The following is a 57,671-nucleotide window of genomic DNA, read 5'->3' as shown; positions in this document are numbered from 1 at the left end:
GTCGCGCTCGGCCTGCCGCGCTACGACCTCGGCGGAAGCCACCTTGCCGCGCGCGTCCGCAAGGGCGTTCTGCGCCGACGGCAGCTGGACGTTGGCCTGGGTGTACTGAAGCACGGCCTGCTGCGCGCGGGCCGTGGCCCCCTCCAGCGCGGCGCTGGTGCGTGCCAGTTCGGCGTCGACCCGCGCCTTGTCGTCACTTGTCGGATCGGCATGGGCAGGAGCCGCGCTGAGCAGTGCCCCCGCCAGCGCCAGAGCTATGACCGACGCAGCGGCGCCGAGACGGCTCGTGCGAGTCGTGTCCACGGTAACCCTCCAGCAGTGCTGAAGGGCTACCGTACGCCACGAATACGGTTTAAGCGTGCATTCTAGGTAAATCGGACGTGTCGGCCACGTCAGACACGTACGTAGAACCGAAGCGTGACCCAGCCGGCGATCGCGTTGACCGCTGCGCCGACGCCGGCCAGGATCGGCAACATCAGCCACATCCGGGTGTCGGGAATCGGCGGGAACACGTTCTGCAGGGACTTGAGCGCGCCATCGAGGACCACGAGCTTCAGCAGCCACAAGACGCCGAACGCCCCGATCGCGCCGACCAGGCCGGCGAAGACCGCCTCCAGCACGAACGGCGCCTGGATGAACCAGTTGGAGGCGCCGACGAGCTTCATCACCGCGACCTCACGCCGTTTGCTGTAGGCCGCAATCTGGATCATGTTGGCCACCAGCAACAGGGCAGCCAGGCCCTGCACGATGGCGACGGCCAGCGCGACGTTCTGCACCGAGTTGAAGATCCCGAAGATCTTCCCGAGTAGCTTGCGCTGGTCGATGATCTCGCCGATCCCCTCCCGGCCGCTGTACTTGTCGTACATCGACTGGAACTGCTCGGGGTTCTTCAGCTTGACCCGGAACGACTCCGGCAGCGAATCCGGCTTGGTCGCGTTGACCAGGTCCGGCGCGTCCTTGAACTGGGTCTTGAAGCGCTGGTAGGCGGTGTCGCGGCTCTCGTAGATGAGGTTCTGTACCAGCGGGTCGACCTTGAGATCCGACTGCAGCGACGAGCGCTGGGCCTCGGTGACGTCGTTCTTCAGGAAGATCGAGACCTCGACCTTCCCGTAGTAGAAGTCCTGCATGTCGCTGACCTGCGTGTACAGCAGCAGACTGGCGCCCAGCATCGCGAGCGAGACCGCCATTGTGATGATCATGGCGACGGTCATCGTCACGTTGCGCCACAGTCCGGTGATGACCTCGGACAGGACGTACTTCGCGCGCATCCGGCGGGGTTCCTTCCCAGTTTCTTACGCGTTCGGCTGGGCTACGTCTGGCTACACGGGCTGTCGTGCCCGGCAGTTCAGCCGTAGACGCCGCGTGGCTGGTCGCGGACGATCCGCCCGCTCTCGATCTCCACGACGCGGCGCCGCATCTGGTTAACGATGTTGGAGTCGTGCGTCACCATGACGACCGTCGTGCCGGTCCGGTTGATCCGGTCGAGCAGCCGCATGATCTCGACAGAGGTGTCCGGGTCGAGGTTTCCGGTGGGCTCGTCCGCCAGCAGGATCAACGGGCGGTTGACGAACGCGCGGGCGACCGCGACGCGCTGCTGCTCACCACCGGAGAGCTCGTGGGGGTACCGGTGCTCCTTGCCGCCGAGGCCGACCAGCTCCAGAACTTCGGGGACGACCCGGCGCGCCACGCCCTTGGACTTACCGATCACCTCGAGCGCGAACGCCACGTTCTCGTACGCGGTGCGGTTGGGCAGCAGGCGGAAGTCCTGGAACACGCACCCGATCGAGCGGCGGAAGGTCGGGATCTTCCACGACCGCATGGTGGTGACGTCACGTTCGTTGACGTACACCTTGCCCGCGTTGGGGGTGATCTCGTGCAGCAGGAGCTTGATGATCGTCGACTTGCCGGAACCGGAAGGGCCGATGAAGAAGACGAAGTCACCCTTGTCGATCGAGACCGACACGTCGTCCAGCGAGGGCCGGGACGCCTTGGGATACGTCTTCGTCACATGCTCAAGCTGAATCACGGATCGTGAGTCTACGCGGGGTGACCGAAACGCCAAAAGCGTCTGGGTACGCGGGCGACCCTTTGCCCGAAATACATGCCCAAACGGTCAGGATTGCCGACGTGAGAGCGATCAACCAACTCCGATGCGTGACGACCCGCGAGCCAATGACTGAGGCCACCACTTCCCCGAAGTGGTGGCCTCAAACGCGCTCAGGTACCGGCGCGGATCACTCCACGTTGGCCGCCATCTCGCACTGCTTGCGCCAGCGGATGCCGGCCTCGATAAAGCCGTCGATGTCACCGTCGAAGACCGCCGTGGGGTTGCCCGTCTCGTGCTCAGTCCGCAGGTCCTTGACCATCTGGTACGGGTGCAGCACGTACGAGCGCATCTGGTCGCCCCACGAGCCGGCCACGTCGCCGCGCAGCGCGTTCAGCGTGGCCGCCTCCTCCGCCCGCTTGACGGCGAGCAGCTTGGACTTGAGCACCGCCATCGCGGTCGCCTTGTTCTGCAGCTGGGACCGCTCGTTCTGGCAGCTCACCACGATGCCGGTGGGCAGGTGGGTGAGGCGGACCGCCGAGTCGGTCGTGTTGACGCCCTGACCGCCGGGGCCGCTGGACCGGTAGACGTCGACCCGGAGCTCGTCCTCGGGGATCTCAATCTCGTCGGTCTGCTCGACGACCGGAACCGTCTCGACCGCGGCGAAGCTGGTCTGGCGGCGACCCTGGTTGTCGAAGGGGCTGATCCGCACCAGACGGTGGGTGCCACCCTCGACCGACAGGGTGCCGTACGCGTACGGCGCCTTGACCGTGAACGTGGCGGACTTGAGGCCCGCCTCTTCGGCGTACGACGTGTCGTACACCTCGGTCGGGTAGCCGTGCCGCTCCGCCCACCGCAGGTACATCCGCAGCAGCATCTCGGCGAAGTCGGCGGCGTCGACGCCACCCGCTCCGGAGCGGATCGTCACGACCGCCTCGCGGGAGTCGTACTCCCCCGACAGCAGCGTGCGGATCTCCAGTGCCTCGACCTCACGGCGCAGCGCGGCGACCTCCTCGCCGACCTCCGCCAGCGACGACGCGTCGCCCTCGGCCTCGGCCAGCTCAAGCAGCACCTGCGCGTCATCGAGGCGCGAGCGCAGCCGCTCCAGCCTGTTGATCTCGCCCTGGGCGTACGACAGGCGCGAGGTCACCTGCTGCGCGCGCGCCTGGTCGTCCCAGAGGTCGGGCGCGGACGCCTGTTGCTCGAGGTCCGCCTTGTCTCGGCGTAACCGGTCGAGGTCCAGGACGGTTTCGATGTTGCGGAGGGTAGCGTCGAGCTGCTTGAGGGCGTCGGCGAAGTCGGCAGCGGTCACAACGTCAAGCGTAGTCTGCTATTTCCCGGGAACTGCCTTCAGCCAGGACAAAGCCGCGCGATGGTACCCGACCGCGAAGTCGAGGGCCGCGGCGCCGAACTCGTCGCCGGCCTTCCGGGTCTCCTTGGCCCGCTCCCGCGCCTCGGCCAGCGCCGCGGTGTGGTACTCCGCGGCCTGCTCGTAAAGATCACGTAGCTGGTCCTGCGACTGGAACTCCCCGAAGGCGACCCGGAGCGCCACCGGGTTGCGCAGCGCCTCCCGCCCGTCCGGCTCCGCGAGCCAGCGCGCGAACGCGCGCTTGCCGGCGGGAGTGATCGCGTACGGCTGGCTTGAACGCGGACCCGGCTTGCCGAGTCGGACGTACCCCATGTCGGCGAGCGCCGGCAACTCCCGATACACCTGACTACGGGTCATCGACCAGAACGGGCCGAGCCGGCGCGTCGCGGTAGCCATCAACTGGCCACCGGTCATAGGGCCATCGTGCAGCAATCCAAGGAGGGCTGCTGCTGTCGCGTTAAGACCAGATTCCACCATGTCTCCACGTTCCCATCTATTCAGCCGGGCGTCCATAATTTAACAGAATCCACAAAGAACAGTTCTCGACGGACAGTCTCTATAGGACAACGCCTGTCGATATATTACGAGGTCAAGGCAGGGGGTACCACGGTCCGGTCCCGCCCGTCTGTCCCCCGATCGAGTGAGCTAATCGGTATTCCCACCCGACATGCGGGCTGCGGGCGAGCAACCCGGACATCCACTCTCCTGGCCCGATATGAGGGCTGCCATCAAATTCTTTAACCCCGGATCGCGCGGTTATTCCGGCCACGGCGAAAAGCAATTCTTGACAGATCCCAACGGCCGGACCTAGGTTGCCAGCAATTGTAAGTCAACCTGCCTTACAGTTGGAGCGGCCGTGTCCCGCCTTGCTGGCTCGTCCAAGCTCCTGCGCGCGATGAACGAGGGTGCCGCGCTCACATACCTCCTCGAGCGCGGCCGGCTCACGCGCGCTGACCTGCGCGAACTCACCGGCCTGTCCAAGCCGACGATCTCCGAGGCGCTCCGGCGGCTCACCGAGGCCGGGCTGGCCCGCGTCGTGGGCCACCTCAGCGGCCGGCCAGGTCCCAACGCCGAGGTCTACGCCGCCAACCCCGACGCCGCGTACGCGATCGCGGTCTCCGTACGGAGTAACGGCGACCTCGCCGGCGCCGTCAGCGACCTCTCCGGCCAGGTACGGGGGCGCGCGGACGAGGCGGTCGACTTCGGCCGCGTCGACCCGGTCGACGCGGTGGCCGGAATCATCCGCCGGCTGCGCAACGCCGCCGGGCTGCCCGCGGACCGCCTGACACACGTCCAACTCGCCGTGCCGGCCTCGTACGACGCCCGTACCGAGTCGTTTCACCACGTCGGCGTCGCCGGGGACTGGCACCGACCCGGCCTGGTCAGCGAGGTCCGCCACCGCCTCGGTACCGGCGTCGGCATCGACAACGACGTCAACCTCGCCGCCGTGGCCGAACGGCGTCGGGGCGCGGCCCGCGGCGCCGACGGCTTCGCCCTCCTCTGGCTCGGCGACGACGGCCTCGGCCTCGCCATCGACCTCGGCGGCACCCTGCTGCGCGGTGCGCGCGGCGGAGCGGGCGAGATCGGGTACCTGCCGCTGTTCTCTCCCGGCCACGAAGACAGCGGACTCAACCTGCAGGACCTCGTTGGCGGCGCGGGCGTCCTCGCGCTCGCCGCCGAGCACGGCTTCGGCGGGCCCACCCCGGCAGCCGCCGTCACCGCGGCCGCGGCCGCGGTGACGAGGGGCACGGCCGCCGCGGCCGCCGCGGCCGCTTCGCCCGCGGCCGCGCCGTTCTTCAGCGCGCTCGCCAGCCGGATCACGGTCGGCCTCGCGGCGGTCGTCGCGGTGCTCGACCCACCCCTCGTCGTCCTGGCCGGCGAGGTCGCGCAGGCCGGCGGGCCGGCGCTGCGCGACGCGGTGGCGGCGGCGATGGTACGGGCCGAGCCGCTGGAAACCACGATCGCAACCACCGCGATCGACGACGACGCGGTCCTCCTCGGCGCGCTGGACGCCGGGGTCACCGCGGTACACGAAGAACTCATCTCCAGGGTGGCCAGATGAAGATCGCTGTCGTGGGGGGCGGCTCGACGTACACGCCCGAGCTGGTCGACGGCTTCGCGCGGTTACGCGACTCGGGCCTGGCCGTCGACGAACTCGTACTCGTCGACCCGGCGGCAGACCGGCTGGAGATCGTCGGCCGGTTCGCCCGGCGCATCCTCGACCGCTACGGCCACCCCGGTCGGGTCAGCTGGACCGGCGATCCGGACGCCGGACTCGACGGGGCCGACGCCGTCATCATCCAACTGCGCGTCGGCGGGCAGGCCGCCCGGATCAGCGACGAGACATTCCCGCTTTCCTGCGGATGCGTCGGGCAGGAGACCACCGGCGCGGGCGGCCTGGCCAAGGCGCTGCGTACGGTGCCGGTCGTGCTCGACGTGGCCGAGCGCGCCCGCCGCCGGGCGCGGCCGGGCGCCTGGATCATCGACTTCACCAACCCGGTCGGCATCGTCACCCGGGCGCTGCTGGACGCCGGGCACCGCGCGGTCGGGCTGTGCAACGTGGCGATCGGATTCCAGCGGCGGTTCGCCGGCCTGCTCGGCGTTTCACCGGAAGCCGTCGTCCTCGACCATGTCGGCCTCAACCACCTCACCTGGGAGCGGGCCGCGTACGTCGACGGCGTCGACCGGCTACCGTCGCTGCTCGCCACGCACCTGGACGAGCTGGCCGACGAGGTGCGGATACCGGCGCCGGTACTGACCGCGCTCGGCTGCGTCCCGTCGTACTACCTGCGCTACTTCTACTGCCACGACCAGGTGGTCCGGTCCGATCGTGACGGCCCCACCCGGGGGCAGCGGGTCGCCGAGATCGAGACCGAACTGCTCGCCAGGTACCGGGACAGCTCCCTGACGGCCAAGCCGGCGCTGCTCGGCCAGCGCGGCGGGGCGTTCTACTCGGAAGCCGCCGTCGGCCTGATCGCCGCGCTGCACGGCCTCGACCCCGACGGCGTCCACTCGGTGAACGTCCGCAACAACGGCACGCTCCCCTTCCTGCCTGACGACTCCGTCATCGAGGTCTCGGCGCGGGTCGGCGCCGACGGCCCGACCGCCCTGCCCGTCGCGCCGCTGCCGGCGGACGTCACCGGGCTGATCGCCGCGGTCGCCGGGTACGAGCAGCTCGCGGTCGACGCCGCGCTGCGCGGCGGGCGGCAGCGGGTGTACCGCGCGCTGCTGGCCCACCCGCTCGTCGGCCAGCACGAGTACGCCGAGGCGCTGACCGACAAGCTGCTCGCGGCGAACGCCCGGTGCCTGGGATGACCCTGTTCCTGGCTGTCGACGGCGGCAATTCGAAGACCGATGTCGTCCTCGGTACGGCCGCCGGCGAGGTCCTCGCCTTCGTCCGCGGCCCGGGTTCGTCACCCCACAGCCTCGGCGTGCCCGGCTCGATGCACCTGCTCGATTCGCTGATCGCGAAGGCCCTGCTCGCGAAGGCCCGGTCGGCGGCCGATGTCCGGGTCGACCTGGTCGCGGTGTACCTCGCCGGCGCGGACCTGCCGGTGGAGGTGGCACGGCTGCGGTCCGCGATCGGCTCGATGGGCTGGGCGGCCGGCTGCGTGGTCGACAACGACACGTTCGCGCTGCTGCGCGCCGGGACCTCCCGGCCGGACGCCATCGCCGTGGTGTCCGGCGCCGGCATCAACTGCGTCGGGCGTACCGCCGACGGGCGCAGTGCCCGGTTCCCGTCCCTCGGCGAGATCTCCGGCGACTGGGGCGGCGGCCAGCACCTCGCGCAGCTCGCGCTCTGGCACGCCGCGCGGGGCGAGGACGGCCGCGGCCGGCCCACCACCCTGTCGGCCGCCGTCGCGGCGCACTTCGGGCGGCCGACGGTGGGCAGCGTGAGCCAGGGGCTGCACCTCGGCGAGATCCCGTATGCGCGCATCGGCGAGCTGAGTCCGGTGCTGTTCACCGCCGCGGCCGCCGGTGACGAGGTCGCCGGCGCGATCGTCGAACAGCAGGTAGCGGAGATCCTGGCGCTGCACCGGGTCGCCGCCGACCGGCTCGGGCTCCGCGACGCCCCGCACGCCGTCGTCCTCGGCGGCGGCGTGCTGCGCGCCCGGCATTCGCGCCTGCACGAGCCGCTGCTCGCCGGTATCCGCGCTCAGGCCCCGCACGCCGAGGTGACTGTGGTGACGGATCCGCCGGTCGTGGGCGCCGCGCTGCTCGCGCTCGAGGCGCTCGGCGCCGGGCCAGGCGCCGAGCGCGCGCTCCGTCAGGCGATCAGGAACCCATGTGCGGGTACGTGTGATCGGTCGGCGGCACGAACGTCTCCTTGATCGTGCGCGGGGAGACCCAGCGCAGGAGGTTGTGCCACGAGCCGGCCTTGTCGTTGGTGCCGCTGGCCCGCGCGCCGCCGAACGGCTGCTGGCCGACCACGGCACCGGTCGGCTTGTCGTTGATGTAGAAGTTGCCGGCCGCGTAGCGCAGCGCCTTCGCCGCCCGATCGATCACCGCACGGTCGGTCGCGAAGATCGAGCCGGTCAGGGCGTACGGCGCCACCGACTCGGCCTGCCGGACCACCTCGTCGAAGTTGGCGTCGTCGTAGACGTGCACCCCGAGGATCGGGCCGAAAAACTCTGTGTGGAACACCTCGTGCGTCGGGTCGGTGCCCTCGACGATCGTCGGGCGGACGAAGTAGCCCACGGAGCCGTCGGCCGTGCCACCGGCGATCACCGTGCACGAGTCGGCGTTCTTGATCCGGTCCAGCGTCGCGGCGTTGCGGTCGAACGAGCGCTTGTCGATCACCGCACCGCCGAAGTTGGTGAAGTCGGTGACGTCTCCGTACGTGAGCGACTCGGCGGTGGCGGCGAGCTGGTCGCGCAGCCCGGCCTTCCACAGCGACGCCGGGATGTACGCCCGGGACGCCGCCGAGCACTTCTGGCCCTGGAACTCGAACGCACCTCGGATCAGCGCGGTGGCCAGGCTCGCGGGGTCGGCGGAGGGGTGCGCGATCACGAAGTCCTTGCCGCCGGTCTCGCCGACGAGCCGCGGGTACGAGCGGTAGTTGGCGATGTTCTCCCCCACCGCCCTGGTGAGGTACTGGAAGACCTTGGTGGAGCCGGTGAAGTGGATCCCCGCCAGGTCCGGGTCGGCCAGCACGACGTCGGAAACGGCGATCCCGTCCCCGGTCACCATGTTGATCACACCGGGCGGCAGACCGGCCGCCTCCAGCAGGCGCATCGTGAAGTGGGCGGCGAACTGCTGCGTCGGCGCCGGCTTCCACACGACGGTGTTGCCCATGAGCGCCGGCGCGCTGGGCAGGTTGCCGGCGATGGCGGTGAAGTTGAACGGCGTGATCGCGTACACGAACCCCTCAAGGGGCCGGTGATCCGTGCGGTTCCAGACGCCCGGCGAAGACATCGGCTGCTCGGCGAGGATCTTCTCCCCGAAGAAGACGTTGAAGCGCAGGAAGTCGATGAGCTCGCACGCGGAGTCGATCTCGGCCTGTACCGGGGTCTTCGACTGGCCCAGCATCGTGGCGGCGTTGAGCGTGTCCCGCCACGGCCCGGACAGCAGGTCGGCGGCGCGCAGGAAGACGGCTGCCCGCTCGGCGTACGGCAGGTCGCGCCACATCGGCGCCGCCTCGTTGGCGGCCGCGACGGCGGCGGCGGCGTCTTCGTGGGTCGCGTTGTGGGCGACGCCCAGCACGTGCGAGTGGCGGTGCGGCTGCACGACGTTGATCGCCTCGCCGCTGCCAGGGCGCTGCCGGCCGCCGATCGTCATGGTCAGGTCGAGCCGGTCACCCGCGAGCTCGTCCAGCTTTCGCTGCAGGCTCGCACGCTCGGGACTGCCGGGCGCATAACCGTGCACCGGCTCGTTGCGCGGTTCGGGGACAACGAAGACAGCATCCATGACACGCTCCTACGTCGAACTCAGCACCATTGGCGAGGCCGCCCCCCATCCTCGCACGCCGGCTGTGACATGAATGCCGCCTGCCGGCCCGGCCTTGTCACACGACGGGCGCCACAGACCGTCCGCGTACCCTTGCCGATGGCCCACCAAAGGGAGAGCTGACATGAGTGACCAGGGCAGCATGATGTCCGCCGACGAGACCGACATGGCGCCCGCCGACCCGGCGGCCGATGGTGTCCGGCGCGACTGGACGCCGGGAGTTCTCGCCACGCTGGCGATGGCCTGGCTGGCCGCCGTCCTGTGGTCGGCCCACAAGGCCCTCGCCGCCTCCACCGGCGTGCTGGCACTCAACGAGGCGGCCCTCGCCCTGCCCACCGTCGTCAGCGCCGGCCTGGTCACCGGCGTCGCGGTCGGCTTCGCGGCAGCCCACCTGCTCGGCCGGCGCATTCCCCGCATCGCGGCCGGCCTCGGCGGCGGACTGCTCACCGGGCTGGTCGTCGCGGCGCTGATCCTCGTCGGGTACGGCACGACGTCGGCCCTGGTCGCGCTCGCGGCCGGGGTCGGCGCGGCGAGCCTGCTGGGCGGCGCGATCAGCACGGTACGCCCGCCCGCCCTCGCCGGCGCCGCCGTGGCCGGTGCCCTGGCCTGGTTCGTCCTCAGCCTGTTGGCCAACGGATTCGCCAGCCGACTGCTCACCGTCTTCGGCGCCGACGGCAGCACGGCCTCCCAGGCAAACGCCGCCCACCGGCTGACGCTGACCCTGTCGGTCGCCGGTGGTCTCGTCGCCGGACTCGTCGCGTACCGGTATCTGCGCCCGCGCGCCGAGGGGCAGCGCTGGCCGACCTACCTGGCCGGTGGCGCCGGCCCTGGCCTGCTCCTCCTGCTGGCCGACCTGGTGGCCCTGGTCGTCGGCGCCCGGCTGCGGTCGCTGGCCGCGGCCTCCAGCGAGGCGGACCGAGCGGTGCTGAGCTGGTTCAACACCGTCGGCCTCAACACCGCGATGGTGGTGCTGTTCGTCGGGGCGACCACGGCCATGATCGCGTTCGGGCGCACGCTGCGGCCGGAGACCGAGGCGGAGTCCCCGGAGACCGAGTCCCCGGAGACCGAGTCCCCGGAGACCGGGCGGGATCAGACGAGCTGACCCAGCTCGCTGGGGTCGTACCACTCCAGCTCGTGGTCCTCGGCGCTATCCACCGTGAACTGCGCGTCCGGGTCGCCCGCGATCGCCTCTTCGACGACGTCCGCGGCCGCCGCGACGTCCTGCTCGGCGTCGTGCCCATCGACGTGAACGGCCGCGACGGCGGACAGCGGCACCGCGTCGAGCACCGTGACGAGGCTTGAGCCCAGCTCCTGGTCGGCCCGGCGGCCGATACCCGGCGACGGGAGGTCGACGGAGACCACGACCCGGCGGCGGGGCGCCTGCGGGTCGCGGCGCAGCAGGCGGAGGGCCCCCTGCGCGGCGCGGGTGAACGCCACGTACTCAAGCTCTTCCTCGTCGCCCTCGGCGTACCACTCGCGCAGGGTCGGCGTGACCGCGTGGGCCTCGCCCGGCGACTCCAGCCGGCCGTGCTCCTTGAGGGTGGCCAGCTCAGCCAGTGTGGCGGGCAGGTACACCCGGACGTGGTCGGTCACCGTCAGGACTCCACTCAGCCGATCGACAGGCGCCGGCAGCGGTGCCGCTCCCTTTGGTACACCCTGTCCGGCTCGGACGGAAGTATTTCACCCCACGCGTTGATTCTCCCCCGCAGACGCGCCAATGCGCGCTGCGGCGAAAGCTGGCGCAATCGGCCGCAGGCGACCGGTGGCAAACTAAGGTGTCGTCCACCGCCCGTCGATACGGAGACCGCCGCATGGAGCCCCGGTTCCTGCTCATGTCCGACGTCGCTGAGCAGCTCAACGTGTCGATGTCGCAGGTCTACCACATGGTGCGCAGCGGTGAGCTACCCGCGATCAAGGTCGGCGGCCGGGGCCAGTGGCGAATCGAGCGCAGCAAGCTGGAGGAGTACATCCAGCGCAAGTACGACGAGACCGCGGCCTGGGTCCGGGAGAACCCGTTGACCGGCCGCGAGGACTTCGACGAGGAGTAACCACCTCGGCTCCCTCTCCCCGCGGTCTTGGCGCTTCGCCCCAGGCCGGCTTCTTCGCGCCCCTGATCCGCCGGGGTTGACGCGCGCTTTAAGCTCAGAGCATCGAGTCGAAGGCAAACGTAAGCAAACGCAAGATCCATTAGCTGCGGAGGCTTGCATGACGGCCACCCTGAGCACCCCCGCGCCTACCCGACCGCTCGTCCGGATCCGGCGGGCGCCAGCGCTCGATCCACCCTCCGACGACGACCGGCGCGCTGACGACCACCCCGTCTGCCCCGGGCAACTGGCGCTGTTCACATCCGTTCACGGCGCCCAGGTCGGCAGCGGCCACGCGGTAAGAACGCGACAGCGGCGGGGCGAGGCTCGGCGGGTCGCTCTCGCCACCGACGATCCCACCCCACCCCGTGCCATACCCGCCGGCACCAGCAGCTCAGCCGCCACACCCCCCATCCAGGTCGCCGCGAGCCGGTTCGTCGCCGGCTGCGTGGAGGTGCTCAACGGCTTCCGGCCGGTTGGACACCTACGGGCACTCACCGCACCCGTCGAGTTCACGGCCGTCGCGAAGCAGCTGACCCGCCGGGCAATGCGGGTGCGCATGCCGGGGCGTGACGCCGCCATTCCGGAGCGCCTCGGCCTGCGCCGGCTACGGGTGTTCGAGCAGCCCACCGGCGTCGCCGAGGCGGTCGCGGTGCTTCAGCGCGGCGAGAAGTCCTGGGCGATGGCCCTGCGATTCGAGCAGCGCCGCGGACGTTGGCTGTGCACGCTGCTGGAGGTCATCTGACGACGACCGGCCTGGGTCGCCGATCACGAAAGTCACCGATCACGAAAAAGGGGCCGCCCCGGAGCAGATGCTCCGGGGCGGCCCCGGTCAGACCACGATGCGCGCTATGCGCCCTGGGGCGAGCCGTGGCAGCGCTTGTACTTCTTGCCGGAACCGCACGGGCACGGCGCGTTGCGCGACGGCCCGTTGCTGGCCGACTCGCCGGACGCCCGGTGGGCACCGCCGGTCGTCGGCAGCGCGGGCCCCGAACTGCGCGGGCCGTCGGACGAACCGGCACCGATACCGAGCGCGGGCGCCTGCTCCTGCTCGATCACGACGCCGCCCGCGCCGGCCTCGCCGTCGATCGTCGGCGCCGAGTACTGCAGGTTACGCGGCTGGTGCCCGCCCAGCCCCTTAGCCTTGATCTCCACCGGCGGCTGGATGTCCGGCAGCGGAACAGCCTGGCTGGCGTCGACGACGGGCGCCGGCGCCTCCTCGACCTGCACCTTGAGGTTGAACAGGAAGCCGACGGCCTCTTCCTTGATGCCCTCGAGCATCTGCGCGAACATGTCGAAGCCCTCGCGCTGGTACTCCACCAGCGGGTCGCGCTGGGCGTACGCCCGCAGGCCGACGCCCTCCTGGAGGTAGTCCATCTCGTAGAGGTGCTCGCGCCACTTGCGGTCGATCACCTCGAGCAGCACCCGCCGCTCCAGCTCGCGCATGATCTCGGAGCCGAGCTCCTCCTCGCGCCGGGCATACGCGGCGTGCGCGTCCTCCTTCAACTGCACCTCGAGGAACTCCTTGTCGAGCCCCTCCAGGCCACCGACCTCCTCGATCAGGGCGTCGCGGTCGAGCCCGACCGGGTAGAGCTGCTTGAGGCTGCTCCACAGGCGGTCGAGGTCCCAGTCCTCGGCGTACCCCTCGGCGGCGGCGCCCTGCACGTACGCGCTGATCGTGTCATCGATCATGTGCTGGACCTGCTCGTTCAGGTCCTCGCCGTCGAGTACGCGCTTGCGCTCGGCGTAGATCACCTGGCGCTGCTTGTTGAGCACCTCGTCGTACTTGAGGACGTTCTTGCGGATCTCGGCGTTCTGCGCCTCGATCTGGGTCTGCGCGCCGCGGATCTGCCGGGTGACCATCTTCGACTCGATGGGCACGTCCTCCGGGATGTTGAAGCGCTCCATGACCGCCTCGACCGCACCCGACCGGAACCGGCGCATCAGCTCGTCCTGCAGCGACAGGTAGAACCGGGACTCGCCCGGGTCGCCCTGCCGGCCGGAGCGGCCGCGCAGCTGGTTGTCGATCCGGCGGGACTCGTGCCGCTCGGTGCCCAGCACGTACAGGCCACCGGCGGCGACGACCTCCTCGGCCTCGTCCGCGCACAGCTTCTTCCAGCGCTCGAGGGCGTCGTCCCAGGCGCCGGCGTACTCGTCGGTCTCCGGCTCCAGGCCACGCTGGCGCAGCTCGGTCGCCGCGAGGAACTCAGGGTTGCCGCCGAGCAGGATGTCGGTGCCCCGGCCGGCCATGTTGGTCGCGACCGTGACCGCGCCCTTACGCCCGGCCTGGGCGATGATCTCGGCCTCCTGCGCGTGGAACTTGGCGTTGAGGACCGAGTGCGGGATGCCGCGCCTGCGCAGCATCTGCGAAAGGATCTCGGAGTTCTGGACGCTGACCGTACCGACGAGGACCGGCTGGCCGAGCGCGTGGCGCTCGACGATGTCCTCGACGACCGCGTTGAACTTGGCCTTCTCGGTCTTGTAGATCACGTCCGAGCGGTCGGCCCGGACCATCGGCCGGTGCGTCGGGATGGTGACCACGCCGACCTTGTAGACCTTGTTGAACTCGCCGGCCTCGGTCTGCGCCGTACCGGTCATACCGGACAGCTTCTCGTACAGCCGGAAGTAGTTCTGCAGGGTGATCGTGGCAAGAGTCTGGTTCTCCTGCTTGATCTCCACGCCTTCCTTGGCCTCGATCGCCTGGTGCATGCCCTCGTTGTAGCGGCGACCGTGCAGGATGCGGCCGGTGAACTCGTCGACGATCAGGACCTCACCGTCGTTGACGATGTAGTCCTTGTCCCGCTTGTACAGCTCCTTGGCCTTGATGGCGTTGTTGAGGTAGCCGACCAGCGGGGTGTTGACCGATTCGTACAGGTTGTCGATGCCCAGCCGGTCCTCGGCCTTGGCGACGCCCCGCTCGGTGACCGCGACGGTGCGCTTGCTCTCGTCGACCTCGTAGTCGCCCTCGCCGTCGGTGCCGCGCTGCATCTTGGCGACCAGCTTGGCGAACTCCGTGTACCACCGGGCGGACTGCTCGGCCGGGCCGGAGATGATCAGCGGCGTACGGGCCTCGTCGATCAGGATCGAGTCGACCTCGTCGACGATCGCGAAGTTGTGGCCGCGCTGGACCAGGTCCTCGGACGACCACGCCATGTTGTCGCGCAGGTAGTCGAAGCCGAACTCGTTGTTCGTGCCGTACGTGATGTCGCAGGCGTAGGCGGCCTTGTGCTCGGCCGGCATCTGGTTCGGCAGGATCACGCCGACGGTCAGGCCGAGGAACCGGTGGACGCGGCCCATCCACTCCGCGTCACGCTGAGCGAGGTAGTCGTTGACCGTGATGAGGTGCACGCCCTTGCCGCTCAGCGCGTTGAGGTAGGCGGGGAACACGCCGGTCAGGGTCTTGCCCTCACCGGTCTTCATCTCGGCGATGTTGCCGAAGTGCAGCGCCGCGCCGCCCATGATCTGCACGTCGTAGGCGCGCTGACCGAGCACCCGCCGCGCCGCCTCACGGGCCGTGGCGAACGCCTCGGGAAGCAGGTCGTCGAGGGTCTCCCCGTCCGCCAGGCGCTCCTTGTACTGGTCGGTCAGCTCCCGAAGCTCAGCATCGGTCAACTCCGTGTAGCTCTCCTCCAGAGAGTTCACGGCGTTGGCTATGGCTTGGAGCCGGCGGACCATACGGCCTTCACCGGCGCGAAGGATCTTCTCGAAAATTGACACGGATCAGCGCTCCCTCAACTGCCTGCGGACCTAATCGTAGGCGCCCGACGGCGCAAACCGCCGCCCGCGTCCCGGCAAAGGCGTCCTTTGCTCCTCACCGAGCGGGGTTTTCCGCCACAGGCGAACGGGTCGGGCAGAATCCACAGCATGGATTCGATCGAGGCGGGACCTGTAACCCTGCGTCAGCTCGGGTCCGGCGACATCGCCGACATCACCGCCGGTTGTAACAATGCGCTGGTCCAGCGTTTTCTTCCCCAGCTGCCCCGCCCGTACACCGAGGCCGACGCCCGCTTCTTCGTGGGTGAGTACGCGCCGGCGCAGTGGGCCGCCGGTGGCGCGCAGTTCGCGATCGCCGATCCGCTGACCGACCGCCTGCTCGGGTGCGTCGGCGTGCACCCCCGGGGCCGGGGCGCGGGCGAGATCGGGTACTGGGTCGCGCCGTGGGGCCGCGGCCGCCGCGCCGCCGCCAACGCCGCCCGCGCCGTCTCCGCCTGGGCTTTCGAACAAGGGTACGCACGCCTGGAGATCCGTACCGAACTCGCCAACTCCCCGAGCCAGCGGGTCGCGATCGCGGCCGGGTACGCCCGGGAGGGGGTCCAGCGCGGCGGCGGGCAGGGCCGCGGCGGCACCCGGTACGACCTGATCACGTGGGGGCGTCTGGCCACCGACCCGCCCGGCCCCACTCCCCGGTTGCTGCCCGACCTACCCGGCGGTGAGCTCAGCGACGGTACGGTCACGCTGCGGCCCATCGGCGTCGAGGACACCGAGGACGTCCTCCGCACCCACCAGCTACCCGAGGTCGTCGCCGCCCAGATGCCGCCGGAGCCGTTCACCCCCGAGCGGGCGGCCCGGCGGTGCGCGCACGCGGAGTCCAACTGGCTCGCCGGCGCGCAGGCGACGCTCTCGATCCGGGACGCCGTCACCGACGCCTTCGCCGGCGAGATCGGGCTGTACTACGCCGAGCCACCGACCGGCCAGGCCATGATCGGGTACGACCTCGACCCGGCCTGGCGTGGGCGCGGCTACGCCAGCCGGGCGGTGCGCCTGCTGACCGCCTGGGCGTTCGAGCGCACCGGGATCGCGCGGATCATCGCCGGTACCGCCCCGGAGAACATCGCCTCCCAGCGCGTACTGGAGGCGGCCGGCTTCCGCCGGGAGGGTTACCAGCGCTCGCGGCTGCCCGGGGTGTCCGGCGCCCGCATCGACGACCTGCTGTACGCACTGCTCCCCGACGACCCCGTCGTCACCCCCACCAGAACACCGTGGCAATGATCACGTAGAGGGCGATCAGGGTGGCGCCCTCCAGCCAGTTCGACTCGCCGTCGTACACGATGAGGCTGACCGCCAGCACGCTCAGCACCGCCCCGATGACCAGCATCGGGGCGAAGACCAGGGTCAGCGCCGTGCCGGTGGTGAAGCTCAGCAGCACCAGCGCGGGCCCGAGGACCAGGGCGACCTGCAGCGGGCTGTTGACGATCACCGAGACCGCGTAGTCGGCGTGGTTGCGCGCGGCCAACTGAATGCCCACCACGTTCTCCACGGCGTTACCGGCGATCGCGACCACGATGAGGCCGGCGAACGCCTGGGAGATGCCGAAGGCGTGGATGGCCGGCTGAAGCGCGTGCACGAACCACTCGGAGACGACCGCGGCCACGACCGCGGCGAGCGCGAGCAGGCCGACGGCCAGCCACACTGGCCAGCGCGGCTCCTCCATCGGTACGGGCTCCGCCGGCACCGCGTTCGCCGTGGCGGCGGCAGCCGTGGCGGCGTCGCCAGCCGTGGGGGCGTCGCCAGCCGTGGGGGCGTCGCCAGCCGTGGGGGCGTCGCCAGCCGTGGGGGCCGCAGCCGGCACCGAGCCACCATGCCCGTGGCGCAGCGAGGCCGGCAGCGACAGCGCGAACAGCACGAGCAGAACGACCGACACGATCACCGACAGGCGCGTCTCGTGCGGCTCGGCCGGGGTGTGCACGTACGCGGCGACGCTGGGCAGCACCAGCGCGCCGGTCGCGAGGACGAGCAGCGCCGTCGTCGTACGGGCCCGGTGCGTGCTGAACACCTGGACGCCGTGGCGCACCCCGCCGATGACGAACGCCAGGCCAAGGATGAACAGCAGGTTGGCCAGGATCGAACCGATGACCGCCGCCCGTACCAGGTCGGGCAGGCCGGCCCGCAGGGCGAAGTACCCGATGAACAGTTCCGGCAGGTTACCCAGGGCGCCCTGGAGCACGCCCGTCGCGCCCGCGCCGAAGCGGTCGCCCAACTGCTCGAGACTGCGCCCGACGAGCGTAGCGAGCAGGGCGACCGCCACGGCGGAGACGACGAACGGCACGACGGCACCGACGTGCACGTACCGGGCCACGCCGGCGAGCGCCACGGTAACGGCGCTGCCGACGAGGATGGCGATATCCGACCGGATTACGGCGCGGTCGCGCATATGCCGATTGTCGCTTCAGATCCGGCCGGAAGCGCTGGTCAGCGCCTGGTCGGCGGCCTCAGAACGCCAGGCTGATGACCCCGTAGTCGTAGGCGTGCCGACGGTAGACGACGCTCGGCCGGCCGGACTCCTTGTCCATGAAGAGGTAGAAGTCGTGGCCGACGAGCTCCATCTGGAACAGCGCGTCGTCGACCGTCATCGGCTCGGCGGGGTGTTCCTTCTCCCGCACGACGTGCCAGGGCTGGTCGTCGTACTCGGGCGTGTACTCGTCGATCGCCGTTGCGGTAGCGGTCGAGGCGGTGCGGGCGTCGGGCGACGCCTCGCCGCCGATACGCGCCAGCGGCGCGGTGGCCGCGGCGACGGAGATGGGCGCGCGGCGGCCACGATGTACCCGCCGGCGGTCGGCGGTACGCCGTAACCGGGCGTCCAGTTTGGCGATGGCGGCGTCGAGCGCCGCGTAGAAGTCGGCGCAGCACGCCTCGGCGCGCACGACCGGGCCGCGCGAAACACAGGTGATCTCGACGCGCTGGCAGTGGTCGGACTGGCGCGGGTTGCGCTCGTGGAAGAGTTCGATGTCGACCCGAATAATCTTGTGGTCGTAACGCTCGATCTTGTGTAGCTTGTCGGCGACGAGCTGACGGTAGTGGTCCGGTACTTCGACGTTACGGCCTTTGACAACAATGTCCACGCTTGGCCTCCACCTCGGTGAGTACGGTGCACCGGTTCGATAACCGGCGACATTCGGTGGGATTCGTCCCTGTGGGACTAATGAAACCGGCGCCTCGCGAAAGCTGCCGGCAAAAGGTGTCTTGCCCTCACCTCCCTCATGCTGCGACCAGCGCGGTCGCAATGGACCTTTCGGGCGGTGTGCCTAGCCTTGACATTAACCGGAGAACCTCGACGCTAACCCGCGGAAAGGCCTGCGTCACCCCATCGATACCGGAAGCACCGGAATGGCAACCGAGCGTTATCGAGCCGATACGCGCCGTTGAGTCGCCGCAAGCACGGCCGCCACCTGAACATCGAGCGCCGCCGCGCGCAGCCGGGCCGCCACCGCGGCCAGCGTCGCCCCCGTGGTCACGACGTCGTCGACCACGACCAGCCGTACCCCGCCGCGCACGGCCGCGGTCACCGCCGCCAGCCGGCCGGGTACGAGCACGAACGCGGCCTCGGCTGCGCGTAGCCGATCCACGCTGGACAGCTCCGCCGAGTCCGGGCGCGGCCGGGCGCGCAGCGGGCACGCCACCCCGGCCTGCCAGCCCCGCCGCGTCAACGCCCGCGCCGCCCGGCGCGCGAGGCGGAGCATGTGGTCTCCGTAGCGGTCCCGGGAGGCGGTCGCCGTCGCGGGTACCGGCACCAGCAGCACCGGACCGGGTACCACGGCCGCCGCCACCACATCGGCGAGCCGGTCACCGAGCGGGCCGGCCAGACCGTGCCGGCCCCGCTCCTTGTACGCCAGGATCGCCGCCCGCAACGATCCCGCGTACGCCGCGAGCGCGACGCAGCGCGGCAGACCCGGCGGCTCGGGCTGCGGGCGTACCCGCGCGGGCCGCGCCGCCGCGAGCGCCGCCACACAGTCGGCGCACAGCCCGCCACCGTGCCCGGCAGCCGCGGCGCAGCCGGCACACTCGGCCGGCAGGACCAGGTCGACCAGCGCCGACCAGGTATCGCTGAGCAGGCTCCCCCGGACGGCCACGGCGCTAGTCCAGAAAGAACGGCGCGGACGACATCGGCTGCTTCGCCGACGAGCCCGACGGCGACGGGCTGGGTGCCGCCGACGGCTCCGGCAACGTGTACTCCTCGACGCTGCCGGAGAAGACCCGGTACGCGCGCCCGTTCGCCTCGATCATGATGGGCCCGCGCTCACCCCGCGACGAGTCGTCGCGGCGTACCGACGGATCGGCGACGACCCGGGCCACGGTGAGACCCGACAGGTTCCGCATGGACATCTGCTCGATCAGTGCACTGTCGACCGTCACCTCCACGAGAGCCGACTGCCCCGCCGAGCGCCCCGCGACGACCAGCCACTCCTCGCGGCTCCACGCCACCCCGACCGCCTCGCTCAGGGTGGTCTGCACCTCCTCCAGCTGCGCCACTGACGGGACCGAGCCTTCGAACGTCAGGACCCCCGCGTACACCAGTCCACTGGCGATCAGCGCGATGCGCCGGCCGTCGGGTGCGACCGAGACCGCGGTCACCCCGCTGACCCCCGGCGGGGTCCGATCCACCGCCTGCTTGCTCACCACCGACACGGCGAAGAGCCGGCCGGCCGCCGCGACCAGGAACGCCGGGTCGCCGGAGACCGGGGTCGTCAGCCCCACCGGCCTGCTCATCGTGTCGGCCGCCAGTTCGGTCGGGACGTACTGGGCCACCTTCGCACCCTGGTTGTAGCTGCCGAGCCAGAGCCGTAGCGCCCCCGGGGCGTCCTCACGTACCAGCGCGACGTGCTGTACCGGGCCCCGGAGGATGGCGGCGCTCACCACGCCCGTGTTGTCCTCGCTGGCGAGCGCCGGCACCACGACCGGGTCTCCGGCTAGCTGACGGACCCGCCCCTCGATGACGGCGAACCGGGGTGGCTCCTTCTGCCCGTCCGGCGCGGCGGCGGGGTTGTCCCACGCGGCTTCACGCCCCAGGTCCTGGCGCTGGCCCTCGATCTGCAGCTCAACCGCGCTCGCGAGCGAGCGCAGGGACCAGCGCAACTGCACCACCAACTTCGCCAACTGCCCCTGCACGCTCGCGGCCTTCGCCGAGAGGTTGATGCGGGCGGCACCGGGAGCGCCGTCCAGGACCGGCCGGTCCTTGATCTCGATGGCGGCCGGCAACGGGTTGACCGCTGGCCGCAGCGACTCCGACGGCCCGTCGCGCAGCCAGCTGGCCAACTGCACCAGCCGGTTGGCCGGCGACAGGGACCGGTTGATGTAGCGCAGATCCGGGACGAGGCTGCGGTTGAAGGTGTCCCAGAAGTAGATCGGCTGGACCTCGTACAGGTTGTCCAGCCCCTCGTCACTCAGCAACATGCCGGCCGGCGGGTTGGCGATCCGCAGGCCCCTGCCGTGCTCTTCCGGAACGACAGTGAACGTCCAGGTGTACGGGGCGCTGCTCGACTTCGGGTCGACCGCGCCCCGGCTGTTGAGCACACCGATCGGCTGCATCAACACCTCGACCCGAATCCCGTTGGCCGTGGTCACCGGAAGGTTGAACTGCGTCCGCACGACCGTGATCTCCTGGCCGCGGATCCACGTGCTCTGCCCCTCGGCGGTCATGAACTCCTTGGCGGCGTCGACCGCCTTGTCGGTCGCGGCAGGGTCCTGGCTGGTGTCGTTGCCCCAGGCGATCGCCTTGAGATACCGCCGGACCAGCTCCGGGGCGTCGTTGGCCCCCGCCGGCGTCTTCTTCGTGACCAGCGAGTCGGAGTTGGACGGCGCACCGTTGCGGGGCGCGTCCTTGACGACGATCGGCGGCCCCGAACTGGGGACGCCGCATCCGACCAGCGACAGGGGCAGCGCCACGACGGCGAAAAGGGTGAGCAGCCGGCCGCGGCGCCTCACCGCCCCGGCTCCTCGTCGGCGAAGGCGTCAGGGCCGGCCGTCACCATCGCGGCGGGCGTACCGGACGTCGCCCGGGCCCCGGTCACTTGCGCCCCACCCAGCGACGGCAGGGGCAGCGCGTCGTCGGGAATCAGCGGTAGCGGAGCGGAGACAAGGCGGTCACCGGCGCGTACGGGCAGGGTCAGGCGGAACTGCGCGCCCTGACCGGGCGCTCCCCACGACTCCAGCCATCCGCCGTGCAGCCGCGCGTCCTCCAGGCTGATCGACAACCCGAGACCGCTGCCGCCCGTCTGCCGCGCCCGGGACGGGTCGGCGCGCCAGAACCGGTTGAACACCAGCTTCTCCTCCCCCGGCCGCAGCCCCACCCCGCGGTCGCGCACCGTCACCGCGACCGCCGAGTCGTCGGCGGCCAGCGTGACGCACACCGGCTTACCCTCGCTGTGCTCGATCGCGTTGCCGATGAGGTTACGCAGGACGCGCTCGATGCGCCGGGGGTCGATCTCGGCGATCACGGGGGCGTCGGGCACGTCCACCTCGACCGCGCAGCCGGCGCGCTCGCCGACGGACGCGAGCCCGTCGGCGGCGCGCAGCACCACCGGCACCAGGTCCGTCGCCTCGGCGTCGAGCAGCGCGAAGCCGGCGTCGAAGCGGCTGATCTCCAGCAGATCCGTCAGCAGCCCCTCGAACCGGTCCAGCTCCGCCTGCAGCAGTTCCGCACTGCGGGCCACGGCCGGATCGAAGTCCTCCCGCGAGGCGAAGATGAGGTCAGCGGCCATCCGTACGGTCGTCAGCGGCGTACGCAGCTCGTGCGAGACGTCCGAGGTGAACCGCCGCTGCAGCCGGGACATCTCCTCCAGCCGCACGATCTGGCGCTGCAGGTTGGCCGCCATCTGGTTGAACGAGGCGGCCAGCCGCGCCAGGTCGTCCTCGCCGCGCACCTCCATGCGCTGGTCGAGCAGGCCGGCTGACAACCGCTGCGCGGTGCGCGCGGCGATCCGTACCGGCCGCACAACCAGCTGGGTGACCAGCGCGGCGACCATGGCCAGCAGCCCCACCAGCGCCACGCCGGTCGCGATCAGCGTGGTGCGCACCAGATCGACCGTGGCGACCTCGTTGTCGAGCGGGAACAGGTAGTACAGCTCGAGCTGTCCCCCGGCGCCGCTGCTGTTGACCGGCGTACCGAAGACCAGGTATCGCCGCTCGCCCCGGCCGTCCGGGTTGGCGGTGAGGTACTGGCGGGCCACCTTGCCCCGGCTGACCTCCTTGCGGAGCGCGGCGAGGCGGCCCGACGACACCACCTCGTACGCCCCCGCCTTGGGCCAGGCCAGCAACTGGGTGGGCAGCGAGGCGAGAGAGGCGTCGCTGGCACGCATGACGACCTGTACCTGCCCGCTCTGCTCGGCGTTGCCTAGGGCGACGACCATTGCCGGGACCGTGGCGAGCAGCGCCGGGTCACCCGGCTGGGTCACGCCCCGCAGCTGGCTCGCCGCGTACGTCGCGCCCTGGCCCACCGTCTTGTTGGCCGATCGCACCTTGGCCTCGAGCAGACCATCCGTGATCCGCGAGGCGACCACGAAACCGAACACCACCACCACGAGCGCCGACAGCACCAGGGTGATCGACACGATCCGCGCCTGCAGCGAACGGCGCCAGGACCGGCGGCCGCGGGCCCAGGCCCGTGGAAGGTGCCGCAGCGGCCCGGACGACAGCGCGCGTACCTGTACGGCGTCGACCAGCCGGCGGAGCCGGCGTGCGTCGACCAGCCGGCGGAGCCGGCGTGCGTCGACCAACCGGCGGAGCCGGTGTGGAGCGGTGGCACCGTCGGTGATGACGTCCGAGTGGCTGGGCTCGGACACGATCTAGCCCGTACCGGCCTTGTAACCGACCCCGCGCACGGTAAGGATGATCTCGGGGCGCTCCGGGTCGGGCTCGATCTTCGCGCGCAGCCGCTGCACGTGCACGTTCACCAGGCGGGTGTCGGCCGCGTGCCGGTACCCCCACACTTGCTCGAGTAGGACCTCTCTGGTGAAGACCTGCCGCGGCTTGCGGGCCAGCGCCACGAGCAGGTCGAACTCTAACGGGGTCAGCTTGACCTCTTCCCCGTTGCGGGTCACGGTGTGCGCCGGGACGTCGATACTGATCTGATTGCCCGGGGGCCCGATCGTGAGCAGTTCGGGCGCCACATCCTCGCCCCGGCGCAGCCGGGCGCGCATCCGCGCGACCAGTTCCTTGGGCTTGAAGGGCTTGACGACGTAGTCGTCGGCGCCCGACTCGAGGCCGAGCACGACGTCGACGGTGTCGCTCTTCGCGGTCAGCATCACGATCGGCAGCCCCGACTCGGCGCGGATCGCCCGGCACACGTCGATGCCGCTCATCCCCGGCAGCATCAGGTCGAGGAGCACGATGTCGGGCCGCGCCTCCCGGAACGCAGTGAGAGCCCGCTCGCCGTCGGCGACGAAGGACGGCTGGAAACCTTCGCTGCGCAGCACGATGCCGAGCATCTCGGCGAGCGCGGGGTCATCGTCGACCACCAGTACACGGGCCCTCATGCGGCCCAATGATTCCACCTTTCGGGCAGGACGTGGGCGACGCTCCCCCAACCGATTTGATCGTGGAGATTTTTAGGACGGTTTGGAGCAATATCGCCGGGCCCAAAAACGGCAGGCCGGGGGCGGTCACCGCCCCGGCCTGCCGTCCGACATCCGCGGTCAGACCAGCTTCAGCGCCTCCGCGTAGTGGCAGGCCGACGCGTGGCCCTGACCCCGGTCGATCAGCGCCGGCACCTCGTCGACGCACTTCTGCCGCTCGGCGTCGGTCAGCTCGTTCGCGAACTTGGGGCAGCGCGACCGGAACCGGCACCCGCTGGGCGGGTCGACCGGGCTGGGCACGTCACCGGTAAGCGTGATCCGCTGACGGCTGCGCTCCTTGCGCGGGTCCGGCAGCGGAATCGCCGAGATCAGCGCTTGGGTGTACGGGTGCGCGGCCTTGGTGAACAACTGCTCTTTCTCGGCAATCTCGACGATCCGGCCGAGGTACATCACGGCGACCCGGTCGGCGATGTGCCGCACCACCGACAGGTCGTGCGAGATGAACAGGTACGACAGGCCCAGCTCGTCCTGCAGGTCCTCGAGCAGGTTGATCACGCCGGCCTGGATCGACACGTCCAGCGCCGAGACCGGCTCGTCGAGGACCAGCGCCTTGGGCCGCAGCGCGAGCGCCCGGGCGATGCCGATGCGCTGGCGCTGGCCGCCGGAGAACTCGTGCGCGTACCGGTTGCCGTGCTCGGGGTTGAGCCCCACCATCCGCAGCAGCTCGCGTACCTTGTCGCGGCCCTGTGTACGCGAGCCATACAGCCCGTGGATCTGCAGCGGCTCGGCGACGATCTCGTTGATGGTCATCCGCGGGTCGAGCGAGGCGAACGGGTCCTGGAACACGATCTGCAGGTCCCGCCGCAACGGCCGCATCTGGCTCGGTGACAGGTCGACGAGGTTGCGCCCGTCGTACCGCACCTCCCCGGAGGTCGCCTTGATCAGGTTGAGCAGCAGCCGGCCCGTCGTCGTCTTGCCGCAGCCCGACTCCCCGACCAGCCCCAACGTCTCGTTTCCGAACAGATCGAACGAGACGCCGCACACCGCGTGGACGTCACCGACGCGCCGGCGGATCAGGCCACGCGAGCGCACCGGGAAGTGCTTGACGAGATCACGGACGGCGAGCACGGGCTCCCGGCCGGCGCTCACGGCCGGCTCCGCCACGTTGGCCGCGGTCATTGCTGTACCTCCAGGTCCCGAGGCGTCACGCCCTCGGTATCCACCGACGTCGGCCGGAATAACTGCGCGGCGCTCACCCCGACCAGCTTCTCGTGGAAGTGGCACGCCGACAGGTGCGCGGGCGCGTCAGTGGCGTACAGGTCGGGCTCCCGCTCCTCGCACACAGGCTGGGCGAGCGGGCAGCGCGGGGTGAACGGGCAGCCGGGCGGGAGGTTCATCAGGGACGGCGGGGAGCCCACGATCGGCGTCAGTCGTTCGCGGCCGCCCTCGTCCAGGCGCGGCAGGCTGCCGAGCAGACCCAGTGTGTACGGCATCCGCGGCTCGTAGAACACCTGGTCGACGGTGCCCTTCTCGACCAGCTTGCCGGCGTACATGACACAGATCCGGTCGGCGTGCCCGGCAATGACCCCGAGGTCGTGGGTGATCAGCACCAGCGCGGCACCGGTGGCCGCCCGGGCCGCTTCGAGGGCCTCCAGCACCTGGGCCTGCACCGTCACGTCCAGCGCGGTGGTGGGCTCGTCGGCGATGATGACGTCCGGGTCGTTGGCCATCGCGATCGCGATGACCACCCGCTGGCGCATGCCGCCGGACATCTCGTGCGGATAGTTGTTCGCCCGCTGCTCCGGGAACGGGATGCCGACCGTGGCGAGCAGTTCGACCGCCCGGTCCATCGCCGCCTTCTTCGAGACGTCGTTGTGGGCCAGGATCGCCTCCGCGATCTGGCGGCCCACCGTGTACACGGGGTTGAGCGAGGTCAGCGGGTCCTGGAAGATCATGGCGATCTTCTTGCCGCGGACCGCGGCGTACTCGTTCTCGCTACGGCCGAGCAGTTCCTCACCGCGGAAGCGCACCGATCCGGAGATCCGCGCGGTCTTCGGCAGCAGGCCCATGATGGCCATCGAGGTCACCGACTTGCCCGAACCGGACTCGCCGACGATCCCCATCGCCTCCCCCGGGGCCAGTCGGTAGCTGACGCCCCGCACGGCCTGGACGACGCCGTCCTCCGTGGGGAACTCGACGGTGAGGTTCTCGACCTCCAGGACCGCCGCACCGTCGCCGGCCTTGCGGCCCGACTGGATATTGATCTCTGCTGTCATCGGCGTTGCCTCGTCTGTCGGGGGTCGAGCGCGTCGCGCAGGCCGTCACCGATGAAGTTGACCGTGAGCGCGATCAGGATGATGAACAAACCGGGAAAGTAGAACAGCCACGGCCGGGTCTGGACCGCCGACTGCGCCTGCGAGATCAGCAGCCCCAGCGAGGTGTCCGGCGAGTGCACGCCGAAGCCGATGTAGGACAGCGCCGTCTCGGCCAGGATGCCGCTGGCGACCAGCAGCGTCGCGTAGACGATGACGACCGCGAACGCGTTGGGAACCAGGTGGCGCAGGATGATCCGGGTGTCGGAGGCGCCGAGTGCTCGGGCGGCCTCGACGAACTCCTGTTCGCGCAGGGACAGCACGACGCCACGCACGGCACGGGCCACCAACGGGGCGCTCAGGCCCCCCAGGATCAGGGCGATCATCCACCAGGTGCCGCCGCCGGTGCTGCCCAGCGCAGCGGCCAGCGCGATCGCGGGGATCGTCAGGACCAGGTCGGCGAACCGCATCAGCACGGAGTCGGCGAGGCCTTTGTAGTAGCCGGAGATGCCGCCCCACACCACCCCGAGGGTGGAGGCAACGAGGGCGATGCACAGCGCCACCTTCACCGACTGCTGCAGCCCGCGCAGCACCTGGGCGAACCCGTCGTGGCCGAGGCTGTCGGTGCCGAACGGGTGCGCCAGCGACGGCGGCTGCGAGTTGTCCGGGGTGATGTCGGTGTACGTGTACTTCCACAGCAGCGGCCCGACGAACGCCAGCAGCACAATCAGGATGAACACCACCAGGCTGGCCACGGCCAGCCGGTGCCGCAGGAAGCGGCGCACCGCCTGCTGGAACTGGCTGCGCTCCTTGACGGTGAATTCCCGTTCGGCTGCTCCGGTCGGGGACGTCGGTTGAGGGGTACCCGGCGTCACCGAACTCGCACGAATTTCACTCATAACGGATCCTCGGGTCGAGCACGCTGTACATCAGATCGGCGATCAGATTGAAGATGATGACGATGATCGCGGAGACGAGCAGCCAGCCCATCATCGCGTACGCGTCGCGACCGGCGATCGACGTGAGAAGGAACTCGCCCAGCCCGTGCCACTGGAAGACCCGTTCGGTGATTACCGCGCCGCCCAGCAGGGCCGCGATGTCGAGGGCGGTGACGGTCGTCAGCGGGATCAGCGCGGTCCGGAGCGCGTGGCGTACCAGGACCTGCCGGGAGCGCAGGCCCTTTGCCCGAGCCAACCGCACGTAGTCGCTGTTGAGCACCTCGAGCATGGCGGCGCGCTGGAACCGGCTCCACGCCGCGTAACTGATCAAGCCCAACGCGATGGTCGGTAGCACCATGTGCCCGGCAATGTCCTTGATGTTGCCCCAGGCCGAGTCGTCAACGAGGAAAGGTGACTTGTCGCCGATCGTAAAGAACGTCTGAGTACCGGTGGCCTGGTTGTAGGCGATGCCCGCGGACTTGAGCAGGATCGCGAACCAGAACGACGGCATGGCGAGGAACAAGAAGCCCAGGAACGTGAAGCTGTAGTCGGTGACCGAGTACTGCTTGACGGCGCTCACCACGCCGGTGATCACCGCGAAGATGAGGGCGATCAGGACCGAGACCAGCACCAGTCGCAGCGTCACGAGGAGCCGGTCACCCAGTTCGTTCCCGATGTTCATGTTGCTGTGAACCGACGGGCCGAAATCCCCGTGCAGGACGAGGTTCTTCAGCCAGAGCCAGTACTGCTCCCAGAGCGGCTGATCCAGCCTGAGCCGGCGCTCCTCGTTCAGGATGGTCTGCGGTGGCGGCGGCGGGTTACGGAGTTTCAGACCCTCCAACGGGTCACCGGAGAACTTGACGATGAGAAAGACCAGAATCGTCGATCCGAACAGGATCGGGATCGACATGAAGACGCGTCGAATGACGTACGCGAGCACGCAGACCTCCCAGCTGTGCCCACTTAGTGTCGGGTCCCGGACGCGAACGTCCGGGACCCGACACTACCCAATATGCGAATTGCAACTACGGCACGTGCGAAGGCGTCACTTGGCCGTGGCGCGCAGACCCCACTCGTTGGAGTTGTACGACGGGCCGATGTTGGTCGCGTTGTCGCGGATGTTCGCGTAGTTCGCGTACACCGCGAGGAAGGTCGGCTTCTGGAACAGCGGGAGCACGTAGAAGTCGTTCGACAGCATCTGGTCGGCCTGGTTGAGGGTGTCCGCGGCCTTCTTGACGTCGGTCTCGCTCGCGGCCTGCTTGTACAGGGCGTCCGCCTGCGGGTTCACCCAGTTGCCGTAGTTGCTGCCGCCGTCGCTGGTCCACAGCTGCACCCCACCCGCGAACGGGAACGGGGTACCCACCCACGCGTAGACGATCACGTCGAAGTCGCCGGAGCCGAGCACCTTGCCCAGCGAGACCGGCACGACGGTGACCTTGATGCCCAGCTGCTGCATCTCGCTCTGGAACAGCTCGCTGGTCTGCTGGCGCAGCGTGTTGCCGGTGCTGTAGCTCATGCGGATGGCGACCGGCTCCCCGGCCGGGGTCGTCAGCGCGGTGCCGACGCCCTTGTAACCGGCGTCGGTCAGCAGCTTCTTGGCCTTCTCGATGTCGCCGTTGCCGACTCCGGCGGAGGTGACGGTGTCCTTGTAGCCGGTCTGGCCGGGCATGAAGTTGCGGTTGTTGAGCGGCTTGAGGCCCGGCACGAACTGGCCGACGGTCTTGTCGATGATCGCCTGCCGGTTGACCGCCGTGAAGATCGCCTGGCGCAGCGTCTTGTCGGCCAGGAACTTGTTCTTCAGGTTCAGGTCGATGTGCTCCCAGTTCAGACCCTTGCCCAGGGTGTACTGCACATTCGGGGCCAGCGCCTTCACCTGGTTGACGATGTCCTGGCTGGGCTGCGGGTAGATCGCCTGCACCTCGTTGTTCTGGAGGGCGGGAACCGCCTGCGCCTGGTCGGTGATGATCCGGTAGACCAGCGTGTCCAGGCTCGGCTTGACCTTGCCGTACCACCTCGGGTTCGGCACCAGGGTGACCGAGGTGTCCTTCTTGTAGTCCGAGATCTTGTACGCACCGGCCGAGTAGTTCGGGACGGTCGCGCCGAACCACTTCCATGAGGTCGCGAGGTCACCGTGCTGCTTGGCGATGTGCGCCGGGAGGATCGGGCCGAACGGCTGCTTCCAGTCGGTGAACGGCGTGTCGTACACGACGGTGACGGTCTTGCCGTTGTCCGAGCCGGTGACCGACTTCATCTGGCTGAACCCGGAGGTGCTGGCGGCGTTGCAGTCCTTGCAGTCCTTGCCGTTCTGGGTCTGCCAGGTGTAGACGAAGTCGTCGGCGGTGATCGGCGTGCCGTCGTCCCAGACCGCGTCCTTGTTGATCTTGTAGACGATCGTCTGCGGGCTGGCGCTCGTCTGCTCGACGGACGTCACCAGGTCGGTGTTCATCGCAGCGTTGAGGTCCGGCATCCCGTTGAAAACCGAGGGCAGGATTCCGTCCACGATCTGCGCGTAGTCGACGGTGTTCCCGTCCGAGTCGAGAAGGTTCCAGCTGTCGATCGTCTTCTCGATCGTGTATGTGAGCGTGCCACCCTTTTTGGTCGTGCCACCGTTGCAGTCGTTCGGCTTGGTGGCGCAGTCGGCGAAACTCGTCGAGACGGACTTGCCGCTGTCGGAGCTGCCGCCGCCACTGCATGCCGAAACCACCAGCAGTGAGACGCCGGCGGCGACGACGGCGCCCGCCAACCTCTTACCTGTGCGCATCTTTCCTCCAGTCAGCTACCGCAACCGTCGACCGGCGCACCGGACGCACGGCACCAGGCGTGGTGGGAACCGAGACGGGTCGCGATGTAGTGCCTAAAGCAAACGTGCCCCCAGGCGCGCTGCAAAGAGGGCACCGGATTTCGTGACTGTCCCGTTATGCGGACGCGCCGACCAGGCTATGCCCATCATCCGTACGTCTTGTCTTCAGTGGCCAACCAGACAGAGCCCGCGACACCTCGCCCGCCCCACGCCCGACATGTCGCCTATAATGCGCCGTTTCTCCCCCCCACCGGCGGGAGTCCGATCGGTCCGCGGGATCGGGCACGCAACCGGGTTACCTACCGAAGAGAGCCCTACCCCAGTAGTCGTCGTCTGCCCGCACGCCGGGCGGGCACGCAAAGAGTCCGCTGCCGACGTGCCGCAGGTACTCGTTCATCGCGTCGTGCCGAGCCAGCCTCGTCTGGATGGGCACGAACTGCCGGCGAGGGTCGCGCTGGTAGGCCATGAAAAACAGGCCGGCACCGAGCCGGCCGAGACCGTCCGAGCCGTCGACGAAGTTGTACCCGCGCCGCAACAGCCTCGCGCCGTCGTTGGTGTCCGGATGCGCCAGCCGCACGTGCGAGTCCCGCGGAATCACCGGCTGGCCGGCGGCGCCCGTCGCGGTCAGATCCAGCCGGTCGAACTCGCCCCGACCACCCAGCGGCGCGCCGGTCGCCTTTATCCGACCGACGACCTCCTCCTGCTCGGCCAGTGAGGTGCGGTCCCAGGTCTCGATCGTCATCCGAATCTTTCGGGTGACCAGATACGAACCGCCGGTCATCCACTCCGGCCCGTCGCCGGGCTGCACCCACAGGTGCTGGCGCAACAGCGAACTGTCCTCGGCCTTGAGGTTGGCCGTACCGTCCTTGAAGCCGAACAGGTTGCGCGGCGTGGCCTGCTGCCGGGATGTCGACGAGGTACGCCCGAAGCCCAGCTGCGACCAGCGCACGCTCACGACGCCGAAGCCGATCCGGGCCAGGTTACGGATCGCGTGCACGGCGACCTGCGGGTCGTGCGCGCAGGCCTGTACGCACAGGTCTCCCCCGGAGATCGTGGCGTCCAGCGCGTCGCCGAGAAAGTGCGGGAGGTCCGCGAGGGCCGGCGGCCTGCGATCGGCGATGCCGAACCGGTCACGTCCGCTCGGATCGTGAAACAACGTCGGGCCGAACCCGACCGTCAGGGTGAGCCCCGACGGCGGCAGCCCCAGCGCCTCACCGGTGTCGTCGGGCGGCGCCTCGGCCGGACCCGCTACCGCGCCGACCGGACCGGCGTCACGTCCAGCGGTCATCCTGGCTGCCGCCCGCGTCCACTCCCGCAGCAGGTCGACCAGTTCGGCCCGGTTGTCGGTGATCACGTCGAACGCCACGAAGTGCAGCCGGTCCTGGGCCGGCGTGGTGATACCGGCCTGGTGCTCGCCGAGGAACGGGACAGCGCCACCGGCGTCCGCCGCGTGCGGCGTCTCGGCTATCAGATCGTGGGCCCAGACCCCGGCCGCGCCGGCAGCCACCGCGCCGGCAACGCCCGCCCCGCCGACGGCGAGCATCCGCCGCCGTGAGACCCCGCCCGCCATGTCTACCCCCTCCGACGAACTCGGCGCTACCTGGCGACTACCGCCGCAACCTTGCTGATCGGCTCGGCCAGACCGTTGATGACGTTCGACAGCTCCTTCGTGTCAGCCGTCGACAGTTCCGTGTAGGGCTTCCAACCGGTACCGGCCTTGTGCTTGTCCAGCGCGGCCTGCACCGTCGCGAACTTGGCATCCAGCGCTGTCAGCAGGCCCGAGTCGCGCTCCGCCAGCGCATCGCGCAGCGCGTCGATCGCGGCCTTGGCACCCTCGAGATTGGCGGCGAAGTCCCACAGGTCGGTGTGCGAGTACCGATCCTCCTCGCCGGTGATCTTTCCGGTAGCCACCTCGTCGAGCAGTTCCTTGGAGCCGGCGGCCAACTGAACCGGTGACAGATCCACGGTCTTCGCTCGGCGCACGATCTCCGTGACGTCCGCGACCAGCTTGTCAGCTACGCGTGCGTCACCACTGACGTCGCCGGTGGTCCACAGGTCCTTCTCGATCTTGTGGAAGCCGGTCCACTCCTGGCCGGCCTCCACATCGTTCTCCCGGGCGTCGATCGCCGGGTCCAGGTCGCCGAACGACTCGGCCACCGGCTCGATGCGCTCCCAGTGGGTGCGCGCGACCGGGTACAGCTCTTTGGCCTTCGCGACGTCGCCCGCCTTCACGGCCGCCGCGAACTCGGTCGTCTTCGCCAGCAGGCCATCCGCCTCACCGGACACGTACGCCTTGTACGCCGCTACGGCCGCCGCGAGCTTGGGGTCGGACGTGAGCGCCGTCGCCTGACCGGTGACGGTCAGCTTCCCCCGGATCCCATCGCCCTTCATACCGGGCTTGCAGGCGCTCTCGTACTCTCCGGCCACCAGCTCGACGTGGACGTCACGGGTGGTACCCGGGCCGATGTTCTCCACCTCGCCCTTGATGCTGCCGTCCTTGGCGTACACGTAGAACTCAGTGACCTTGCTGCCTTTGTTGGTCACGGAGAAGGTGTGGGCACCGGCGGGCAGTTCGGTGCGGGCGACCTCGCAGGCGGTGTCCGACGCGGTGACAGCGATCTTCTCCGTCTTGGCCGTCTGCTGCCCACACGCCGCGAGGCCGGTGAGCGCGAGTGCGCCGAGGGTGACGCAGGCGGGCAGGCGGTGGCTACGCATGAGGGGTCGCTCCTCGCGGGTTTCGGTCAGGCAGGGCTGATGTCAGGCGGCAGCATTCGCCGGTGCCCGCGACGCGGAGCGCGCCGGGCGGAGGAACAGCAACAGCACGGGTACGGCGTAAGCGAGCCAGGCGGCCAGCTCGAAGACGCTCATCGTGGGCGTGAGGTTGAACATCCCGCCGAGCAGGGCCGAGTACCACGCGCTCGGGTCGATGACCCCCGAGAAGTCGAAGGCGTGGCGGTCACCGCCGGGCAGCACGCCGGCCTCATGGAAGTCGTGAACGGCGTACTTGAGGATGCCGGCCGCGACGAGGACGAGCAGCAGCCCGGTCCATTTGAAGAACGTGGTGAGGTTGATCCGCACCGCGCTGGCGTACAGTGCCCAGCCGAGCGCTACCGAGGCGGCCACCCCCAGCGTGATGCCGATCAGTGGGCCGAGCGACGTGGTGGCGCCCTGGGCCGCGGCGTAGAACAGCATGGCGGTCTCCAGTCCCTCCCGGGCGACCGCGAGGAACGCCATACCCACCACCGCGAACCCGCCGACGTTGATGGCGTCGGTGAGCTTCGCGCGCAGCTCACCCGAGAGCTTCCGGGACGTGCGGCGCATCCAGAAGATCATCCAGGTGACGAAGCCGACGGCGAGGATGGAGACGACCGCGTCGAAGAGCTCCCGCTTGCTGCCGGGCAGCAGGTCCTGTGCCACGAAGGTCAGCAGGGCGCCGAACCCGACGGACAGGAACACCGCCACGCCGATGCCGGTCCACACCTGGGGAAGGCGCTCCTTACGGTCGGACTTCACCAGGAACGCGACCAGAATCGTGACGACGAGCGTCGCTTCGAGTCCTTCACGTAGGCCGATGAGGAAGTTGCCGAGAAGGGCGTTCGACACGCCACACTCCTGACGCTCGACATTCAGTAAGGCAGACCTTAGTTAGGTAAGGGATACCTTATGGCGAGCCGGGTGTGGAAAGTCAAGAGGTGGAGGCGTAAAAGACAGATGCCGGCCGCGGTGACCGCGGCCGGCATCTTCGGGACCGAAACTCAGTAGCGGTAGTGCTCCGACTTGTACGGGCCCTCGACCGCGACTCCGATGTAGTCGGCCTGCTCCTTGGTCAGCTTGGTGAGCTTGACGCCCAGCGCGTCCAGGTGCAGCCGGGCGACCTTCTCGTCCAGGTGCTTGGGCAGCGTGTAGACACCCAGCGGGTACTGGTCGGTCTTGGTGAACAGCTCGATCTGCGCGATCGTCTGGTTGGCGAAGGAGTTGCTCATCACGAAGCTGGGGTGGCCGGTGGCGTTGCCCAGGTTCAGCAGCCGTCCCTCGCTCAGCACGATGATCGAGTGACCGTCGGCGAAGACCCACTCGTCGACCTGCGGCTTGATGTTGACCTTCTTCACCCCGGGCAGCTTGGCCAGCCCGGCCATGTCGATCTCGTTGTCGAAGTGGCCGATGTTGCCGACGATCGCCTGGTGCTTCATCTGGGCCATGTGCTCGGCCCGGATGATGTCCTTGTTGCCGGTGGTCGTCACGAAGATGTCGCCGATGCCGACGACGTCCTCGAGCGTGGTGACCTGGTAGCCGTCCATCGCCGCCTGCAGCGCGCAGATCGGGTCGATCTCGGTGACGATCACCCGGGCGCCCTGACCGCGCAGCGACTCCGCGCAGCCCTTGCCGACGTCGCCGTACCCGCACACCACCGCGACCTTGCCGCCGATGAGCACGTCGGTGGCCCGGTTGATGCCGTCGATGAGCGAGTGCCGGCAGCCGTACTTGTTGTCGAACTTGCTCTTGGTCACCGAGTCGTTGACGTTGATCGCCGGGAACAGCAGCGTGCCGGTGTTCTGCATCTCGTACAGCCGGTGCACGCCGGTGGTGGTCTCCTCGGTCACGCCCTTGATCCCGGCCGCGATCCGAGTCCAGCGCTGGTTGTCCTCACCGAGCGAGCGGCGCAGCACGTCAAGGATGACGGCGTACTCCTCGCTGTCGTGCTCGGACACCGCCGGCACCGCACCGGCGCCCTCGAACTCCGCGCCCTTGTGCACGAGGAGGGTGGCGTCGCCACCGTCGTCGAGGATCAGGTTGGGGCCCTCACCGTCCGGCCACAGCAGCGCCTGCTCGGTGCACCACCAGTACTCCTCGAGGGTCTCGCCCTTCCACGCGTACACCGGCACGCCGGCTGGCGCGTCGGGGGTGCCGTTCGGGCCGACCGCGATCGCGGCGGCGGCGTGGTCCTGCGTGGAGAAGATGTTGCAGGACGCCCAGCGCACCTGCGCGCCCAGCGCCACCAGCGTCTCGATCAGAACTGCGGTCTGGATCGTCATGTGCAGCGAGCCGGTGATCCGCGCCCCCCGCAGCGGCTGGGCCTGCGCGTACTCCTTCCGGATCGCCATCAGCCCCGGCATCTCGTGCTCGGCGAGTTGAATCTCCTTGCGGCCGAATGCCGTAAGTGACAGGTCGGCGACCTTGAAGTCGCCCTCGGCGACCGTCTGCGGACGTCGAGACTCGCTTGCTCGCGACTCAGTTGTGCTGGTCATGAAATCTCCAGATCTGCCAGATGCATCGGGCGGCAGCAATCCAGACTACGCGCGCAGAAAAGCGCGCGGGGCAGTGGCTTGATACCACTGCCCCGCGCATCCCCCCGATATGGTTCCCACGCAGCTGTCGGCCTGAGCTCGATACCGCGCGGGTACTAAGTTACCGGGGCTATTCTCCCAGTCAATGAAAAATAGGACAATTCAGGCCACCGAACGGACATGATCCACTCGGGCGATCGGCGGGCGCGGAGATCAGGCGGTCGTCGCCTGGTAGACCTGGCCCGTGCCGGACACCGTGGCGGTATGCCCGGCGGCGCCGAAGGCGGCCTGTCCACCGGTGAGGACCAACTCCCCCGCCCCATCGTCGACGCGGACCTCGCCGCGCAGGCAGAGCACGACGCGCGGGCCGTGACCGGGCAGCGTGACCTCGCCGCCGTCGAGATCCGCCCGGTGCAACACGAATTCGTCGACCGGCACCGGCCAGCTCACCAGCCCTGGCGCCACCTCGCGTGGGCGTACGACCGGATCGGCGAGCACCTCGAAGCGCAGTACCCGCAGCAGCTCGGGCACGTCGACGTGCTTCGGGGTCAGCCCGCCCCGCAGCACGTTGTCGCTGGCCGCCATGATCTCGACCCCGGTGCCCCGCAGGTACGCGTGCAGGTTGCCGGCCGGCAGCCAGATCGCCTCGCCCGGCGCCAGGCGCACCTGGTTGAGCAGCAGGGCGACCACCACGCCGATGTCGCCCGGGTACCGCTCCCCCAGCGCCACGGCCAACTCGTAACCCGACCGTCCACGGGCCGCGGCCACGATGTCCTCGACCAGGGCCTTACGCTCGGCGCCACCCAGCTCCATCAGGCCGGTGACCGCGTGCCGCAGCGCCGCGCCCGGGTCGGCGCCGCGCAGCGCCGCGATGGTCGGCGCGAGCCCGGCCACCTCCAGGCCCGCGAGCAGGTTGGCGGTGGCCGCCGGGGCACGAAACCCGCTCAGCGCCTCGAAGGGCTCCAGGGCGACCAGCAGTTCGGGCTTGTGGTGCGGGTCCCGGTAGTTACGGTCGGCCGCCTCGCGCGGCTTGCCGGCCGCCTCCTCCGCGGCGAACCCGGCGGCCGCCTGCTCCTCGGTGGGGTGGGCCTGCAACGACAACGGCTCGGCGGCGGCGAGCACCTTGAGCAGGAACGGCAGCCGCTCCCCGAAGCGGGCCACCGGGCCGGCGCCGAGCACTCCGGCCGGGTCCCCCGCGATCACCTCGGTGAGCGGCGTACCACCGACCGCGGACGGGCTGTCCGGGTGCGCCCCGATCCACAGCTCGGCCTCGGGTTCCCGGGTCGGCGCGGACCTACCCTGCAGGGCGGCCAGCGCCGTACGGGAGCCCCACGCGTACCCCCGGATCGGATTTTCGAGCAATCGCACCGTCAGTGCTCCGTCAGCGCCGACTCCGCTTCCCGCCCGGCGGCCGGCTGCCGGTAGATGTCGGGCTCCAGGTAGATCATCTTCGCGATCGGGACCGTTTCCCGGATGCGCTTCTCGATCGCGTCGATCCCCTTGGCGACCGCTTCCGCGGTCTCGTCGTGGCGGACCGCGATCTTGGCGGCCACCAGTAGGTCGTCCGGGCCCACGTGGACGGTGCGCATGTGGATGATCCGCTCGGCCTCGTCACCCGCCATGATCGCCCGCTCGATCTTCTCGAGCTCTTCGGGCGTGGCCGACTCACCGATCAGCAGGCTCTTCATCTCCACCGCGAGGACGATGGCGACCACCACCAGCAGGAAACCGATCGCGATGGTGCCCACGCCGTCCCACACGCCGTTGCCGGTCACGAGCGTCAGGCCGACGCCGATCAGGGCGAACACCAGGCCGATCAGCGCCGCGAAGTCCTCGAGGAGGACCACCGGCAGCTCAGGAACGCGCGAGCGCCGGATGAACTTCGGCCAGGACACGCCGTTGCGGATGTGGTTGGCCTCGTGGATCGCGGTCCGGAAGGAGAACGACTCCAGGGCGATGCCGATGACCAGCACGGCGATCGGCACCCATTGCCACTCCGTGATCGGCGTCGGGTGGGAGAGCTTGTGGTACCCCTCGTAGAGCGCGAACAGACCACCCGCGGTGAAGAGCATGATCGTGACGATGAACGCGTAGATGTAGCGCTCCCGCCCGAATCCGAAGGGGTGTTTGGCCGTCGCTCGGCGGGTGGCCCGCTTGCCGCCGACCAGCAGCAGCGCCTGGTTGCCGGAGTCCACGACCGAGTGGATCGCCTCGGCCAGCATCGACGACGAACCGGTCAGCGCGAACGCGATGCACTTGGTCACCGCGATTCCGAGGTTGGCCAGGAGCGCCGCGACGACAGCTCTAGCACTTCCGCCAGCGCTCATGCCGTCACCTCGCTACGCTCGCCGACGCCATGAGGCGCCAGCACACTGAGCCATTCGATTCGCTCGCAGCGCTCGCTCATGCCGCCACCTCGCTACGCTCGCTGCGCTCGCTCATGGACGAGACAACTCCTTCATTTCCGAGACTGCCGGCACGGCCATCGGGTCGAAGCCGTGCGCCAAACCCAGGTAGACCGACGCGAAGTCGGGGACCGCGACCAGGGACGCCAACCGCTCCAGCGGCGAGGCACCTTCGGCGGTGACGACGCTGACCCGTACCCCGCGGCGCTCAGCCAGGGACTGGATCGCGTCGGCGCGGCGCTCCTCCACCGCCAAGGGCTCGCCCTGGTCGTCGGTCTCGTCGGAGAGCCCGCCGTCTCGCAGCAGCACCAGCCGCAGCCGCGTCTGTCCTTCGTCCCCCTCGTCTGCGTCGGCGAAGATGTCCCGGTCGGCCTCTGCCAGGCCGCCGTACACCCCGTCGAGCAGGCCCACCCGTCCACGCCCGGCCTCACCGAGCCCGCCCGCCACGGCCGGGTAGCGGGCGTTCGAGCTCAGGGTGTCGGCCAGGCGCCGGGCCGCGATGGTCGCAAGGGACGACGAGCCCCAGATGACCGGGACCGAGTTGCCCAGGTCGAGCGCGAGCGACTTGCCCGGGTTGACGAACGACTCCAGGCTGGGCCGACACCGGTCGGCGTCCATGTCCAACCGCGTCGCGGTCTCCGCCAGGTCCGCCTCGTTGACCTTGACCAACCCGAGGGTACGGGCGGCCAGCAGCACCGGCACGGTCAGCGCCCACAGACTGGCGCGGGCCGGGGCGCGCCGGGGCACCGGGATGAACGGCGCCCGCGCCCGATCGGCCATCGCTTCCAGCTCCGATTCGGGCGCGCCGATCGCGACCAGCCGGGCGCCGCGCCGGGCGGCCGCCTCGGCTGCGGCGAGCGCCTCCGGCGAGCGTCCGGACGCCGACACCGCGATCACTACATCGCCCGCACCGACCCAACCCGGGATACCCGCGCTGCGGTGCGAGAGCACCGGTACGGGACAGCGGGCACCGGCGACCGTGGCGAGCACGTCACCGGTACGGGCGGCCGTGCCGACACCGGCGACGACCACGGCCCGGGGCCGGCCCTCGTCGGCGATCGCCTCGAGGTTGGCCTCGGCGGCGAGGGCGGCCGACTCGCGTACCTGGGCGCCCGCCGATGCGGTGGCCCGCAGCATGCCGCCGGGGTCGGCGTCGGCGAGCGCCGCGGGGTTGTCGAGCAGTTCGAGGTCGAGGTGGCGGTGTCCGCGTACCCCGGCCTCGCCGTTGAACGGACCGGTCATCAGGACGTCCCGCTCCCGCCGGCGGTACCCTGCCTGGCCTCGTCGAGCAGCAGTACCGGGATGCCGTCCCGGATCTCGAAGACGCGGGCGCACTGCGTGCACGTCAGTGTCTGGGCGGCATCGTCGTAGTCGAGCGTGGCATGGTGCTCGTCAGGACAGCGCAGGATGTCGAGCAGAGCCGGGTCGAGTGACACGCGTGGTTCTCCCTTGTGATGTCTTCCGCTCAGCCCCGCACGATGGCGAGGACCTCGTCGCGCAGCTGGGCCATCCGCTCGGGCGTCGGCGCCTCCACGTTGAGGCGCAACAGCGGCTCGGTGTTGGACGGGCGCAGGTTGATCCAGCTTCCGTCGGGAAGGTCGATCGTCAGCCCGTCGAGGGTGTCGAAGCGAGCGCCCTCGACGCCGGTGAACGCCGCCGCAACCTCGGCCGTCTTGGCTTTCTGATCCGTGACCGTGGAGTTGATCTCGCCCGAGTCGGTGTACCGGACGTACCGGTCGACCAGGTGCGACAGCGGCTCGGCCTGTTCCCCGAGCGCCGCGAGCACGTGCATGGCGGCCAGCATGCCGGTGTCGGCATACCAGAAGTCGCGGAAGTAGTAGTGCGCCGAGTGCTCGCCGCCGAAGACCGCGTTGGTACGGGCCATCTCAGCTTTGATGAACGAGTGGCCGACCCGGGTGCGCACCGGCTCACCGCCGTTCTCGGCCACGATCTCCGGAACCGCCCGACTCGTGATCAGGTTGTGAATGATCGTGCTACCCGGGTGCTTGTCCAGCTCGCGCACTGCCACCATGGCGGTGACGGCCGACGGCGAGACGGCCTCGCCGCGCTCGTCGACGAAGAAGCAGCGGTCGGCGTCGCCGTCGAAGGCGATGCCCACGTCGGCGCCGTGCTCGCGGACGGCCTTCTGCAGGTCGACCAGGTTCGCCGGCTCCAGCGGGTTGGCTTCGTGGTTGGGGAAGGTGCCGTCGAGCTCGAAGTACAGCGGAATGATCTCCAGCGGCAGCGGGCCGAGCTGGGCGTCGCCAAGGACCGCCGGCACGGTGTATCCACCCATGCCGTTACCCGCGTCCACGACCACCTTCAACGGCCGGATCTTGGAGAGGTCGACGAGGGTGCGCAGGTGCGCCGCGTACTCCTTGAGCACGTCCTGACGCTCCGCGTCGCCGGTGCCGTCGCCGATCGCGAGGTCGCCGGCGAGGATGCGCTCGGCGCGGTCGCGGATCTCGGCCAGGCCGGTATCCTGCCCGATCGGCCGGGCCCCGGCCCGACACATCTTGATGCCGTTGTACCGCGCGGGGTTGTGGCTCGCGGTGAACATCGCACCGGGGACGTCGAGCGCCCCGGAGGCGTAGTAGAGCAGGTCCGTCGAGCCCAGCCCGGCCTCGACCACGTCGACGCCGGCTCGGCGCGCGCCCCGGATGAATGCCGCGGACAGCACCGGAGACGAGTCCCGCATGTCGTGCGCGACCACGATCCGGCCGGCGCCGAGGTCGCCACCGGCGCCCAACGTCTGCACGAAGGCCGCACCGAGCGCCTCGGCAGTGGCTTCGTCAAGCTCATCCGGGACCGTTCCGCGGACGTCGTACGCCTTGACGATGCGACTCAGGTCTGACACGGATGCGAGCTCCTTGCGAGAGATTCGTAATTGTACCGAGAGCCTACCGACGACCCTCCAGCCGCGCTGACGACCCGGCCGACCGTCGACGCTACCCGGACGGGCCCTGGGGAGCCCGGAGCAGCTCGTGATCGCGCAAGCGTCGCGCCGGCTCACCCGGGCCGGTTTACCCGCTCGGCTCGCGACCACGCCTGACCAACGGAAACGATCGCAATGGGGCCTTGTCAGCTGCGGATTCGATGGAATGATGTGGCCTAAAGAGGGCTATCAGTGCTGGAGGCCAGACTATGCCTGACAAGCGTGTGCTCCATAACTTCATCGACGGCTCCTCGGTGGCACCGGCCGACGGCCGGTACTCGGATCTGATCGACCCGTCGACGGGCGAGGCCTTCGCGTCCGCACCGATCTCCGGGCCTGCGGACGTCGACCGGGCGATGCGGGCGGCGGAGAAGGCGTTCGAGACCTGGCGCGACACCACGCCGGCCGAGCGGCAGCGGGCGCTACTGAAGATCGCGGACGCCATCGAGGCCCGGGCCGACGAGTTCATCGCCGCCGAGTCCCAGAACACCGGCAAGCCGCTGGCCATGATGGAGTCCGAAGAGATCCCGCCGGCCGTCGACCAGATCCGGTTCTTCGCCGGCGCCGCCCGGCTGCTGGAGGGCCGCTCGGCCGGCGAGTACATGGCCGGGCACACCAGCTACGTGCGCCGCGAGCCGATCGGCGTCGTCGCCCAGGTCACCCCGTGGAACTACCCACTGATGATGGCGGTGTGGAAGATCGCTCCGGCGCTCGCCGCCGGTAACACCATCGTGCTCAAGCCGTCGGACACCACCCCGGTGTCGACCCTCCTGCTGGCCGAGATCGCCGCCGAGTTCCTGCCGCCGGGCGTGTTCAACGTGGTCGCCGGTGACCGCGACACCGGCCGCGCCCTGGTCAGCCACCCCACTCCCCAGTTGGTCGCGGTCACCGGCTCGATCCGCGCCGGTATGGAGGTAGCCACGGCCGCCGCCACCGACCTCAAGCGCACCCACCTCGAGCTCGGCGGCAAGGCCCCGGTCATCGTCTTCGACGACGCCGACATCGAGGCCGCCGCGGAGGCCATCGCGGTGGCCGGGTACTTCAACGCCGGTCAGGACTGCACCGCGGCGACCCGCGTCCTGGCGGCCCCCGGCATTCACGACGACTTCGTGGCCGCCCTCGCCGAGCAGGCCCGCAACACCAAGACCGGCGCCCCCGCCGACGACGTGCTCTACGGCCCACTCAACAACGCCAACCAGCTCGCCCGGGTCACCGGCTTCATCGACCGGCTGCCCGACCACGCCGAGCTGCGGGCCGGCGGCTCCCGCGTGGGCGACAAGGGCTACTTCTACTCCCCCACCGTCGTCTCCGGGCTGCACCAGAACGACGAGGCGATCCGGGACGAAATCTTCGGCCCGGTCATCACGGTGCAGCGCTTCAGCGACGAGGACGAGGCGGTGGCTTTCGCCAACGGCGTCCGGTACGGGCTCGCCTCGTCGGTGTTCACCCGCGACCACGGCCGCGCCATGCGCGTGGTACGCCGGCTGGACTTCGGCTGCGTCTGGGTCAACACCCACATCCCGATCGTCGCGGAGATGCCGCACGGCGGGTTCAAGCACTCCGGCCACGGCAAGGACCTGTCGATGTACGGCCTGGAGGACTACACCCGCATCAAGCACGTCATGCACAACATCGAGGCGTAGCGGCACCGGCCAGCGAAACGACGGCGGGGCCTCCGTGGTGACCACGGAGGCCCCGCCGTCGTTTCGCCGAAAGACCTGAAGACATGGCCCTGGACGACCCTGGAGTTGTGGCGCCCGCCGCCCGCGGTCGCGGCCGCGGACGTTGCGGCACCACAACTCCAAGATCGCTACTGGGAGCGACTGGAGCCTACCGCGTCCGGAGTTGTTACCCCGGAAATGGCGAGCGCCGCGCCGCTACCGCTCGCGGATCCCCACGAAACCGGTCGAAGAAGTCGCGTCCGGCGGCTATGCCGGGTCACCGCGGCACCGACCCACCGGCACGGGCGAGGAGTACCCGCCTGGGCGCGCCTTTCACCGAGGGACGGGTGCGCCGATTCATCGGATGAACCGGGCCGATCAAGACTGAAACAGTTTTCCGAGCACGATGCTGCTACGGAAAGCCTTGTCAAGAAGGCTCATACCTGCGATAAACGCATCTACATCAATTGCACAGCCCTTACCAGATTGCCGCCGTGACCCCGAAGGATGGCACTGATGAGTACCTCCGCTCCCCCGGCGACTCCGACGCCGTCGCCCGCCAACAAGGGCCTCAAGCTGGGCGCCCTGGGTCTCCTGTCCACGGTCGTCATCGGAGTGGCATCGGCCGCTCCCGGGTACAGCCTCGCGGCGACGATGGGCTACATCGCGGACTCGGTCGGCACCAAGGGTCCGATCATCATGCTGTTGGCTTTCGTCCCGATGCTGTTCATCTCGTACGCGTACAAGGCGCTCAACAGCGTCGACCCCGACTGCGGCACGAGCTTCACCTGGGTGGCGCGGGTGTTCAGCCGGCGCCTCGGCTGGATGGCCGGCTGGATGATCGTCGCGGCGGACGTCATCGTGATGGCGAACCTGGCCCAGATCGCGGGCCAGTACACCTACGACCTGTTCGGATTGAAGGGCCTGGCCGGCAACACGTGGGCCGTCACCCTGCTGGGTTGCGTCTGGATCCTCGGCATGACCTGGATCGCCTGGCGGGGCGTGGAACTCTCCGCGCGTACCCAGTTCGTCCTGCTGGGCCTGGAGCTGCTCGCGCTCGCGGTCTTCGCGGTGGTGGCACTGGTGAAGGTGTACGCGGGCTCGGCGGGCAACCTAGCCATCAAGCCGTCGCTCGACTGGTTCAACCCCTTCACCGGGGGGATCACCTTCGGCGCCCTGTCAGCCGGCATCCTGCTCGCTGTCTTCATCTACTGGGGCTGGGACACGGCGGTCGCGGTCAACGAGGAGACGGAGAACAGCACGGTCACCCCGGGGCGCGCCGCGGTCCTGGCGACGGTGGTCCTGCTCGTGTCCTACGTGGTCATCACGGTCGCGGCGCAGGCTTACGCCGGCGTCGGCAAGGAGGGCATCGGCATGACCAACCCCGACACCATCGACGACCCGCTCAGCGGTATCGGCGAGGCGGTCCTCGGTGGCTGGGGCGCGAAGTTCCTCTTCCTGGCGGTGCTGTCGTCGGCGGCCGCCTCGACCCAGACCACGATCCTGCCGACCGCCCGGACGACGCTCGCGATGGGCGCGTACAAGGCCCTGCCGAAGGCGTTCAGCGTCGTGCACCCGCGCTACCAGACGCCTACGGTGTCGACGTGGGCGATGGGCATCGTGTCGGTCGCGTTCTACGCCGGCCTTACCTGGCTGAGCCCTGCGTCGCTGACCGACCTCATCGCGGCGATCGGCCTGCTGATCGCGTTCTACTACGGCCTCACCGGATTCGCCTCGGCCTGGCACTTCCGCAAGGAGCCGGGCCGCACGGCGAAGGACCTGTGGCTGAAGGTGATCCTCCCGTTCCTCGGTGGCGTGATCCTGGTGGCCGCATTCTTCAAGTCGGCCTATGACTACGCCCAGCCGAACGCCGGCGAGACCACGTTGTTCGGCATCGGCGGCGTGTTCGTCCTGGGAATCGGCTCAATCCTGCTCGGCATCGTGCTGATGATCGTGTGGAACGCGGTGAGCCGGGCGTACTTCCAGGGCGCCACGATGCGCGCGGGCGTTTCCATCGGCGAGCACGGCGAACTGATCACGACGGCGGAGTAACCCGGCCGACCGAAGCGGCGGGGCGCACTCACAGCCGCCCCGCCGCTTCGGATTCCTGACAGTTAGCACCTTCAGCCAACCGATTTAGTTGCACATTAACGGGTACCGGGTGAGAATCCATAGCGTGGCAGAGCCGGTACTTGACGACGTCAACAAACAGATCATCGAGCAGCTACAGCGCGACGGCCGCATGTCGTACGCCGCACTCGCGAAGATCGTGGGCCTGTCGGAGGCCGCGGTCCGCCAGCGGGTCCAGCGACTCCTGGACACCGGCGTCATGCAGATCGTCGCCGTGACCGACCCCCTCATGCTCGGCTTCGCCCGCCAGGTGATGATCGGAATCAAGGTGACGGGCGACATGCGCGCCGCCGCCGACGCCATCGCCGCGATCCCCGAGGTCGACTACGTCGTGATCTGCGCCGGCGGCTACGACCTCCTCGCCGAGCTGGTCTGCACCGACGACGACCACCTCCTGCACCTGCTCAACGACACCATCCGAACTGTCCCCGGCGTCACCGCGACGGAGACATTCGTCTATCTGAAACTCGCCAAGCAAACCTACGCCTGGGGGACCCGATGACCGACGACGCGCAGATGTACGCGGCAGCTCGCGACCATCTCTGGATGCACTTCACCCGCCTGTCCTCGTACGCCAACGCCGACGTTCCGGTGATCGTGCGTGGCGACGGGCCCTACGTGTACGACGCCAACGGCAAGCGCTACCTCGACGGGCTGTCCGGCCTGTTCGTCGTGCAGGTCGGCCACGGCCGCACCGAACTGGCCGAGGCCGCCGCCAAGCAGGCCGCGGAGCTCGCGTACTTCCCGCTGTGGTCGTACGCGCACCCGAAGGCGATCGAGCTGGCCGACCGGATCGCCGACCTCGCCCCCGGCGACCTCAACCGGGTCTTCTTCACCAGCAGCGGCTCCGAGGCCGTCGAGAGCGCCTGGAAGCTCGCGCGCAGCTACTTCAAGCAGATCGGCAAGCCGCTCAAGACCAAGGCCATCTCGCGGTCCATCGCCTACCACGGCACCTCGATGGGCGCCCTGTCGATCACCGGCATCCCGGTGCTCAAGGAGGAGTTCGAGCCGCTGGTCCCGTCGACCATCCGGGTGCCCAACACCAACTACTACCGCCGCCCGGACGAGTCGATGACCGAGGAGCAGTTCGGCATCTGGGCGGCCGACCGCATCGCCGAGGCGATCGAGTTCGAGGGCCCCGACACGGTCGCCTGCGTGTTCCTGGAGCCGGTGCAGAACGCCGGCGGCTGCTTCCCTCCCCCGCCCGGATACTTCCAGCGGGTCCGTGAGATCTGCGACCGGTACGACGTGCTGCTCGTCTCCGACGAGGTGATCTGCGCGTTCGGCCGGCTCGGCGAGTACTTCGGCGCGAAGCGGTTCGGCTACCAGCCCGACATCATCACCTCGGCCAAGGGCCTCACGTCGGGGTACGTCCCGCTCGGCGCGATGATCGCCTCGGAGCGGCTGGCTGAGCCCTTCCTCCAGGGCACCAGCTGGTTCGCCCACGGCACCACGTACGGCGGGCACCCCGTCGCCGCCGCGGTCGGCCTGGCCAACCTGGACATCTTCGAACGCGAGGACCTCAACGGCCACGTGCGCGCCAACTCGGACCTGTTCCGGTCCTACCTGGAGCGCCTGACCGACCTGCCGATCGTCGGCGACGTGCGCGGCGACGGCTACTTCTTCGGCATCGAGCTGGTCAAGGACAAGGCCACCAAGGAGTCGTTCAACGACGAGGAGTGCGAGCGGCTGCTGCGCGGCTTCCTGTCGAAGGCGCTGTTCGACAACGGCCTGTACTGCCGCGCGGACGACCGTGGCGACCCGGTGATCCAGCTGGCGCCGCCGCTGATCTGCGACGAGTCGCACTTCGCTGAGATCGAGCAGATCCTGCGCAGCGTGCTGACCGAGGCGTCAGCGCGTATGTGATGCGCGGCGAGGTTCGCCCGTTCGTGCGGAGGGCGCCCCGCTACGGCCATAGACCGTAAGAGGGGCGCCCTCCGCATAACCGGGGTTCCAAGAGGGCGCCCTCCGAATAAAAGGGGGTCAGGCGCCCGGCGGTATGACGCGAAGATGACCGCGACGGCCGAGCCGGCCTAGATCCTCTTCTGCCTCGTCGCGCGGGACCGGCGGCCGGGCAGCTTCCCGGACGGCGTCGGCGAGCGCGACAAGATCATCACCGCTCGGGGGCGGTGGTTCGAACTCTCCGTCATGACGGACCATGTTCCAGCCGCGCGGTGCGGTCAGGCTACGTGCGTGCTGCTCGCACAGATCGTACGAGTGGGGCTCGGCGAACGCGGCCAACGGACCGACAACCGCGGTCGAATCGGCATAGACATAGGTCAGCGTCGCGACGGGCTGCCGGGGACAGCCATTGCGGGAGCAGCGTCGTGGTGACCTCACGGCGGAACGCTATCGCCCCGAGGCGCGCAGTAGGTAATGATCGGCCCGCGACACGCCGAAACGTGACGATCACGAATGAGCCACACGGCTTGGCGCGCCGTGCGGAAGCGTCGGTGGCCAGCGCTAGTCTGACGGCGTGAGCAGTCCCGACCGCCGCTACCGCGGAGCCGCTGGCGCCGCCCCAGGCCCCGGCGGAGCCCCCGGCCCCGGCGCAGCCCCAGGCCCCGGCGGAGCCTTTGGCGCAGGCCCCGTCCACGGGGGTCCTGGCCGGCGCGGCCGCGACCGTCATGGGCGAGGGCTCCGCGGTCGACTCGTGCCCGCCTCAGCCCCGCTCTCCCGCACCCGCGCCGAGATCTTCGACGATCTGGTGCTCGACTCGGTGGAGGCGCTGGAGCAGCGGTTCTCCAAGGAGTTGGCCGGCGTGGAGTTCGCGGTGGAGGACGTTCCGCCCGATCTCAACGTCTACGACTCCGATGTCCTCGAAGACGGCGAGGTCCCGCTGGCCAGGCTGCTGCCCGGCCGGCCGGGCCGGCACGGCGTGCCGCCCCGGATCGTGCTGTACCGGCGGCCGCTGGAGTTCCGGGCGGCCGACCGCGAGGACCTGGCGGACCTCGTGCACGACGTCATCATCGAGCAGGTCGCCAACCTGCTCGGGGTGGCTCCAGAGGATCTCGACTGAACCCACCTGCGCGGCGAGGACGGGTACCGGATCCAGCGATCCGATTTCCCGTCCTCGCGCAAGCTTCTCTCTTTTCCGCCTGCTAAGCGGCCCGACGCTTGAGCTTGCGACGCTCGCGCTCCGACAGCCCACCCCAGATGCCGAAACGCTCGTCGTGCCCCAGCGCGTACTCCAGGCAGTCAGCCTTCACGTCGCAGCGCGAGCAGATGCGCTTCGCCTCGCGGGTCGAGCCCCCCTTCTCGGGAAAGAACGCCTCCGGGTCAGTCTGCGAGCACAGAGCGCGCTCCTGCCACTCCGGTGCGTTACCCAGCAGGTCGGCCAGAACACCTCGGCCGTCCATCAGCGTGCCTCCTTCTTGCGCGCCGGTCGCGGTGCCGACGCTGCCCCCCACACGGAACACGCACTCCCCTCGAATGCGCGCCCGGTTTGCCCGAAAAATGGCGCTTCCCAACGCCCCGATCCAACATCCCCAGTGGAATTACACGCGTGTAATGCTCGCGTCGTCAAGCCGAACCTGGTAAATGGGCCCGGCCCTGCAACTCCCGCCAGAGACGCCTTCCTCGCCCGTTCCACGTCGATGTGAATCAAGCGAGTCCGTGGCGTCGTAGCGGTTATCGACCGAGCCGTCGGTTGGTAACGCCCCTTTTTTACATCTGCGGCGTGTCGCGTTCCAATTGCACTGATCGTGGAGTAGCGGGTACCGAGTTGACGGGCAAAATCGGACAAAAGTCTGATTGCTGGCAGGCTCAGGGGGCTGCTGCGTACGTCGTGCTCCGCTGGCGCGCAGTGCGCCCCGCGTCCGCCGCGATCTGGCGCAACTGCTCGATCGTACGGGCGGAGCCGTGCTCGCTGCCCGCCATCCGCGAGATGGTCTCCTCCATCAGCGTGCCCCCCAGGTCGTTGGCGCCGCCGCGCAGCAGCGCCACGGTGCCGGAGTCCCCGAGCTTCACCCAGGAGCACTGGATGTTGGCGATCCGGCCGTGCAGCAGTACCCGGGCCATGGCGTGCACCGCCCGGTTGTCCCGCCAGGTCGGCCCGGGACGGGCGATCCCGGCCAGGTAGATCGGCGCGTTGTTGTGCACGAACGGCAGCCCGACGAACTCCGTGAACCCACCGGTGCGGTCCTGCACCCGCGCGAGGGTACGCAGATGCCCCAGCCAGTGGCGCGGATTGTCGACGTGGCCGTACATCATCGTCGAGCTGGACCGGATACCGAGCTCGTGCGCGGTGGTCACGACCTCGATCCAGGTTGCCGCCGGCAACTTGCCCTTGGTCAGCACCCAGCGCACCTCGTCGTCGAGGATCTCGGCGGCGGTTCCGGGGATCGTGTCCAGCCCCGCCGCGCGGAGCTCGGTCAGCCATTCGCGTACCGACACACCGGCCTTGGCCGCAGCGGTGACGATCTCCATCGGGCTGAATGCATGGACATGGATGCGTGGTACCCGCTGCTTGATCGTTTTAATCAACTCCGGATACGTCGAGACCGGCATCTTCGGATCGATGCCGCCCTGCATGCAGACCTCGGTCGCGCCGAGCTTCCACGCCTCCTCGGCACGGTCGGCGACCTGCTCCACCGACAACCGGTAGGCGTCGGCGTCGCGCTCACGCTGAGCGAACGCACAGAACCGGCAGCCGACGTAGCAGACGTTGGTGAAGTTGATGTTGCGGTTGACCACGTACGTGATGTCGTCACCGACCGCGTCCCGGCGCAGGTCGTCAGCGATGCGGGCCAGTTCGTCGAGCGCCTCGCCGTCCGCGGTGAACAGCGCGAGGGCCTCCCGTTCCCGGGCGGGGTCGAGCAGCGCGGCCGGGTCGGACTCGGCCAGCCGGAGCCCGGCCGTCACATCGGCCTCGAGCCGGCCGGAAGAAGGGACGGCCGTAACATGCTTCGCCACTTCCGCCCAGTCGCCGTACACGGAGTCGAAGTCGCCGCGCCGGTCGGCGCTGCGGCCGGTGGTGTCGATGGTGGCGAACAGGTCGGTCCGCCCCGCGGCGGCATATCCCCCGTCCGGCTCCTGCCACGGCTGGCCGGCCGGGCGGGCGGCCTCGACGGCCAGGCCCGTCGCCGGATCCGCGAGGGCCGTCACGTGGCCCCACACCCGCGGGTCGATCCACCCCTCGCCGCGCTGGACGTACTCGGGGTAGACGGTCAGGCGCTCGCGCAGCGTGAAGCCGGCGGCGGCGCTGCGGCGCGCCAGCTCATCAATGTGCGGCCAGGGCCGCTCGGGGTTGACATGGTCGGGCGTCAGCGGCGAGACCCCGCCCCAGTCGTCGATGCCGGCACGCAGCAACAACGCGTACTCATCATCAATCAGGTTCGGCGGCGCCTGGATGCGGGCCTTCGGGCCGAGCACGAGCCGGGCGACCGCCACCGTGGCCGCGAGATCGCGCAGTTCCGCGTCCGGCATACCCCGCATGGCCGTGTCCGGCTTGGCGCGGAAGTTCTGCACGATGACTTCCTGAATGTGCCCGTACTCGCGGGCGATCCGGCGGATGGCGAACAGGGCGTCGACCCGCTCGGCCGGCGTCTCCCCGATGCCGATCAGAATGCCGGTGGTGAAGGGCACCCCCACCCGGCCGGCGTCCTCCAGCACCCGCAGGCGGACCGCCGGCTCCTTGTCCGGGGACCCGTAGTGCGGCCCACCCGGCTCGGACCACAGCCGCGTCGCCGTCGTCTCCAGCATCATGCCCATGCTCGGCGCGACCGGCTTGAGCCGCTGCAGCTCCGCCCACGACATGACGCCCGGATTCAGGTGCGGCAGCAGGCCGGTCTCCTCGAGGACGGCGATCGCGGCGGCCCGTACGTAGTCGAGTGTGGACTCGTATCCGCGCTCGGCCAGCCACGTCCTGGCCTGCGGCCACCGCTCCTCCGGCCGGTCACCGAGGGTGAACAGTGCTTCCTTGCAGCCCAGCTGGGCGCCCTGCCGAGCGATCGCTACGACCTCATCGCGATCGAGGTACGGCGCCGGGACCCGGTGCGGGACCGTCACGAACGTGCAGTAGTGGCAGCGGTCCCGGCACAGCCGCGTGAGTGGGATGAAGACCTTCTTCGAGTACGTGACGACGCCCGGCCGTCCGGCGTCGGCCAGCCCCGCATCGCGCACTCCGGCGGCGACCCGCAGTAGCTGGTCGAACGACTCCCCTGTGGCGACAAGCAGCGTCGTCGCCTCATCGGCGTCCAGGGGACGCCCATCCGAGGCACGGCGCAGCACACGCCGCATGGCACTGTCGGACATCGGCTGGCTCCTACCTGCGCTCATCCGAGTCACAGTAGGCGTTGTGTCACAGAGCACGAACAGCAGGTGAGGCCCATTTCACGGACGTCTCCACTCTTCCACGGGCCCCTCGGGATTCCCGGGCGGCGCGACCGCCTGCGTCGGCTGCGGCCGACTGGGGCCCGGGTTCGCGTACAGCCCCTGGAAGAGCTGGAACACCGCGAACGCGGCGACGCCCAGCACAGCGAACTCACCGGCCCGGACCAGCAGATCCTCGAAGGCGCGCCGGGTCGGGCCGATCCCGAGGATCGTCTCCGGATCGGTCACGCCGTGCAGGAAGTCGACCATGATGCACAACGCGCCGAACAGCGCGGACACCCCGTACTCGGCGAGCGCCACCCCGGTCACGAGCCTGGCCTGCGGTACGGCGGGCCTGAGGTGGGTGGCCAGCAGGACGGCGACGATCGGGAAGCCGATCGACACGACGCCGACGAAGTCGACGAACGAACCACCGGCCCGGGCCAGGAAGTTCACCGACCAGTCCTCGGTGATCACGAACAGGTCGATGATGGCGAACAGCAGGATCAGCCCGTTCGCGAGGAGCAGCACGAACGCGGCCGGCTGCCGCAGTGGATCGGCGAACTGCCGGGCGGACTGCCCGGGCAGGGACGGCGCGGCGCCTGGCGTACCCACGGAGTGGGTCGGCGCGGACGCCGGAGTGTCGCTCGGCTGGCTGGTCACGGCTGCCCCCAGGAGGTGAGGTCGGCGGATGTGGCTGCCCCGCGGTGATGGCACCGCGACGTTGCCAGTACCCGCCGACCCGGCGGACCTCACAGCGCAGACCCAACCGGCCCCAAGATCTATGAAAACCCGGGGCCCAGCGGCTGCGGCGGGGCCGATAGGCGAGGATGGCAGGCATGCAGATCGTCGTACTGGCCGGCGGCATCGGCGGGGCAAAGTTCCTCGCCGGAGTGCGTGCGGTCGCGCGGGAATCCGGTTCCGAAGTGACCGCGGTAGTCAACGTCGGAGACGACGTGACCCTGCATGGCCTGCGCGTCTGTCCCGACCTCGACAGCGTCATGTACCGACTGGGTGGCGGCGCCGACGCCGAACGCGGCTGGGGCCGGCAGGACGAGACCTGGACGGTCAAGGAGGAACTGGCGGCCTACGGCGCCGAGCCGACCTGGTTCGGCCTGGGCGACCGGGACATCGCCACCCACCTCGTACGGACGCGGATGCTCGACGCCGGGTACCCCCTGTCTGCGGTCACGGAGGCCCTGTGCGCCCGCTGGCGGCCGGGGGTACGCCTGCTGCCCGCCACCGACGACCGGGTCGAGACGCACGTTGTCGTGGAAGAGGAGGGGAAGCAGCGCGCCATCCACTTCCAGGAGTGGTGGGTGCGTTACCGCGCCGAACTGCCCGCGAAGCGCTTCGTCTTCGTCGGCGCCGAGACCAGCAAACCTGCCGCGGGGGTCCTCGACGCCCTGGCCGCCGCCGACGTCGTCCTCGTCGCGCCCAGCAACCCGGTCGTCAGTATCGCCCCGATCCTCGCCGTGGGCGGAATCAAGGAGGCGTTGACGGCGCCCGTCGTGGGGGTCTCCCCCATCATCGGCGGCGCACCCGTACGCGGGATGGCCGACAAGTGCCTGGCTGCCCTCGGAGTCGAGTGCAGCGCCGCCGGCGTCGGCAACCTGTACGGCGCGCGGGGCGCCGGGGGCGTGCTCGACGGCTGGCTGGTCGACCCCACAGACGCCGGCGTCGCGATCCCCGGGGTGACCGTCCGCAGCCACGACCTCTGGATGCGGGACGAGAACGCCACCGCCGCGATCGTACGAGCCGCCCTGGAGGTGGCCGGTGCTTGAGGTCCGTCCGGTCACCGGTATCGGCGAGGTCACGCCCGGCACCGATCTCGCCGACCTGATCACGACCGCCGCGCCGTGGCTCGAGGACGGCGACGTGCTCGTCGTGACCAGCAAGATCGTGAGCAAGTCCGAGGGCCGCCTGGTCGAGGTGCCGGCGGAGGACGGGCCCGAGCGGGACGCCGCGCGCGACGTGGCGATCGCCGCCGAGACCGCCCGCGTGGTGGCCCGCCGCGGCCCGACCCGCATCGTGCAGACCCACCACGGCCTGGTCATGGCCGCCGCCGGCATCGACGCCTCCAACGTGGAGCGGTCCCGGCTGGTCCTGCTCCCGGTCGACCCCGACGCGTCGGCCCGCGCGCTGCGCGCCGCCCTCCGCGAGCGCCACGGCCGGCAGGTGGGGGTCGTCATCACCGACACCATGGGCCGCCCGTGGCGACTGGGCCTGACCGACGTGGCGATCGGCGCGGCGGGGGTGCTCCCGGTGCGTGACTACCGGGGCGACGTCGACCCGTACGGCAATGAACTGCACGTCACCGAGGTCGCCGACATCGACGAACTGGCCGGCGCCGGCGAGTTGGTCAAGGGCAAGTTCGACCAGGTGCCCATCGCGGTGATCCGCGGCTACGGCGGCGTGACCGACGACGACGGCCCCGGCGCGCGAGCCCTGGTACGCGACGCCGAGATGGACATGTTCTCGCTCGGTACGGCCGAGGCACGGGCGCTGGGGCGCTCGGAGGTGGCCACCCTCGCCGACGCGACCGAGTTCGCCCACGCTCCGGTGGACCCCGACCTGGTGGCGGCGGCGCTGGAGGCCGTGAGCGCGAGGAGTGAGCGAAGCGAGCCCCGCAGTCGCGAACAGGTCGACACAGTGGGCGCCGCCTTCACCCACGTCACCGACGCGGGCGTCCGCGACAAACTGCGCGACCTGGCGCCCAGCGGCACGGCCGAGTTGGTGGTCGTGCACGTCCCCGCCGACGCCGACCGCTGGACGGTCGCTGAAGTGGGCGCGACCGTCCACCGGTTGCGCGCGGCCCTCGCTTCCGCCGATCTGAGCAGCGCCTGGGTCCGCGCCGACGCTGCGACGATCACGGACCTCGCGACGCTGCCCGCCGGCCACGAACCGCTCGGCCTGCTGGCGATCGGAGCGCCGGCGAAGCGTCAGATGTAGGAGTCGCCCCGCTCCTTCAGGCCGTCGACCAACTTCTTGACGTCCTGGGCGCGGTTTCGCGGGCACACCATCACCGCGTCCGGCGTGTCCACGATGATCAGATCGTGGACGCCGACGGCCGACACCAGCCGGCCGGAGCGCGGCACCACCACGGTGCGCTCGGTGTCGTAGAGCAGCACCTCGGACTTGCCGCCCGCGCCGTCGTCCGCCTCGACGACGACGTTGCCGCGCTCGTCGCGCTCCATCACGTCGCCGAGGGTGTGGAAGTCGCCGACATCGGTCCAGCCGAAGTCACCGGGCACCGTACCGACCATTCCGGCGGCGGCGGCGCCCTCCATCACGGCGTAGTCGACGGAGATCTTCGGCAGGGTGGGCCAGACCTCATCCAGGACCGACTGCCGGTCACCCCCGTCCCACGCCTGGGCGATGCGCATCAAGCCGTCGTGCAACTCTGGCTGCTGGCGGGCGAGTTCGGCGAGGAACACGTCCACCCGCCAGGTGAACATGCTGGCGTTCCAGTAGTACCGGCCGGAGTCCACATAGGAGACAGCGATCTCGTACGGCGGCTTCTCGGTGAACTCCTCCACCCGGCTGACCGGGCCGTCGCCGAGAGGCTCGCCACAGCGCAGGTAGCCGTAGCCCGTCTCCGGGTGGGTCGGGGTGATCCCGATGGTCATCAGCAGGCCAGCGCGCGCACCGTCGATGGCGGCACCGACGGCCGCGACGAAGGCGTCGTTGTCCCGGACGAGATGGTCGGCGGCGAACGAGCCCATCAGCGCCTGCGGGTCACGCGTCGAGATGAGGGCGGCCGCGAGACCGATCGCGGCACACGACTCGCGCGGCGACGGCTCGACCAGAATGTTCGTGTCGGGCAGCGCCGGCAACTGGCGGGCGACGGCGGCGGCGTGCGCCAGGCCGGTCACCACGTACATCGTCCCCGGCTCGGAGAGCGCGCCGAGGCGGTCGACCGTCGCCTGCAACAGGCTGGCGGACGTGCCGGTCAGCGCGTGCAGGAACTTGGGGTGCCCTGCTCGCGACAGGGGCCACAAACGAGTGCCGCTGCCACCAGCGGGAATGACCGCATAGAACACGCCGACCATCATGCCGGTCGGCTCACTGTAGGCACACACACGGGTACCGGGACCTGCATCACGCTTGCTTACGAGCCGTCCGATCCGGAATCAAGTCGACGCCACCGCCGCCCCCGGCGGCTCGCGCCCAGGCAGCCAGGTGCACCTCGGCACTGGACTCCCAGGTGAACTCCTTCGCGCGGTCGACGCCCGCCTTGGCCATGGCCGTACGGCGAGGCTCATCATCGAGCAAGCTGCTCAGGTCGCGGGCGATCTCGTCCGGATTGGGCCCGGTGTAGGCCACCGCCTCGCCACCGACCTCCGGAAGCGACAGCCGGGGGGTGGTGAGCACCGGCGCGCCGCAGGCCATCGCCTCCAGGATCGGCAGGCCGAAGCCCTCCCCATAGGACGGATAGGCCGCGATCAGCGCACCGCCAAGGAAGCCCGGCAGATCCGCATAGCGAAGGTAACCGGGGCGCAGCAACCGCAGGTGCGGTGGGACCTCGCTGACCGCCTGGTCGATCTCGTCGTCGTGGCCTTGCCCACCCGCGATGACCAGCGCCGGCGGATCCTCGCGGTCGCCCACCGCCGCCGCCCAGCCCCGGATCAGGTTCGGCACGTTCTTGCGTGGCTCCTTGGCGCCGAGGAAGGCGATGTAGTTGAGGCCACCGAGGCCGAGTCGCGCGCGCACCCGGGCCTTCTCGTCCGCACTCGGGACGTGGAAGGCCTGGGAGTCGACGCCGTGGTAGGCGACGTCGATGCGGGTCGGATCCGCGTCCAGCAACCGGATCAGCTCATCCCGGGTCGCCTTGCTCGGCACGATCACGCGAGCGGCGCGGCGAAGCGAGGTTTTGATCGCTGACCGGAAGAAGGTGCGACGGGACTTGTCGTAGTGCTCCGGCTCAGTGAAGAACGTCGCGTCGTGCACGGTGACCGTGACCGGGCAGTTGGTGCGCAGCGGGCAGGTGTAGAACGGCGAGTGCAGCACCTGTGCACCGACCTGCTGGCCGAGCAGCGGCAGGCCGGTCTGCTCCCACGCCAACCGGGCCGGGCGGTGCGCCACGGCAGCGGGCGCGGCGATCACCTTGGCAGAAGGAAGCAGCCTGCCGTAGCGCTCGGCGTCCGTGCGCTGGCAGACCACGGCCAGATCGACGTCCATGTTCCCGAGCGCGCCGAGCAGACCATCGACGTAGCGCCCCACCCCACCGCGGTCGGCCGGGACACTCGTGGCGTCGACTAGCACGCGGGGCGGGCGGCCGGCGGTCACTGGGCAGCTCCTCGACTCGTTTGTGGTAGCGCACCAACTAGGCTCCGGTCGGCGCAACTTCGCACTGTACGCGGAGTCACACCCCGCCGGTGCCGCGCGGGGGGCGCGGAGGTTCGGCATCTGTTCGCCAGCCTACTGCTCTCGACCCACCGCCCGATGTCCACAACGCGTACCCGCGTTGGAATCGACAAAACGACTACCCCAAGGTCGTCGGCACATCACCCACAGTGCCGATTTGGTAACTGCCCACTCTCTGGACGATCCAGTTGCCGGTCGCGGCGCCACGGGCCGGCGGACGCCACACGGCGAAGTCGGCCTTCCCATCACCGTCGTACTGACCCGGCACCGGCACGTCGCCAGGGTTACCGAAGCGCACCGGCGCCTTGCCGCGCAGGTACCACAGCCCCGACTTGGGTGAGAACGTGGTCGGCTCAGCCTTTCCGTCGCCGTTGTAGTCAGCGGGCACCGGAATGTGCCACGGCGAGCCAAGGTAGACCTTGCTCATCCCCCGGATCTCCCAGAGGCCGAGCTTCGCCCGGTACACGGCGAGATCGGCCCGCCCGTCGCCGCTGTAGTCGGCCGGCACCGGCCGGTCGCCCGGCTTGCCGAACACCACGTCCGCGGCGCCGCGCACGTGCCAGGTGGCGGTCTTCGGCGTGAACGTCGCCGGCTCGGCCCGCCCGTCGCCGTCGTAGTCCGCCGGCACCGGGGTGTCGCCGGCCTGCCCGAGCACGAAGCTCTCGGTGGTGCCAGCAGCGGAGTTCTGGATCGTCCACACGCCGGTCACCGGCGACCAGGTCGCGATGTCCAACTGGCCGTCACCGTCGTAGTCGGCCGGAACCGGCAGGTCGCCCACCTGCCCGGCCCAGGACACCGTTGCGTCACCCAGTTCGGTGAAGGTCGCGCGAGCCGGGTTCCACATGGCGAGCGTGCGTCGCATCGTCTGCGGGTGGGCCCATGCCCCCATCAACTCGTACGCCCGGTCGCGCACCGTAGGCAACACGACCTCTGCCAGCGCCTTGTCGGCGGCGAAGACCCGCGGAACCGTACCGGACGTCTGCGCCGACGGCTTCGCCTCCGTCGTCTTGGATGTGGCGGGCTTCGACGCCTTCGGCGCGGCCGACGTCGCGCTCGGCGCCGCGGCGACGGGCAGGGCCCGGTTCGCGGACGCTGACCCGGTCGCCTTCGGCGGGCTGACCTTCGCGGACTCGGTCTCCGCCGTCCCCGGCAGCGTGGCGTACCCGCGGGGGTCGACGGCGGGGCCGATCGACAGCTTCCAGGCGACGTAGCGCGCGGCGGCCTCGACCACCGGCGTCGGTGCCTGCGGCGACGCCTGGACGGGCGCGGGGCCGCCGAGAACACCGATTCCCGCGGTACCGCTGTTGCGCCCCGGCGTGTGCGCGCCGATGACAGCGCGCGACAGCCCGCCGTAGCGGCCTTCCCAGAGTCGGCCGAACCGGTCGACCAGGACGTTGTCCCCGAGGTCGCCCCAGCCGCGGGTGACCGCCTGATAGTAGAAGAGCGCCCGGAGGATCCGGGGGACGTCGGTCTCGGTGTACTCGCCGCCGACCGACTGGTCGTGCCAGGCGAGCGCGCGCAGGTTGACGGCGTACTGCGGCGACCAGACCATCAACCGCTCGTCGGCCCCCCACTCGGAGCGGGCGTGGATCGGGGGCCGCCCGACCCGGGACGCGTCGACCGCGACCGTGGTCACGGACGGCACCTCCACCGCATCCCCGGGCGCTTCCCGCGGGTCGATCAGGTCCACGGCCACGTCTCCCGGGGCGGTCGGACCCGCGTACGTCACGACCACCTCGATGGCGTCGCCGGTGCCGAGCCAGACGAGTTGGGCACCCTGCCGCACGCCCGGGCCG

The 57,671-nt window shown here is 69.8% G+C and carries 49 protein-coding genes (2 of these 49 only partly in view); 14 read left to right on the top strand and 35 right to left on the bottom strand.

What is annotated here, in order from left to right:
• From HC028_RS28440 to HC028_RS10685, 5 genes are all read right to left on the bottom strand, one after another.
• A protein-coding gene (locus tag HC028_RS28440) for a peptidoglycan DD-metalloendopeptidase family protein (protein WP_168075877.1) crosses the window boundary here: on the bottom strand, nucleotides 1-303 show its 5' portion. Its footprint begins 1,005 nt before the window's first position; only the first 303 of its 1,308 coding nucleotides appear in the window; it begins with the start codon at nucleotides 301-303; its stop codon lies off the left edge, out of view.
• 89 nt (nucleotides 304-392) lie between these two features.
• The gene (gene ftsX / locus HC028_RS10700) at nucleotides 393-1,268 is read right to left on the bottom strand and encodes a permease-like cell division protein FtsX (RefSeq protein ID WP_168075875.1); all 876 of its coding nucleotides are present in this window, start codon (nucleotides 1,266-1,268) and stop codon (nucleotides 393-395) included.
• A 77-nt stretch (nucleotides 1,269-1,345) separates the two neighbouring features.
• Nucleotides 1,346-2,026, bottom strand: a complete 681-nt coding sequence (ftsE, locus tag HC028_RS10695) for a cell division ATP-binding protein FtsE (RefSeq protein ID WP_168075873.1) — start codon at nucleotides 2,024-2,026, stop codon at nucleotides 1,346-1,348.
• Between the two features lie 208 nt (nucleotides 2,027-2,234).
• On the bottom strand, nucleotides 2,235-3,356 hold the full coding sequence (gene prfB / locus HC028_RS10690; RefSeq protein WP_168075871.1) for a peptide chain release factor 2: 1,122 nt from the start codon (nucleotides 3,354-3,356) through the stop codon (nucleotides 2,235-2,237).
• 18 nt (nucleotides 3,357-3,374) lie between these two features.
• On the bottom strand, nucleotides 3,375-3,890 hold the full coding sequence (locus HC028_RS10685; RefSeq protein WP_168075869.1) for a PadR family transcriptional regulator: 516 nt from the start codon (nucleotides 3,888-3,890) through the stop codon (nucleotides 3,375-3,377).
• A gap of 379 nt (nucleotides 3,891-4,269) precedes the next feature.
• On the opposite strand from HC028_RS10685, the gene HC028_RS10680 reads away from it, so the two are divergent.
• The 3 genes from HC028_RS10680 to HC028_RS10670 are packed head-to-tail and all read left to right on the top strand — an operon-like array spanning nucleotide 4,270 to nucleotide 7,744.
• Nucleotides 4,270-5,475: an ROK family transcriptional regulator gene (locus HC028_RS10680; protein WP_168075867.1), complete on the top strand. Its 1,206-nt coding sequence runs from the start codon at nucleotides 4,270-4,272 to the stop codon at nucleotides 5,473-5,475.
• Nucleotides 5,472-6,728: a 6-phospho-beta-glucosidase gene (locus HC028_RS10675; RefSeq protein ID WP_168075865.1), complete on the top strand. Its 1,257-nt coding sequence runs from the start codon at nucleotides 5,472-5,474 to the stop codon at nucleotides 6,726-6,728. Before HC028_RS10680 ends, HC028_RS10675 begins: the two co-directional genes overlap by 4 nt.
• Nucleotides 6,725-7,744, top strand: coding sequence for an N-acetylglucosamine kinase (locus HC028_RS10670; RefSeq protein WP_168075863.1), 1,020 nt, complete (start codon nucleotides 6,725-6,727; stop codon nucleotides 7,742-7,744). Before HC028_RS10675 ends, HC028_RS10670 begins: the two co-directional genes overlap by 4 nt.
• Here HC028_RS10670 and pruA read toward each other — a convergent pair.
• Complete coding sequence (pruA, locus tag HC028_RS10665) at nucleotides 7,689-9,320, bottom strand: L-glutamate gamma-semialdehyde dehydrogenase (protein ID WP_168075861.1); 1,632 nt, start codon at nucleotides 9,318-9,320, stop codon at nucleotides 7,689-7,691. The genes HC028_RS10670 and pruA overlap by 56 nt on opposite strands.
• Nucleotides 9,321-9,483: 163 nt before the next feature.
• Here pruA and HC028_RS10660 point away from each other — a divergent pair, with 163 nt between their 5' ends.
• Nucleotides 9,484-10,461 (top strand): hypothetical protein, encoded by a 978-nt coding sequence (locus tag HC028_RS10660; protein WP_168075859.1) that lies wholly within the window; start codon nucleotides 9,484-9,486, stop codon nucleotides 10,459-10,461.
• Here the strand turns inward: HC028_RS10660 and HC028_RS10655 are convergent.
• Nucleotides 10,449-10,952: a DUF6912 family protein gene (locus HC028_RS10655; RefSeq protein WP_168075857.1), complete on the bottom strand. Its 504-nt coding sequence runs from the start codon at nucleotides 10,950-10,952 to the stop codon at nucleotides 10,449-10,451. The two genes, HC028_RS10660 and HC028_RS10655, sit on opposite strands and share 13 nt — an antisense overlap.
• A 218-nt stretch (nucleotides 10,953-11,170) precedes the next feature.
• Here HC028_RS10655 and HC028_RS10650 point away from each other — a divergent pair, with 218 nt between their 5' ends.
• Both HC028_RS10650 and HC028_RS10645 read left to right on the top strand, forming a co-directional pair.
• Nucleotides 11,171-11,407 carry a helix-turn-helix domain-containing protein gene (locus tag HC028_RS10650; RefSeq protein ID WP_168075854.1) on the top strand — a complete coding sequence of 79 codons (237 nt, stop codon included), beginning with the start codon at nucleotides 11,171-11,173 and terminating at the stop codon, nucleotides 11,405-11,407.
• Nucleotides 11,408-11,564: 157 nt separating this feature from the next.
• On the top strand, nucleotides 11,565-12,188 hold the full coding sequence (locus HC028_RS10645) for an Rv3235 family protein (RefSeq protein ID WP_168075852.1): 624 nt from the start codon (nucleotides 11,565-11,567) through the stop codon (nucleotides 12,186-12,188).
• Between the two features lie 104 nt (nucleotides 12,189-12,292).
• Here the strand turns inward: HC028_RS10645 and secA are convergent, their stop codons facing one another.
• On the bottom strand, nucleotides 12,293-15,160 hold the full coding sequence (gene secA, locus HC028_RS10640) for a preprotein translocase subunit SecA (RefSeq protein WP_168075850.1): 2,868 nt from the start codon (nucleotides 15,158-15,160) through the stop codon (nucleotides 12,293-12,295).
• Nucleotides 15,161-15,307: 147 nt separating this feature from the next.
• On the opposite strand from secA, the gene HC028_RS10635 reads away from it, so the two are divergent.
• Nucleotides 15,308-16,432 carry a GNAT family N-acetyltransferase gene (locus tag HC028_RS10635; protein ID WP_168075839.1) on the top strand — a complete coding sequence of 375 codons (1,125 nt, stop codon included), beginning with the start codon at nucleotides 15,308-15,310 and terminating at the stop codon, nucleotides 16,430-16,432.
• Here the strand turns inward: HC028_RS10635 and HC028_RS10630 are convergent.
• The 20 genes from HC028_RS10630 to HC028_RS10535 form a co-directional block, all read right to left on the bottom strand.
• On the bottom strand, nucleotides 16,404-17,594 hold the full coding sequence (locus HC028_RS10630) for a calcium:cation antiporter (protein WP_168075837.1): 1,191 nt from the start codon (nucleotides 17,592-17,594) through the stop codon (nucleotides 16,404-16,406). The two genes, HC028_RS10635 and HC028_RS10630, sit on opposite strands and share 29 nt — an antisense overlap.
• Nucleotides 17,595-17,652: 58 nt before the next feature.
• Nucleotides 17,653-18,282 carry a ribosome hibernation-promoting factor, HPF/YfiA family gene (hpf, locus tag HC028_RS10625; RefSeq protein ID WP_168075835.1) on the bottom strand — a complete coding sequence of 210 codons (630 nt, stop codon included), beginning with the start codon at nucleotides 18,280-18,282 and terminating at the stop codon, nucleotides 17,653-17,655.
• Between the two features lie 279 nt (nucleotides 18,283-18,561).
• Nucleotides 18,562-19,290: a ComF family protein gene (locus HC028_RS10620; RefSeq protein ID WP_239075353.1), complete on the bottom strand. Its 729-nt coding sequence runs from the start codon at nucleotides 19,288-19,290 to the stop codon at nucleotides 18,562-18,564.
• A 4-nt stretch (nucleotides 19,291-19,294) separates the two neighbouring features.
• Entirely contained in the window at nucleotides 19,295-21,142 is a 1,848-nt protein-coding gene (locus HC028_RS10615) for an LpqB family beta-propeller domain-containing protein (RefSeq protein WP_168075833.1), read from the bottom strand.
• Nucleotides 21,139-22,851, bottom strand: a complete 1,713-nt coding sequence (mtrB, locus tag HC028_RS10610) for an MtrAB system histidine kinase MtrB (RefSeq protein WP_239075360.1) — start codon at nucleotides 22,849-22,851, stop codon at nucleotides 21,139-21,141. The genes HC028_RS10615 and mtrB overlap by 4 nt, the downstream gene beginning before the upstream one ends.
• A gap of 150 nt (nucleotides 22,852-23,001) precedes the next feature.
• The gene (gene mtrA, locus HC028_RS10605) at nucleotides 23,002-23,691 is read right to left on the bottom strand and encodes an MtrAB system response regulator MtrA (protein ID WP_168075831.1); all 690 of its coding nucleotides are present in this window, start codon (nucleotides 23,689-23,691) and stop codon (nucleotides 23,002-23,004) included.
• 159 nt (nucleotides 23,692-23,850) lie between these two features.
• The gene (locus HC028_RS10600; protein ID WP_168075829.1) at nucleotides 23,851-24,909 is read right to left on the bottom strand and encodes an ABC transporter ATP-binding protein; all 1,059 of its coding nucleotides are present in this window, start codon (nucleotides 24,907-24,909) and stop codon (nucleotides 23,851-23,853) included.
• Nucleotides 24,906-26,006: an ABC transporter ATP-binding protein gene (locus HC028_RS10595; protein ID WP_168075819.1), complete on the bottom strand. Its 1,101-nt coding sequence runs from the start codon at nucleotides 26,004-26,006 to the stop codon at nucleotides 24,906-24,908. The genes HC028_RS10600 and HC028_RS10595 overlap by 4 nt, the downstream gene beginning before the upstream one ends.
• A complete protein-coding gene (locus tag HC028_RS10590) occupies nucleotides 26,003-26,941 on the bottom strand; it encodes an ABC transporter permease (protein ID WP_168075817.1) in 939 nt (312 codons plus the stop codon). Before HC028_RS10590 ends, HC028_RS10595 begins: the two co-directional genes overlap by 4 nt.
• A complete protein-coding gene (locus tag HC028_RS10585; RefSeq protein WP_168075815.1) occupies nucleotides 26,934-27,920 on the bottom strand; it encodes an ABC transporter permease in 987 nt (328 codons plus the stop codon). Before HC028_RS10585 ends, HC028_RS10590 begins: the two co-directional genes overlap by 8 nt.
• A 105-nt stretch (nucleotides 27,921-28,025) precedes the next feature.
• The gene (locus tag HC028_RS10580; RefSeq protein WP_168075813.1) at nucleotides 28,026-29,741 is read right to left on the bottom strand and encodes an ABC transporter family substrate-binding protein; all 1,716 of its coding nucleotides are present in this window, start codon (nucleotides 29,739-29,741) and stop codon (nucleotides 28,026-28,028) included.
• A gap of 334 nt (nucleotides 29,742-30,075) precedes the next feature.
• Complete coding sequence (efeB, locus tag HC028_RS10575) at nucleotides 30,076-31,350, bottom strand: iron uptake transporter deferrochelatase/peroxidase subunit (RefSeq protein WP_168075811.1); 1,275 nt, start codon at nucleotides 31,348-31,350, stop codon at nucleotides 30,076-30,078.
• A 26-nt stretch (nucleotides 31,351-31,376) separates the two neighbouring features.
• Nucleotides 31,377-32,495 carry an iron uptake system protein EfeO gene (gene efeO / locus HC028_RS10570; RefSeq protein WP_168075809.1) on the bottom strand — a complete coding sequence of 373 codons (1,119 nt, stop codon included), beginning with the start codon at nucleotides 32,493-32,495 and terminating at the stop codon, nucleotides 31,377-31,379.
• Between the two features lie 42 nt (nucleotides 32,496-32,537).
• Nucleotides 32,538-33,383, bottom strand: a complete 846-nt coding sequence (efeU, locus tag HC028_RS10565; protein WP_168075807.1) for an iron uptake transporter permease EfeU — start codon at nucleotides 33,381-33,383, stop codon at nucleotides 32,538-32,540.
• 152 nt (nucleotides 33,384-33,535) lie between these two features.
• Nucleotides 33,536-35,026, bottom strand: coding sequence for an adenosylhomocysteinase (gene ahcY, locus HC028_RS10560; RefSeq protein WP_168075805.1), 1,491 nt, complete (start codon nucleotides 35,024-35,026; stop codon nucleotides 33,536-33,538).
• Nucleotides 35,027-35,278: 252 nt separating this feature from the next.
• The gene (gene manA, locus HC028_RS10555; RefSeq protein ID WP_168075803.1) at nucleotides 35,279-36,433 is read right to left on the bottom strand and encodes a mannose-6-phosphate isomerase, class I; all 1,155 of its coding nucleotides are present in this window, start codon (nucleotides 36,431-36,433) and stop codon (nucleotides 35,279-35,281) included.
• A 2-nt stretch (nucleotides 36,434-36,435) separates the two neighbouring features.
• Complete coding sequence (locus HC028_RS10550; RefSeq protein ID WP_168075801.1) at nucleotides 36,436-37,392, bottom strand: cation diffusion facilitator family transporter; 957 nt, start codon at nucleotides 37,390-37,392, stop codon at nucleotides 36,436-36,438.
• Nucleotides 37,393-37,503: 111 nt separating this feature from the next.
• Nucleotides 37,504-38,712, bottom strand: coding sequence for an SIS domain-containing protein (locus HC028_RS10545; protein WP_168075799.1), 1,209 nt, complete (start codon nucleotides 38,710-38,712; stop codon nucleotides 37,504-37,506).
• Nucleotides 38,712-38,906 carry a Trm112 family protein gene (locus tag HC028_RS10540; RefSeq protein WP_168075797.1) on the bottom strand — a complete coding sequence of 65 codons (195 nt, stop codon included), beginning with the start codon at nucleotides 38,904-38,906 and terminating at the stop codon, nucleotides 38,712-38,714. The genes HC028_RS10545 and HC028_RS10540 overlap by 1 nt, the downstream gene beginning before the upstream one ends.
• A gap of 29 nt (nucleotides 38,907-38,935) precedes the next feature.
• Nucleotides 38,936-40,327 (bottom strand): phosphomannomutase/phosphoglucomutase, encoded by a 1,392-nt coding sequence (locus HC028_RS10535; RefSeq protein ID WP_168075795.1) that lies wholly within the window; start codon nucleotides 40,325-40,327, stop codon nucleotides 38,936-38,938.
• 287 nt (nucleotides 40,328-40,614) lie between these two features.
• Between HC028_RS10535 and HC028_RS10530 the strand changes: the two genes are divergently transcribed.
• From HC028_RS10530 to HC028_RS10515, 4 genes are all read left to right on the top strand, one after another.
• On the top strand, nucleotides 40,615-42,048 hold the full coding sequence (locus tag HC028_RS10530; protein WP_168075793.1) for a gamma-aminobutyraldehyde dehydrogenase: 1,434 nt from the start codon (nucleotides 40,615-40,617) through the stop codon (nucleotides 42,046-42,048).
• Between the two features lie 534 nt (nucleotides 42,049-42,582).
• Complete coding sequence (locus HC028_RS10525; RefSeq protein ID WP_168075791.1) at nucleotides 42,583-44,118, top strand: APC family permease; 1,536 nt, start codon at nucleotides 42,583-42,585, stop codon at nucleotides 44,116-44,118.
• Nucleotides 44,119-44,242: 124 nt separating this feature from the next.
• Nucleotides 44,243-44,698 (top strand): Lrp/AsnC family transcriptional regulator, encoded by a 456-nt coding sequence (locus HC028_RS10520; protein WP_168075789.1) that lies wholly within the window; start codon nucleotides 44,243-44,245, stop codon nucleotides 44,696-44,698.
• A complete protein-coding gene (locus HC028_RS10515) occupies nucleotides 44,695-46,062 on the top strand; it encodes an aspartate aminotransferase family protein (protein ID WP_168075787.1) in 1,368 nt (455 codons plus the stop codon). The genes HC028_RS10520 and HC028_RS10515 overlap by 4 nt, the downstream gene beginning before the upstream one ends.
• 117 nt (nucleotides 46,063-46,179) lie before the next feature.
• Here HC028_RS10515 and HC028_RS10510 read toward each other — a convergent pair whose 3' ends face one another.
• Complete coding sequence (locus HC028_RS10510; protein ID WP_168075785.1) at nucleotides 46,180-46,536, bottom strand: DUF3499 domain-containing protein; 357 nt, start codon at nucleotides 46,534-46,536, stop codon at nucleotides 46,180-46,182.
• Nucleotides 46,537-46,849: 313 nt separating this feature from the next.
• Between HC028_RS10510 and HC028_RS27035 the strand changes: the two genes are divergently transcribed.
• Nucleotides 46,850-47,215 (top strand): metallopeptidase family protein, encoded by a 366-nt coding sequence (locus tag HC028_RS27035; protein ID WP_203981186.1) that lies wholly within the window; start codon nucleotides 46,850-46,852, stop codon nucleotides 47,213-47,215.
• Nucleotides 47,216-47,297: 82 nt separating this feature from the next.
• Here the strand turns inward: HC028_RS27035 and HC028_RS10500 are convergent, their stop codons facing one another.
• From HC028_RS10500 to HC028_RS10490, 3 genes are all read right to left on the bottom strand, one after another.
• A complete protein-coding gene (locus HC028_RS10500; RefSeq protein ID WP_168075970.1) occupies nucleotides 47,298-47,555 on the bottom strand; it encodes a WhiB family transcriptional regulator in 258 nt (85 codons plus the stop codon).
• A gap of 406 nt (nucleotides 47,556-47,961) precedes the next feature.
• Nucleotides 47,962-50,475 (bottom strand): bifunctional FO biosynthesis protein CofGH, encoded by a 2,514-nt coding sequence (locus HC028_RS10495; protein ID WP_168075781.1) that lies wholly within the window; start codon nucleotides 50,473-50,475, stop codon nucleotides 47,962-47,964.
• A gap of 54 nt (nucleotides 50,476-50,529) precedes the next feature.
• Nucleotides 50,530-51,171 (bottom strand): hypothetical protein, encoded by a 642-nt coding sequence (locus HC028_RS10490; protein WP_168075779.1) that lies wholly within the window; start codon nucleotides 51,169-51,171, stop codon nucleotides 50,530-50,532.
• Between the two features lie 176 nt (nucleotides 51,172-51,347).
• Here HC028_RS10490 and cofD point away from each other — a divergent pair, with 176 nt between their 5' ends.
• A complete protein-coding gene (gene cofD / locus HC028_RS10485; RefSeq protein WP_168075777.1) occupies nucleotides 51,348-52,292 on the top strand; it encodes a 2-phospho-L-lactate transferase in 945 nt (314 codons plus the stop codon).
• Nucleotides 52,285-53,460 carry a coenzyme F420-0:L-glutamate ligase gene (locus HC028_RS10480; protein WP_168075775.1) on the top strand — a complete coding sequence of 392 codons (1,176 nt, stop codon included), beginning with the start codon at nucleotides 52,285-52,287 and terminating at the stop codon, nucleotides 53,458-53,460. Before cofD ends, HC028_RS10480 begins: the two co-directional genes overlap by 8 nt.
• On the opposite strand, the gene HC028_RS10475 is transcribed toward HC028_RS10480, so the two are convergent.
• The 3 genes from HC028_RS10475 to HC028_RS10465 all read right to left on the bottom strand — a co-directional run.
• Entirely contained in the window at nucleotides 53,451-54,551 is a 1,101-nt protein-coding gene (locus HC028_RS10475; RefSeq protein ID WP_168075968.1) for a mannose-1-phosphate guanylyltransferase, read from the bottom strand. The two genes, HC028_RS10480 and HC028_RS10475, sit on opposite strands and share 10 nt — an antisense overlap.
• 58 nt (nucleotides 54,552-54,609) lie before the next feature.
• Nucleotides 54,610-55,797 carry a glycosyltransferase family 4 protein gene (locus HC028_RS10470; RefSeq protein WP_168075773.1) on the bottom strand — a complete coding sequence of 396 codons (1,188 nt, stop codon included), beginning with the start codon at nucleotides 55,795-55,797 and terminating at the stop codon, nucleotides 54,610-54,612.
• A 196-nt stretch (nucleotides 55,798-55,993) separates the two neighbouring features.
• Nucleotides 55,994-57,671, bottom strand: the 3' portion of a protein-coding gene (locus HC028_RS10465; protein ID WP_168075771.1) for a peptidoglycan recognition protein family protein. Its footprint extends 425 nt past the window's final position; 1,678 of the gene's 2,103 nt are visible here — the last part of the coding sequence; the start codon falls outside the window, past its right edge; it ends in the stop codon at nucleotides 55,994-55,996.

The organism is Planosporangium flavigriseum, from assembly GCF_011947225.1.
Classification (GTDB): Bacteria; Actinomycetota; Actinomycetes; order Mycobacteriales; family Micromonosporaceae; genus Planosporangium; species Planosporangium flavigriseum.
The sequence above is the reverse complement of the archived record's forward strand: the minus strand, read 5'-3'. Positions and strand labels throughout refer to the sequence as shown.

Bases quoted from the DNA above. Each gene is read 5' to 3' on its own strand.
- ftsX (WP_168075875.1), bottom strand. From the start codon at position 1,268: ATGCGCGCGAAGTACGTCCTGTCCGAGGTCATCACCGGACTGTGGCGC.
- HC028_RS10685 (WP_168075869.1), bottom strand. From the start codon at position 3,890: ATGGTGGAATCTGGTCTTAACGCGACAGCAGCAGCCCTCCTTGGATTG.
- HC028_RS10675 (WP_168075865.1), top strand. From the start codon at position 5,472: ATGAAGATCGCTGTCGTGGGGGGCGGCTCGACGTACACGCCCGAGCTG.
- HC028_RS10670 (WP_168075863.1), top strand. From the start codon at position 6,725: ATGACCCTGTTCCTGGCTGTCGACGGCGGCAATTCGAAGACCGATGTC.
- pruA (WP_168075861.1), bottom strand. From the start codon at position 9,320: ATGGATGCTGTCTTCGTTGTCCCCGAACCGCGCAACGAGCCGGTGCAC.
- HC028_RS10660 (WP_168075859.1), top strand. From the start codon at position 9,484: ATGAGTGACCAGGGCAGCATGATGTCCGCCGACGAGACCGACATGGCG.
- HC028_RS10650 (WP_168075854.1), top strand. From the start codon at position 11,171: ATGGAGCCCCGGTTCCTGCTCATGTCCGACGTCGCTGAGCAGCTCAAC.
- HC028_RS10645 (WP_168075852.1), top strand. From the start codon at position 11,565: ATGACGGCCACCCTGAGCACCCCCGCGCCTACCCGACCGCTCGTCCGG.
- HC028_RS10635 (WP_168075839.1), top strand. From the start codon at position 15,308: ATGGATTCGATCGAGGCGGGACCTGTAACCCTGCGTCAGCTCGGGTCC.
- HC028_RS10630 (WP_168075837.1), bottom strand. From the start codon at position 17,594: ATGCGCGACCGCGCCGTAATCCGGTCGGATATCGCCATCCTCGTCGGC.
- mtrA (WP_168075831.1), bottom strand. From the start codon at position 23,691: ATGAGGGCCCGTGTACTGGTGGTCGACGATGACCCCGCGCTCGCCGAG.
- HC028_RS10600 (WP_168075829.1), bottom strand. From the start codon at position 24,909: ATGACCGCGGCCAACGTGGCGGAGCCGGCCGTGAGCGCCGGCCGGGAG.
- HC028_RS10595 (WP_168075819.1), bottom strand. From the start codon at position 26,006: ATGACAGCAGAGATCAATATCCAGTCGGGCCGCAAGGCCGGCGACGGT.
- HC028_RS10590 (WP_168075817.1), bottom strand. From the start codon at position 26,941: ATGAGTGAAATTCGTGCGAGTTCGGTGACGCCGGGTACCCCTCAACCG.
- HC028_RS10580 (WP_168075813.1), bottom strand. From the start codon at position 29,741: ATGCGCACAGGTAAGAGGTTGGCGGGCGCCGTCGTCGCCGCCGGCGTC.
- efeB (WP_168075811.1), bottom strand. From the start codon at position 31,350: ATGGCGGGCGGGGTCTCACGGCGGCGGATGCTCGCCGTCGGCGGGGCG.
- efeO (WP_168075809.1), bottom strand. From the start codon at position 32,495: ATGCGTAGCCACCGCCTGCCCGCCTGCGTCACCCTCGGCGCACTCGCG.
- ahcY (WP_168075805.1), bottom strand. From the start codon at position 35,026: ATGACCAGCACAACTGAGTCGCGAGCAAGCGAGTCTCGACGTCCGCAG.
- HC028_RS10550 (WP_168075801.1), bottom strand. From the start codon at position 37,392: ATGAGCGCTGGCGGAAGTGCTAGAGCTGTCGTCGCGGCGCTCCTGGCC.
- HC028_RS10545 (WP_168075799.1), bottom strand. From the start codon at position 38,712: ATGACCGGTCCGTTCAACGGCGAGGCCGGGGTACGCGGACACCGCCAC.
- HC028_RS10530 (WP_168075793.1), top strand. From the start codon at position 40,615: ATGCCTGACAAGCGTGTGCTCCATAACTTCATCGACGGCTCCTCGGTG.
- HC028_RS10525 (WP_168075791.1), top strand. From the start codon at position 42,583: ATGAGTACCTCCGCTCCCCCGGCGACTCCGACGCCGTCGCCCGCCAAC.
- HC028_RS10515 (WP_168075787.1), top strand. From the start codon at position 44,695: ATGACCGACGACGCGCAGATGTACGCGGCAGCTCGCGACCATCTCTGG.
- HC028_RS10500 (WP_168075970.1), bottom strand. From the start codon at position 47,555: ATGGACGGCCGAGGTGTTCTGGCCGACCTGCTGGGTAACGCACCGGAG.
- HC028_RS10495 (WP_168075781.1), bottom strand. From the start codon at position 50,475: ATGAGCGCAGGTAGGAGCCAGCCGATGTCCGACAGTGCCATGCGGCGT.
- cofD (WP_168075777.1), top strand. From the start codon at position 51,348: ATGCAGATCGTCGTACTGGCCGGCGGCATCGGCGGGGCAAAGTTCCTC.